This window comes from Caulobacter endophyticus (assembly GCF_003116815.1).
Classification (GTDB): Bacteria; Pseudomonadota; Alphaproteobacteria; order Caulobacterales; family Caulobacteraceae; genus Caulobacter; species Caulobacter endophyticus.
On record NZ_QDKQ01000077.1, the window covers coordinates 1 to 55,363 of the forward strand.

Genomic DNA, 55,363 nt, shown 5'->3' on the forward strand with positions numbered 1-55,363 from the left:
GCGCCAAGGCCATCAAGCCTTGGACCGACAGCTACAACCTCGACCGCCCACACTCAGGCATAAAAGGCCTCACGCCCTGGCAGCGGGTGAACAACCTTCTTGGAAACGACAGCTAGGCCGTGCGGGAAAAGTGGGCCGGCAGCAGGAACCTCCCCCTGTGGGGGAGGCGGCCGTAGGCCGGTGGGGGGACGTTTTCAGCTTTCGAGGCGTCGGCCGGTCAACCAGCAACTCCCCCCACCGATCGCTTCGCGATCACCTCCCCCACAGGGGGAGGTTCTCCTATCCTCACCCCAGCGCCAGGTCGTCCAGCTCCTTGCCCAGCATCAGGGCCAGGGCCTCGACCACCAGCACGTGGTCCTGGCGCTGGGGCAGGCCCGAGACGGTCACTGCGCCGATGCAGCCCAGGCCCTTCACCAGCAGCGGAAAACCGCCGCCGTGAGCCGCGTAGTCCCGCGTCGGCAGTCCGTGCTTGGCCTCGAGGCTCTCGCCCTTGGCCGCCAGCGACAGGCCCACGCCGTACGAGCTCCTGGAGAAGTGCAGCACCGTGTTGCGCTTGCGGCGCAGCCAGTCGGTGTTCTCGCCGGTCGAACCGGGCAGGGCGGCGTGGAATAGCGGACGGTCGCGCAGCGAGATGTCGATGGCCAGCGGCGCCTTTCGGGCCAGGGCAGCGTCGCGCAGGCCCGCGCCCAGGGCCCAGGCGGTGTCGAGGTCGAAGCGCGGGAACACCAGGGTGGCTTCCTGGGCGGCGATGCGGGCGATGTCGTCCTTGTGACTCATCAGGCGGCCTCGACCGGCAGTTCGCGGCGTTCGGCCGCCGAGCGGATCGCCAGGTCCAGCAGCTCCATTACCTGCAGCGCCTCGCGGGCCGGCACGGGATTGGCCGCGCCGGTCAGGATCGCGTCGCGGACGCCGGCGTAGTAGGCCGCGTAGTCGCCACGCCGGCCCTCGACGACTTCGCTGCTCAGGGCGTCGCCGTCGGCGCGGGTCAGGGTTCCCGGACGCGGATCCAGGCCGAAACCTTCGTCGGCCGGGGTCAGGCCGCGCTTGAGCGCGTCTTCCTGGGCGTCGAGGCCCTGCTTGACGAAGCTGCCCTTCGTGCCGTGCACGGCCAGGCGCAGGTCGGCCGCGGCGGTCAGCAGGCTGCCGTGCAGAATGACCCGCAGCGCCGGATAGCGCAGCGTGACGTGGAAATAGTCGTCGGCGCCCGCGCCCTCACGCTGGACGCCAATGTCGGCGTTGACGGCCAGGGGCGGGCCGAACAACTGCAGCGCCTGGTCCAGCAGGTGCGGGCCAAGGTCGAACCAGGCGCCGGCGCCGGGGCCGGCCCGCTCGCGCCAGCGGTCGCGGACCACGGGCCGGAAGCGGTCGAAATGGCTTTCGTACTGCGTGACCTCGCCCAGCACGCCCTCGGCGATCAGGCCCTTGAGGGTCAGGAAGTCGGCGTCCCAGCGGCGGTTGTGGAACACCGACAGCAGGCGGTCGTGGGTCTCGGCCGAGGCGATCAGGGCCCGGGCCTCGTCGAGGGTGACGGTGAACGGCTTGTCGATCACCACGTGCTTGCCGGCGACCAGCGCCGCCTGGCCCTGCGGGGCGTGCAGGTCGTTGGGGGTGGCGACGACCACCAGGTCGATCGCCGGATCGGCCAGGGCCTCGTCGAGGCTGGCGACGACCTTGGCCTCCGGGTGGTCGGCGGCGACCTTGGCCGGGTCGCTCGACACCACGGTGTGCAGCACGAGGCCCGGCGTGGTGGTGATCAGCGGAGCGTGGAAGGTCTTGCCGACATAGCCATAGCCCACAAGGGCGACGTTGAGCGGGGCGGTCGTGGTGGGAGACAACGTTGTCATGCATCCAATCTAGGCCGTGATCGCGGCGAGGTCACGGCGCCGGCCGGGAAATGCACAACGAAAAAGCCCCCGGCGCGGCTGCGTCCGGGGGCTCTCTTTCAGCGGAGGGCGAAGATCAGATCTTCACCGGCTCCATCTTGGGGGTCAGCAGGTGAACCACCAGCAGGGCGACCAGATAGGCGGTCCCGGCCACCACGAAGATCGGCGTGTAGGTGCCGATGTCCTCCAGCACCTTGCCGATATACTTGGAGAACACCATGCCGCCCAGGGCGCCCAGCATGCCGCCGATGCCGACGACCGAGCCGACGGCGCCGCGCGGGAAGACGTCCGAGGGCAGGGTGTAGAGGTTGGCCGAGAAGCCCTGGTGGGCCGCGGTCGCCACGCCGATGATCAGCACGGCCAGCCAGACGTTGCTGGCGAACGAGGCGAACATCACCGGCACGGCCAGCAGGGCGCAGACCAGCATGGTCGTCTTGCGGGCCGCGTTGATGCTCCAGCCGCGCTTCATCAGGTTCGACGACAGCCAGCCGCCGCCGACGCTGCCGACGTCGCTCAGCAGGTAGATGGCGATCAGCGGCGGGCCGAAGGTCTTCAGGTCCAGGCCATAGCGCTTGCCCAGGAAGTCGGGCAGCCAGAACAGGAACATCCACCAGATCGGGTCGATCAGGAACTTGCCCAGCGAATAGGCCCAGGTCTCGCGCTTGGTCAGCAGCTTGGCCCAGCCGATCTTCTCGACCGGGTCGGCCGGATCCTGCTCGATGTGGGCCAGTTCGGCCGCGCCCAGCTTCTTGTGCTCGCGCGGACGGCGATAGACCAGCAGCCAGATCGGCAGCCAGACCAGGCCGGCGACGCCGGTGACGATGAAGGCCATCTGCCAGCCGAAGGCCAGGGTGATGCCCGGAACGACCAGCGGGGTGACGATGGCGCCGATGTTGGTGCCGGCGTTGAAGATGCCGGTGGCGAAGGCGCGTTCCTTCTTGGGGAACCACTCGGCCACGGCCTTGATGCCCCCCGGGAAGCCGCCGGCTTCGCCGATGCCCAAGCCCATGCGGGCGAAGATGAAGCCCGAAAGGCCGCGCGCGCCGGCGTGGGCGATGTGGGCGATCTGCCAGATGGCGAAGGCGATGCCGAAGCCCCAGCGGGCCCCGATCTTGTCCATGATCTTGCCCCACGCCAGGTAGGCGATGGCGTAGGAGAGCTGGAAGTAGAAGACGAGGTCGGCATAGTCGCCCTCGCTCCAGCCGAACTCCTTGGAGAGGTTCGGCTTGAGCAGGCCGATGGTCTGCCGGTCCACATAGTTGATGACCATCGCCGCGAACAGCAGGCTGACGATCACCCAGCGATAGCGCCCGATCTTTTCAGACGGCGCGGGGGCCGCGGATACGTCCATGGACTTCGTCTTCCTTACCCTAGATCTTGTTCTGGTTAGTTGATCGTCCGGCTGGCCGCCGTCAGGCGGGAACCGCCCTGCAACGGACCTCGCCCAGCGGGCCGAAGCTTATGGTCGACTCGTCTCCGGCCGCCACATCGTGGATGCCGGTGCTGGCGCCGGTGGTGACCAGCATGCCCTTCTTCAGCGGACGGCCGCGCGAGGCGACGTGGCCCAGCAGGAAGGCCAGGGCCGCCAGGGGCGAGCCGGGGATCGAGGTCGCGCCGCCCTTGCCGACGCTGACGCCGTTGACGAAAGTTTCGGCCGGCATGGCTTCCCAGCCGATCTCGCGCCAGTTCTCGATCACCGGGCCCAAGATCTGACCGTCGTTGTTGCCGAAGTCGGAGACCACGATGGGCGGACCCAGTTCGTTGATGGTCTTAAGCGGGCTGCCGGCGATCTCGACGCCCAGGATCAGCTCGCCGACGTACGCGGCGGCTTCTTCCGACGTCCATTCGGTCTTGCCCTCGGGGGCGTCCTTGGACAGGCGGATGATGAACTCGGCCTCGACGGCGGTGAAGCCACCCGCGATGGCGCGGAACGGGGTGGGCTCGACGCCGGCGTCCCAGACGTTCTTGGCGAAGATGCAGCCGGCCAGGCGGTCGACGCCCAGGCGCTCGCGATGCTGCGGGGGCACCAGGCCGACCTTCCAGCCGACCAGTTCATCCGGCCACAGGTCGATGGCGATGTCCTGCACCGCGTAGCCGTCGGCCATGGTCTGGGGCAGGGCGCCGCCGGGATAGCCGGGAACCGAAACGCCCTTCTGCCGGGCTTCAACGAATTGGGGGGCGATCGACGCCGGTGCGAATAGGTCGCTTTGCGCCTCAGAAACGGTCACGCCGCGTAGCCTCCCTCGAATTACTCATGGCTGGCCCGTTCATCGGGCCTGCGCTGTCTCTAGTGGAAACCGGTGTCATTGACAATTGGTCCACTGAAACACGTCAAGGCGGCGAGGGGAACCGTTCACGCGCTCGAAGACTCTTGTTTTCAGAGAGGGATCGGGAAAATGGCCCAGTCGCAACTGACCGAGTATCGCCGCAAGCGCGACTTCGCGAAGACCGCCGAACCCAGCGGCGAGCGCGACGTGGCGGCCTCGCCGCATCTGCGATTCGTCATCCAGAAACACGACGCCACACGCCTTCACTACGATTTCCGGCTTGAGGTCGACGGCGTGCTGAAGTCGTGGGCGGTGACCAAGGGCCCGTCGCTGGATCCGGCCGACAAGAGGCTGTCGGTCGAGGTCGAGGACCATCCGCTCGACTACGGCGACTTCGAGGGGACGATCCCAAAGGGCCAGTACGGCGGCGGCACGGTGCAGCTGTGGGACCGCGGCTACTGGGCGCCGGAGCCGGGGTTCGAGGATATCGGCAAGGCGCTGAAGAAGGGCGAACTGAAGTTCGTGCTGGAAGGCGAGCGGCTGCATGGCGGCTGGGTGCTGGTGCGCATGAACTGGGATCGCAACGCCAAGGACGGAAAGGGCAAGCGCGCCAACTGGCTGCTGATCAAGCATCAGGATGAGGCCGCGCGACCGGGCGAGGGAGCGGCGGTCCTGGAGGAAGACCGCTCGATCGCCTCAAACCGCTCCATGGCCGATATCGCGGCCGGCAAGGGCAGGTCGCCCAAGCCCTTCATCCTGAAATCGAAGGGCAAGGCCGACGCGGTCTGGAAGTCCCGGACCAAGGCCGAGCGCGAGGCGCTGGCCAAGGAGGCCGACGAGACCCGCAGCTTCGCACCCGCGTCCGAGAAGATTCCGCCCGGGAAGAGCGCCAAGTCCGCCGCCATGCCGCGCTTCATCGAGCCGCAGCTGTGCAAGTCCGTCGACCGTCCGCCGACCGGCGCGGGTTGGGCGCACGAGATCAAGTTCGACGGCTATCGGCTGCAGTTGCGCGTGGAGGACGGCCGGGCGGTCTTGCGCACCCGCAAGGGTCTGGACTGGACCGAGCGGTTCGCTGGCGTGGCCGAAGGCGCCGCCGACCTGCCCGACGCCATCATCGACGGCGAGGCCGTGGTGCTGGACGAGGCTGGCCAGCCCGACTTCGCGGCCCTGCAGGCGGCGCTGGCCGAGGGCGGGGAGGGCGAGATCATCTTCTTCGCCTTCGATCTGCTGTTTTCGGGCGGGGAAGACCTGCGCGCCCTGCCGCTGCGCGAACGCAAGGCGCGGCTGAAGGCTCTGCTGGGGCAGGATGAGGCGCGGCTGCGCTATGTCGACCACTTCGAGACGGCGGGTGACGCCGTGCTGCTGTCGGCCTGCAAGCTGGAACTGGAGGGCATCATCTCCAAGCGGCTCGACGCGCCTTATCGTTCTGGGCGCAGCGAGACCTGGACCAAGTCCAAGTGCCGGGCCGGCCACGAGGTGGTGATCGGCGGCTGGACGACGACCGGTGCGGCCTTCCGCTCGCTGATCGCCGGGGTGATGCGGGGCGGCAAGCTGGTGCATGTGGGCCGCATCGGCACGGGCTTTGGCAAGGACAAGGTCGCCAAGCTCCTGCCAAGGCTGAAGGCGCTGGAGACCGATCGTTCCCCGTTCCAGGGCGAGGGCGCACCGAGGAAGGCGGCCAACATCCACTGGGTGAAGCCGGAGTTGGTGGCCGAGATCGAATATGCCGGCTTCACCGGCGAAGGCGCGATCCGCCAGGCCGCCTTCAAGGGTCTGCGCGAGGATAAGCCGGCTTCCGAGGTCGAGGCCGACGCCGTGCCCGCCGCCGAGGCGGAACTGGCGGAGCCGACCCCGAAGGCGGTCAGGCCCGCGACCGCGAAGGGCGAAAGCGTCGTGCTGGGCGTTCCCATCTCAAAACCCGACAAGCCGCTGTGGCCCGACGCCGGCGACGGAGAGCCGGGAAGCAAGCTTGATCTCGCCCGCTACTACGCCGCCGTCGGCGAGTGGATGCTGCCGCATATCAAGGGCCGGCCCGCCTCGGTGATCCGCGTGCCCGACGGCATCGACGGCGAGACTTTTTTCCAGCGCCACGCCATGCGCGGGATGTCGTCGCTGATCGAGACCGTGACGGTCGAAGGCGATCGTCAGCCCTACATCAAGTTTGACCGCGTCGAGGCCCTGGTCGCCGCCGCCCAGATCGCCGCCGTCGAAATCCATCCCTGGAACTGCCAGCAGGGCGATCCCGAGGTCGCCGGCCGTCTGGTCTTCGACCTCGACCCCGCGCCGGAAATCACCTTCGAGGACGTCATCGTCGCCGCCCGCGAGATGCGCGACCGGCTGGAGGAGCTGGGCCTGGCCAGTTTCTGCAAGACCACCGGCGGCAAGGGCCTGCACGTGGTGACGCCGCTGTCGGACAAGGTCCCCTGGGACCAGGCCAAGGCCTTCGCCCGCGAGGTCTGCGCCCGCATGGCCGCTGACCAGCCCGACCGCTACCTGATCACCATGAGCAAGAAGGCCAGGGCGGGCCGGATCTTCCTGGACTACCTGCGCAACGACCGCACCAGCACGGCGGTGGCTCCTCTGTCGGCGCGCGCCCGGCCGGGAGCGACCGTCTCGATGCCTCTGAACTGGACCCAGGTGAAGGCGGGCCTGGACCCCACGCGGTTCACGATCCGCACCGCGCCCGACCTCATCGCCAAGAGCACGGCCTGGGCCGACTACGCCGAAGCGGCCAAGCCGTTGAAGGCGGCGATCAAACGACTGGGCTGAGGCTTGCCCCGCGCCCCCGCATCGTGACACCACCATGCGGTGACGATTGCGACGATCAAGGACGAAGGACGGTACACCGCCCTGGACGGGCTGCGCGGCGTCGCGGCGCTCGGCGTGCTGCTCTACCACATCGCCGACTGGTCGGGACGGCGCGGACATTTCGCCCACGGCTACCTGGCCGTCGATTTCTTCTTCTGCCTCAGCGGCTTCGTGCTGGCCCACGCCTTCGAGCAGCGGCGGATCGGCTTTGGCAGGTACCTTGTCGCCCGCTGGGTGCGGGTCTGGCCGATGCTGGCCATCGCCACCGTCGCCGGGGCGTTGCTGACCGGCAAGGGTGACGGGCAGACTTGGGCCGACGTCGCGAGGGGCCTGCTGCTGATCCCCAAGTTCGCGCCGATGGAGGCAGGGACCTTCCCGTCGCTCTTCCCCTTCAACCCTCTGGCCTGGTCGCTGTGCCTGGAGGTGCTGGTAAGCCTGGCGTGGTTCCCCCTGCGCCGCGCGCCAGACACGGCGGTGGTGATGTTCGTCCTGCTGGCCGGCGCCGCCTTGCTGTTCGTGGCCGTCGGCATGGGCGGATTGCAGACCGGCTGGGACCAGGCGACGTTCGGCCTCGGCGTCCTGCGCGCGGCCTATCCCTTCGCCATCGGCTGGATGTGCTGGCGCTATCGGGCCAGTTTCGAGGCGCGGAAGATCTGGCTGCCGGCGGCGCTGCTGCTGATCGTGCTGGTGTTGCCGGTCTGGCCAAGCCGGGTGGCCAACGGCCTCTACGACTTCGCCTGCTCGACCTTGCTGTTTCCCTTCCTGGTGCTGCTGGGCGCCTACGATCCGGGCGGCCGCGTCGCCAAGGCCTGCGACCTGCTGGGCGGCGTGTCCTATCCGCTCTACGCCCTGCACTGGGCGTTCTGGTACGTGATGATCTCGATCTACCCGCACGGCTGGCGGCGCGACCTGCCGTTGTGGTTCTGCGTCCTGGCCCTCTTCGTGCTGCCGGCCGCGTCGTGGGCCGCCTGGCGCTGGATCGAGACCCCGCTGCGCACGCGCCTGAAGCGATTGACCGGAGCCTGAGGCGAGAAAATCATCCCCCGCCGGCGTGCAGGAGCGCGGTCGACGACCGCTCGGCGCGGCTGAGCGTCGACTACAACTTCTGACGATCTCGCGGGTTTTCGAACCGCAAGCGTCTTCCTCCTGCACGCGGGCTGGCCTCCCCGTCGGTCCGCGTCCTTCTTGTCGATGAGGCCCTGATGATCCGCGCCCGCCATCTCGCCGTCGTTTCCGTCGGGATCTGGACGGCGCTGGCGCCGCCAGCTCTGGCCCAGACGCCAGCGGCCGAGATACCGACGCCGGCCGACACCTATCGGGAGCTGTTCCACCAGGTGCAGACGAGGCGCCTGTTCCCGGACGGCAAGACCTTCGTGGACGCCACGCCCAGGCGCGATCCGGCCGCGATCCTCAAGGACTACCGAGCCAGGGCGCGCTTCACCGACGCCGAGCTGAAGCGCTTCGTGCGCGCCAATTTCGTCGTGCCGGAAGCCGGAGCTGCGCCCGTGCCCAGCGCCGAGCGCACCACCCTGAAAGCCCACGTCGCGCAGCTGTGGCCGCACCTGACCCGCGATCCGGTCAAGCCCGTGGCTGGCGGCTCGGCCCTGGCCATGGCCAAGCCGTTCGTCGTGCCCGGCGGGCGTTTCCGCGAAATCTACTACTGGGACAGCTACTTCACGATGCTGGGCCTGAAGCTCGACGGGCGCTCGGACCTGGTCGAGAGCATGATCGACGACTTCGGCGGCCTGATCGACGGCTACGGCCACATCCCCAACGGCGCGCGCACCTACTATCTCAGCCGTTCGCAGCCGCCGTTCTTCTACGCCATGGTCGGACTCTCCGACGCGACCGACCCGGCGGTGGTCAAGGCGCGTGTTGACCTGATGCGGCGCGAGCACGCCTTCTGGATGGACGGCGAGAACACGGTGACGCCAGGCAAGGCGCACCGCCGCGTCGTGGCCCTGCCGGGCGGGGCGGTGCTGAACCGCTACTACGATGACCGCGTCACGCCGCGCGACGAGTCCTACCGCGAGGATCTGGAGACCGCCCGCGAGGCGTCTTTGGCTACGGGCCGCCCACCTGCCGAGGTGTTCCGCGACCTGCGGGCCGGGGCCGAGAGCGGCTGGGACTTCTCCTCGCGCTGGATGGCCGATGGCGAGCACCTGAAGACCATCCGGACGACAGCCATTGTCCCCGTGGATCTCAACGCCCTGATGTATGGCCTGGAAGGAGCGATCTTGGCCGGTTGCGCCAAGCTGGCCGATGCGCCGTGCGTCGCCGAGTTCGACGCTCGCGCCAAGGCCCGCAAGGCGGCGATGGACTCGGTGCTGTGGGACGCCTCGCGCGGGGTCTATCTCGACTATCTGTGGACCGGCGGCGAACGGATCGAGACCTTGAGCGCCGCGACCCTCTATCCGCTGTTCGTCGGCGCGGCTTCGCCAGACCAGGCCAAGGCGGTGGCGGCCGTGACCCGCACTCAGCTGCTGGCCGCTGGCGGTCTGCGCACGACGACGCGGCGCACCGGCCAGCAGTGGGATACGCCCAACGGCTGGGCGCCGCTGCAATGGGTGGCCGTCGCGGGCCTGCGCCGCTACGGCGAGAGCGCCTTGGCCTCGGAGATCTCGACCCGCTGGCTGGCGACGGTCGAGCGCGAGTACCTGGCCAGCGGCAAGATGCTGGAGAAATACGACGTCGAGGAGGCCAAGGCCGGCGGGGGCGGGGAGTACCCGCTGCAGGACGGCTTCGGCTGGACCAATGGCGTCGCCCGGGCGCTGCAGGAGAGCGCCAGGAACTAGAGCTCCGGCTCGTCGCCGCCCAGGCGCTCGATCTCGGCGACCAAGCCGTCGATGTCGAGGATGCTCAGGGTGCGGCCCTGCTTGGCGATCAGGTTTCGGGCCTCGAGCCGGTTCAGCTCACGCGTCACCGCCTCGCGCTGGGCGCCGGCCAGGACGGCGATTTCGGCGTGGGTGGGCGCGCGGGCCAGGATGGCGCGATTGTCCTCGATGCCGACGTCGGTCGCCAGGCGCAGCAGCTCCATCTGCACGCGGCAGGGGGCTGAGACGGCGTTCAGCTCGAACACCCGGCTGCTCAGCGCCCGGACCATGGCGGCCAGGTCCTCCATCACCGCGCGGGTGAAGTTGGGCGAGCCCGACATCAGTTCGGCGACCAGGGCCTCGGGCAGGCGGCCGACGACGGCCTCGGTCAGGGCGGTGACGTTTGCCGAGCGCGGCAGACGGTCGATGGCGGCGATCTCGCCGAAATAGGACCCCGGTTGCAGGCGGCGATAGCCGACCTCGCGGCCCGAGCGCGCGTACTGGTTCACCAGCAGCAGGCCCTGCACCACGACATAGATCGCGCCGCCCGGATCGTGCCGCTGCACCAGGCGCGCGCCGCGGCGAACCGACAGGATTTCGATGCGCGCGGCCAGCGCCTCGACCTCCGCGGGCGCCATGTGCCGCAGCAGCCGACAGCCGGCCAGGGCCTGAAGACGGGAGGCCTGATCGCCGAAGCCCGCCGCATTCGAAGCGCCAGCGGTGGCGGCGTTCGCGGAAGAGTCCATAATCGCCGCTCCTGAGTTCGCGTACGGGGAGAGTCGAGGGGGCAATGGGGGACTTAAACTACAAGGCCTTCATCAGCTACAGCCATGGCGACGGCAAGCTTGTCGACTGGCTGCACAAGCGTCTGGAGGCCTATCGCCCGCCCAAGGGCGTGGGGGCCGCCGACTCGCGTCCGTTGCGACCGATCTTCCGCGATCGCGCCGAGCTGTCGGCGGCCGCCGATCTGGGCGGGGCGATTCGCGAGGCTCTGGACCGTTCCGGGCATCTGATCGTCGTCTGTTCGGAGGCCTCGCGGCGTTCCAAATGGGTCGGCGAGGAAATCCGACACTTCCTGTCGACCCATGGTCCGCAGCGGGTGATCTGCGTGCTGGTCGATACGCCTGAGGGCGGCGGCGAGGTGATCGACTGCCTGCCGCCGCCGCTGCGCGAGGCCTTTCCGCCCGGAGGCGAGCCGCTGGCGGCCGACCTGCGCCCCGGCGGCGACGGCCGACGGCTGGCGTTCCTCAAGGTCGCCGCGACCCTGCTGGGCGTGCGGCTCGACAATCTGATCCAGCGGGACGCCCGCCGTCGCTCGCGCTGGATGGCCGCGACCACGGCCGGCGCGCTCGGCGTCGCCGTCGTCACCGGAGCGTTGGCGGTGGTCGCCTTCGAGGCCCGTCGCGAGGCCGAGGCCCAGCGCGCCGAGGCCGAGGACCTGGTCGCCTACATGCTGGGCGACCTGCGCAAGAAGCTGGAGCCGGTCGGGCGTCTGGACGTGCTCGACGGCGTCGGCGCCCGGGCCCTGGCCCACTATGCCCACATCGACGCCAGCGACCTCGACGACGAGGACCTGTCGCAGCAGGCCAAGGCCCAGACCCTGCTCGGGGAGATCCGCGACAAGCGCGGCGACCTGAAGGGCGCGCGGCAGGCCTTCTCGCAGGCCGCCCTGACCTCCGAGGCGCTGTCGAACCGCAATCCACAGGACGGCGAGCGCCTCTACGACCACGCCCAGAACGTCTTCTGGCTGGCCTATGTCGACTGGCGGCTGGCGCGGATCGCCGATGCCGAGGCCGGGTTCCGCCGCTACGGCGAACTGGCCGAGCGGCTGACGAAACTCGATCCGGGCAATGTCGAGTGGAGGATGGAAGTCGCCTACGCCCGCAACAACCTCGGAACCCTCCTGCTGAACGAGGGGCGGAGCAAGGACGCCCTGGTCGCCTTCGACGACGCTCGGGTCCGTTTCGAGGCGGCGGCCAAGGCTTCGCCCGGCGCGGTTCAGCCGCTCAAGGATCTCGCTGACGCCCATGCCTGGCTGTCGGACACCCATTATCGGCTTGGCCAGATGGCGCAGGCCTACGAGCAGCGCGCGATCGCCCAGTCGATCTTCGCCGATCTTCTGAAGAAGAGTCCCGACAACCGGCCCATGGCGGCCAAGCTCTATGCCGGCCAACTGGCGCTGGCGCGTCGCGCTCTGGACCTGGGACGCGTCGATGAAGCGCGTCGGCTGGTCGATGGGGCGCGGCGCGGCTTCCGGGACCTGACCGCCCTCGACCCGGAGAACGCCACCTGGCTCGACTACGCGGCCAATGTCGAGCTCGACGCCTTTGACGTGGCCTTCGTCGCCGGCGACCTGGCGACCGCCCGCGCGGCTCACGCCGAGGCGACGCGCCGGATCGAACGGCTGCGGGCGCTTAATCTCGAAGTCTATGCCTGGATGTCGCGGCTGAACGGAAAGCTCCGCGTGCAGGCGATCCGGCTCGCGCAGGTCGATGGCAAGCCCGAGGCGGCCAGGGCCGCAGCGCGCGAGATCGAGCAGTCGCTTGCCGGCAGGACGGGCAAGAAGGGCGATGCCGAACTGGAGGCCTGGCTACTGAGCATGGCTCGCCTGGCGCAGAGCCGGGAGGCCGAGGTCATCGGCGTCCTGGGGCCGCGTCGCGACAGTCTCTCGCCCGAGGCGCTCTACGTTCTCGCTCGCGCCTTGCACGGCCAGGGACGTTTTTCCGAGGCGTCGGCCATAGTGAACAAACTTCGTTTACATGGTTATGCGAGACCCGACTTCGTTGCGTTTTCGCGCGATTCATCTCTAGGTTAACTCGCCTACAGGGGGAATTTTCTATGCTCAGCCACAACGGCGCCAATCCCGAACCGGATCTGGTCATCGACATCATCGTCGGCTTCGATGGCAACCTCAGCTTCATGGACCTGTTCCCGAACCCGCCGGAACCGCTGGACCTCGACCTGAAGCAGCGCTGCGTTCTGCAGTTCCGTCTCAGCGACGACCTGCTCTCCAAGGGCTGGGGCTTCCAGCCGACCCCGATCTCGTTCGAGAACGACTGGGGGCAGAACTTCTCCAGCTACTACTGGACCAGCTACGTCCCGCCGGGCGCGGAAGAGCCGGTTCCGTACTCGCAGTTCAAGGTGATCTACGAGTGCAAGCGCATGGGCATCTTCGTCTACAGCCTGTTCATGCACGATGGCCTGGGCCAGCCGATCGACCTGGATCCGCTGATCGAAAACGGCGTCGGCGTCTAAGCTGAGCGTCGAGGCGTCCTTCGACGAGCTCGCCGCGCTGCTTCAGCGCGGCGAGCATCTTTCCGCCTACGATCTGGCGCGGCGTGTCCTCGACGAGGGCGAACACTCGTTGACCCTGGCCCATGCGGCCGTGCTTTCGCTGGCTCGCGCCGGCGCCACAGACTTCGCCCGCGCCGAGTTCGTGCGCCTGGGCCTGGCCGATTCCAAAGATCCCGAAGCCCTGTCGCTGGGCGGCCGCCTTCTCAAGGACGTGGCCCTGACCGCCAACGCGTCGCGCCGCCGGGCCTTCGCCCGCGCCTCGGCGCGCGCCTATGTCGCCGCCACGGACAATGGCGGCGGCCGCTACGGCCTCGTCAATGCGGCGACCATGAGCCTGGTGGCCGGCGACATGCCCCGGGCCATGGACCTGGCGCAGGCCGCCCTCGACCCAGGCGCGGCTGTCGGGCAGGGCGAGGCCGGCTATTTCGACAACGCCAGCCGCGCCGAGGCGCTGTTTCTTCTGGGGCGCTGGGAGGAGGCCGCCGAGCGGCTGGGCGCCGCCGTCGCCAGCGCGCCGTCCAGCCTGTCGGCCCACGCCTCGACCCTGCGCCAGCTTTCGATGATCGCCGCCGAGATCGGCGCCCCGACCGCCTGGCTCGAAATCCTGCGCCCGCCCGTGAGCGCCCATTTTACCGGCCACATGTTCGCCGCCCGCGAGCCGGCCGACGAAGCCGGGCTGAAGGCGGCGATGGCCGAGATCGTGCGCGTTCAGAAGGTCGGCTTCGGCTATGGCGGTCTGGCCGCCGGCGCCGACATCCTGTGGGCGGAGACGCTGCTGGCGGCGGGCGCGGAACTGCACGTCGTCGCGCCCCTGGCCCTGCCGTCTTACGTCGAGACCTCGGTGCGTCCGTTCGGCGAGCCTTGGGTCGAACGCTTCGAAGCCTGCCTGGCCAGGGCTTCGTCGGTGCGGTTCGCCGCCCGCGATCCCTATGCCGGCGACGACGAGGTCTTCGCCTATGCCAGCCGCTTCGCGATCGGCTGCGCCATCCTGCGGGCCGAGGGGCTGTCGACCCGGGCGGTTCAGGTCGCGATGTGGGACGGTCGGCCGGCCACGGGTCCGGCCGGTGCGTCGGCCGATGTCGCCTACTGGCGCGAGACCGGACGTCCGCAGGCGATCCTGCCGTTCGAACGGCCGGCCCCGGATGCCGTCGTCGCCCGTTCGCCTGACGCGAGCGACCGCGGGGTCAAGGCGATGCTGTTCATCGACGTCCGGGGCTTCGGCGCCCTGCACGACGCCCAGGTGCCCGCCTTCTTCGAGGTTGTCATGGCCGGCATGGCGAAAGCCATCCGGCGGCTGGCCGCGCCGCCGGAGCATGTCGAGACCTGGGGTGACGGCGCCTTCCTGGTGTTCGACCGCCCCGCCGACGCGGCCGAGGCCGCGCTCGCCCTGCTGGAGGCCCATCGCCGGCTGAACCTGCGGGCCGGGGGGCTGCCGCGCCATCTGGCCCTGCGGATCGGCGGTCACTACGGCCCGGTGCACCTGCGGGTGAATCCGATCACCGGCGCCCAGGCGGTGGTCGGCGCGCACGTGGTCGTCGCCGCCCGCATCGAGCCCGACGTGGCGCCGGGTGCGGCCTATGTCAGCGAGGCGATGGCGGGCATCCTGGCTACGCGCCACGCCGACCGATATCGCTGCGGCTATGTGGGGCGGACCACGCCCCGCAAGAGCTTTCCGCCGGTCTCGATCTTCAATCTTTCCCGCCGCTGAGAGCCGTTCGCAGCCCCTGTGACAAATTGCACAGCGGTGCTGTAGGGCTTGGGACATTCTGACGCAGATCACGGGCGGCCGGGCCGAAAAGCCTCCAGAGCGGACGTCCAACGATCAGGGACCCGGAGCCGTCGCGCCATGACGGCTCCGGGTTTCCCCAGGCCATTGGCGCGCGAGGAAGTCTTGGGGGGCTCTTCGCATGCGGGGCGGGGGCCGCTCGTGACGCTCGCGAGCGGCCCATCGCCGACCCCAGCGTGGAGTAGCGGCGTTGCGAAGCATCGAGGACCAATGTCCTGAGTTGCGGGTGCGGCCATGGAACGGGCTTCTGCTCTTCGCGGGCGACGCCAGCGGGCGCTCCGCCCATTCCGGAAACCTGTTCGACCTGGGCCTGGCCGACTGGCGCGACGTCGCCGCCCTGGGCCGGGTCGCGGCCGAAACCCGCGTGGCCCTTCGAGCCGCGCGCCACCGCCCCGACATCGTCGACTTCCTGGGCGAGGTCGTCGGCTCGGCGCTCGAACCCCGCCGGGGCGCCCGCACCGCCGAGGCCGGCGAACTCTGCGTCGAGGCCCAGCGCCTGATCGCCGCCTGGACCGACCTGGACGCTGTGCTGGAAGGGCAGGGGCTCGACCTGCAACTCGGCATGGCCGCCTTCGCTCGCGATCTCGTCTCCTACGGCCGCGACGTCGCGCCCTCGCTTTATCGCCAGCTGTTGGCGGGCGACCGTCCGGCGGCGCTGCAAGCCTTGCGGCTGCAGGTGCGTATGCGCGCCGACCGCGCCACGAGCCTGGCTGCCGCCATGCGCAGCTTCGCCACCCGCGCCGGGGCCTTCGCGGCCGCCTTCGCCGCCTTCGAGCGCGACCCGGCGGTGCGGATTTCCCTGCGCGAGGCCCCCGAACTGTGCCTGTCCTATGACGACGACGGCGTCGCCCGGCTGGAGCCGGTCAAAGGCGGGGCCGCCCGCCAGTTCTGGCGCCTGCTGATGGACCAGGCCGCCGACGCCCATCGCCTGCGATCGGCGGCGGATCCGGCGCGGCATCTGCACATCACCGCCGACGACAAGCTGTGGACCCTTGCCAACGCCTCGACGCCGTTCGGCTTCCCGCTGATCAGCGAGGGGCCGCCGCCGTGCGTGGGCGGACTGGAAGGCCTGCCGGCCGGCGCCGACCTCTTCCGCGTGCCGCCGCGCCAGGGCGCGACCCTGGAGAACGTCGCCTTCCCCGGGCATGCGCTCGATGTGGCCGAGGTGCAGGCTGGCGCGCCGCTGCGCCTGTGGGAGAAGACCGGTCTGCCGTCGCAGCAATGGGCCTTCAGCCCCGCGCCGCGCACCCGTCGCGAGATCGCCTTGCACGACCTCGTCGCCCCCGCGGCCGGACTGGCGACCACCGTCGCCGGCGTGCGCGGCCTGCGGGGCGACTGGAACGCCGTGCTCGACGACCTGGAAGCGGGCCTGGATACGCCCGAGACGGCGCCGCCCGATCTCGAGGTCGTGCTCTCCGAATGGGCTCGAATGGCCGACGCCGCCGAAGCGGCGCTGGCGGAGTTCGAGGCCGAGGCCAGGACCTTCGACACGGCAAGCTCATGATCCAGCTTTCCAGCCAGCCGGCGCCTCAGCGCCTTCAAAGCCAGCCGCGTCCGGCGGACGTCCGGCGCGCGTCCCTGGACCGTTGCAGGCAGGCCGGCGAGCTGGTCGCCCGGGCCTTGGCCCGCGAGATCCGCTGAGGCCTTCGTCAGCAAAAAGAGGCTTGCCTGTCCTTCTCCGGGGCGAAACCGTCGCTGGCCGCGACTTGCGCGGGAATCGGAGGGGCGGATGGGGAAATCGGACTTTGGCGGCGTGTCGCTGCGCGCCCTGGCGATGGCGAGCGCGCTGGCCGTTCTGACACTGTCGGCCTCCGCGGCCGGCGCCGCTGCGCCAGCGCCTGCCGCCGCCAGCGCGCCAAGCCTGCTGCCGGTCAAGGCCGACGCCGCCAAGGGCGCGGTGCTGGTCACCCTGCCCGCGCCGGACGCCGACGGCGTTTCCGGCCGCTTCCTCTATCAGCCCAGCCTCAGCGGCGGCCTCGGCGCCACGCCGGTGGGCCTGGACCGAGCCGCCACGGGCGACACCCAGGTGCTGGTTTTCCGCCGCGTCGGCAAGCGGGTGCTGGCGGAGTTCGAGAACTTCGGCTTCCGCGCCATCGGCGGCACGGTCGAGGAGCAGCGCACGGTCCGCGACAGCTTTCCCGGTTCGGTGGTCTGGTCGGGCGAGGTGGCGGGCGAGACGGCCGATGGCGGCTTCACCGTCGACCTGGCCGGCTTCCTGCTGCGCGACTCGTTCAACATCACCGGCGCGCTGAAGGACGCCAAGCAGGGCGGCTTCAAGGCCGCACCGAGCCTCAGCTATGTCGACTTCGGCCACCTGGGCGTCTTTCCCGACAATCTTGAGTTCGAGACCCGCCAGACCTTCACCGCCGACGATCCGGGCGGCGAGGTCTCCGGTATCGTTCCCGACGCCCGGGCCGTGACCTTCGGCGTCCACCACAGCTTCATCCGCCTGCCGGGGCCAGGCTTCACGCCGCGCGCCTTCGATCCACGCACCGGCACCTCGGCCCAGGTGCTGTTCGCCGACTACGCCATCGGCCTGGACCAGCCGACCGTGCAACGCCTGGTGCGTCGCTTCCGCCTGGAAAAAACTGATCCGACGGCGGCGAAGTCGCCGGTGAAGAAGCCGATCGTCTTCTATGTCGATCGCGGCGCGCCGGAGCCGGTGCGCAGCGCCCTCGTCGAGGGCGGGCGCTGGTGGAACCAGGCCTTCGAGGCCGCCGGCTACATCGACGCCTTCCGCGTCGAGTCGCTGCCGGAGGGCGTCGATCCGATGGATGCGCGCTACAACGTCGTGAACTGGATCCACCGCCAGACGCGCGGCTGGTCGACCGGCACGACGGTTGTCGATCCGCGCACCGGCGAGATCGTGCGCGGCGTCGTCCAGTTGGGCTCGCTGCGCATCCGCCAGGACCGGATGATCTTCGAGGGCCTGCTAGGCGCCGACAAGACCGGCAAGGGCGGTGCGGACGATCCAATACAGATCGCGCTGAACCGCATCCGCCAGCTTTCCGCCCACGAGATCGGCCACGCCATCGGCCTGTCGCATAACTTCGCCGGCAGCGTTTATGGCCGGGCCTCGGTGATGGATTATCCCGCGCCGCTGGTGAAGATCGACGGCGACCGCCTCGACCTTTCCGACGCCTACGCCAGGGGCGTCGGCGCCTGGGACGCCTTCGCCATCGACTGGCTGTACTCGGAAGGCCCGCCTGGAAGCGACGAGGCTGCGCGCCTCGACAGTCTGGCCCGCGACGCCCAGGCCAAGGGCTATCGCTACGTCTCCGACGCCGACGCCCGCGGCGCGGCCTCGGCCCAGCCCTACGGCGCGCTGTGGGACAACGGCGCCGATCCGGTGATCGAACTCGACAACGTCATGGCCGTGCGCCGCATCGCCCTGTCGCGGTTCGGGCTCGGCAACGTGCCGGCCGGTTCTCCCGCCGCCGACCTGCGCCGGGCTCTCGTGCCGATCTATCTCTTCCATCGCTATCAGGTCGAAGCGGCGGCGAAGTTCGTGGGCGGCGTCGACTACGGCTACGCGGTGGTCGGCGATGGCCGCGAGGCCGCGCCCGCCACGCCGGCCGCCGACCAGCGCCGGGCGCTGGCGGCCCTCGTCCGCACGCTGGATCCGACGGCGCTGGACCTGCCCGACCCGCTGCTGTCGCTGCTGTCGTCGGGCATGTCGGGCTCGCGCGACAAGGCCTACGCCATCGAGATCTTCCCGACCTCGGGCGCTGCGGTGTTCGACCTGCCGACCGCCGCCGAGACCGCCGCCGACCTGCCGCTGTCGCTGCTGCTGACGCCCGCGCGCCTGAACCGCCTGGTCGAGCAGAAGCGCCGCGACGCGGGCCAGTTGGATGTCGCCGAGACCGTAGGCGCCCTGCTGGCCGCCGTGGCCCCTGGCGGGCCGCAGGCCGAGGGCCGTACCGGCGAACTGCGTCGCCGGGTGCGGGCGCGGCTGGTGGGCGATCTGGTCGCCACGCTCAACGACAAGACCCTGTCGCCGACCGCCGCGGCCCAGATCGACGCGGCCTTGCTGCGCTACGCCAAGACCCTGTCGGGCTGGAAGGGGCAGGGGGCGGAGGCCGACCAGGCGGCTCGCATCGCGCGCCTTCTGACCTCCGGCGATCGCAAGGCCCTGGCGGCTCCGCGCAGCGGGGCGGTGGAAACCTTGCCGCCCGGCATGCCGATCGGTGGGGAGGACTGCTGGTTTTGCGCGCCTGGTTCGTCATGAGGTCAGGGCGCGCGTGATGGCGTCCAGCCTGCAACGAGGAACGACCGTCCATGACCCGCGCCCGCATCCTGCTCGGCGGCCTCTGCGCCGCCGCGCTGTCCACCTCCATGGTGGCCGCCCAGCCGCTGGCGGTGGTCAACGCCGAGATCTTCGACGCCACCGGCGCCGCGCCTTATCGCGGGACGCTGGTGGTCGAGAACGGGCGGATTCTGGCGGTGGGTCCCAAGGTGAAGGCGCCCAAGGGGGCGACGATCGTCGACGCCAGGGGCGAGGCCCTCATCCCGGGTCTGTTCGACGTTCACACCCATTGGACGCCCAACGGCGTTCCTGACGTCACGCCGAAGATCGCCGACGCCTATGTGGCCGCCGGGGTCACCTCGGTGAACGACTTTCACCAGCAGCCTGAAAGCTTTGCGCCGCGTCGGGCATGGCTGGGAACCCTGACCGCGCCGCACGTCAATTTCGTCGCCCGCATCAGCACGCCCGGCGGCCACGGCGCCGACTGGGCCGACCAGGCCACCACCCGCTGGGTCGATACGCCGGAAGGCGCCCGCGCCGCCGTCGAGGCGATAGCCGCCTACAGGCCCGACGCCATCAAGGCCTTCACCGACGGCTGGCGCTATGGCTCGGCGCCCGACAACACCACCATGGACGCCTGGACGCTGAAGGCCCTGACCGACACGGCCCACAAGTACGGCCTCAAGGTGCTGACCCACACAGTGACGGTCGAGCAGGGCAAGGTGGCCGCGGCCAGCGGGGTCGACGTCATCGCCCACAGCCTGCAGGACGCCCCGCTCGATGCGGAGACCATCGCCGCCATCAAGGCCTCGGGTCTGTTCTACGCCCCGACGCTGGCGGTCTACGAGCCGGTCAAGCCCGGCGCCAAGCCGCCGGCCGATCCCGACAGCCCGCGCGCGCGCCAGAGCCGCCTGAAGTTCGGCTACGCCCTGGGCAACGCCAAGGCTCTCTACGACGCCGGGGTGCCGCTGGCGCTGGGCACCGACGCCGGCATGACCGGCACGCCGCACGGCTCCTCGACCCAGCGCGAGCTGGAACTGCTGGTGCAGGCCGGCCTGACCCCGGTCCAGGCCCTGACCATCGGCACGGCCGGCAGCGCCCGGGCCATGAACCAACTGGCCGATCGCGGCACGCTGGAGGTCGGCAAGCGCGCCGACTTCGTGCTGGTCGCCGGCAAGCCATGGGAGACGATCTCCGACGCCCGCAAGGTCGATCGCGTATTCATCGACGGCAAGCTTTCCTACGGCCCGGGCTCCAAGCGTTCGGCCGCCAACGACCGCATCGCCCCGCCGGCGGTGAAGGCGTCAGCTCTCATCGACGACTTCGAGCGGGCCGACGGCCGCACCAGCCTCGACACCCTGCGCCTGGACGACTTTGACGGCGGCCGCGACCGCAGCCTGGAAGTCTCGCAAGTGATCGACCGCGAGGGCGGTGGCAAGGTGCTCTCGGTCGGCGCCCGCATGGCCGCCAAGGACGACGCCTCGGCGGGCGTGCTGCTGCCGCTGACCCGGGGCTCGGTCGTTCCGGCCGACGCCACCGCGTTCAAGGGTGTGAAGCTGGCCTTGCGCGGCGATGGCGGCGCCTATGTTGTCAGCCTGGTCGGAGCGACCGGCCGCTGGACGACGAAGGTCGAGGCCGGCCCGCAATGGAAGACCGTTGAGCTGCCGTTCTCGGCCTTCAAGCCGGCCGGCCGCGAGAAGGCGGCCTTCACTGGGACCGACCTGCTGCAGGTCGGCGTCGAGGGCGAGCGTCCGTCGGGCGCCAAGCTGTGGTTCGAGCTGGACGACGTGATGTTCTACTGACGAGAAATCGCGCGCGGCGGTTTGACGCGGCGGACGCTGGAAGGCCAATGCCAACAAGCGTTTGGCGGGGGACGGGGATCGCGAATCCCCGTCATTACCGCGATTTAAGTGGTCTAGCGGCGGTGTGCGGCTCAAACCGTTACCAAGCAAGGTCGCTTATCGACCGAACGGAGACCGCCGATGGCCCGCATGGGCATGACACTCGCCGCCGCCCTGGTTATGGGTCTGACGACCCTGGCCGGCCAGGCCCAGGCCAAGGCCTCGATCGAGGACAAGGACGTGGCGCGCCTGGTGTCGCTTGGCGGGGTGTGCGTCAGCTGCGATCTGGCCGGCCGCAAGATGACCGGCGCCAAGTTCACCGGCGCCAACTTCGCCAAAGCTAACCTGATCGGCGCTGACCTGCGTGGCGCGGTGTTCTTTGGCTCCAACTTCGAATCCGCCGACCTGACCCGGGCCGACCTGCGCGGGGCCGAGATGCGCGCCGCAAATTTCCAGAAGGCCAATTTCAACGGCGCCCGCCTGTCGGGCGTGGAATCGGCCGGGGCGAACTTTCAGAACGCCAACCTGTCGCGCGCCGACATGACCTCGTCGGAGATGCATGGGGTCAATTTCGAGGCCGCCACCCTGATCGACGCGCGCCTGTCGAACTCCGAGCTGAACGGTTCGAACCTGAGCTCGGTGAACGCGCGGGGAGCCGATTTCTCCAACGCCGAGATCAATGGCTCCAACCTCAGCGGCGGCCGCTTCGACCGCGCCCAGTTCCGCAACGCCTCGCTGACGGCTTCGCACCTGCGCGGCGGCAGCTTCGCGGGGGCCGATTTCAAGGGCGCGGATTTCTCGGGCGTGCGCTTCCTGGGCGTCGACCTGAGCGGCGCGCGCGGCCTGACCCAGGACCAGTTGGACGATGCTTGCGGCGAGGCCCGCCTTCCGCCGGGCCTGTCGCTGAAGGGCTGCGGGAACCGCGTCAAGCGGATCACCGTCATCCGCGGCATGCCCGCTCCGCCGGCGCCGCCGGCCCCTCCCGCAGCCCCGGCGCCGCCTCGTCGCTGAGTTCGCCTCTGAGGGGTCTTTCTCGCCTGCGGAACGTGCGGGCGAGACAGGCGTTTCGCGACATGGTGAACGCTGCGCTGGCTAGGGACCTCGTGGCGATTGCGCGACAGCAGAGGTTGTGAGATCAAGGCGCACGGCGCGGGGGGACACCATGCCTGAGCATGACTTGAGGGAGGGGCAATCCATGCCCCTGCCCAGCTATTTGAGCTATCTGATGTATCAGACCGAGCAGCATCGGCGCGCCTTGGCGGCCGATCATGTTGCACGTCACGGTCTGTCGTTCCCGAAATGGGTGGCGATGCTGTCGCTGGCCCGGTTCGGCGAGTGCTCCATGACTCGGCTGGCGAAGCTTTCGGCGGCCGACCGCACGACGCTGACCCGGTCGATCGACGGCCTGATCCGCGACGGTCTGGTCGAGCGAGGCGGGGCGCCCAACGATCGCCGCAAGGTGGTTGTCCGGCTGACCGAGGCCGGTGCGGCGCTGCTGGAGCAGATCCGCAGCGAACTGGCGCCGCTGCACCAGGAAGCCTGTTCCGAACTGAGCGCCGACGAGCAGTCGGCCCTGGCCTTCTACCTGAAGAAGATGCTGGGCGGCCTGATCCCCGAGCCGGACTGGAAGGACGAGATCCTCTCGTTCGGCCCGCCGATTCCTCGTCTGGCCTGAGGTTTCCCGTCGACGCCCTGGGGTGCAATCTCCGGTTAGGAGCTTGCACCTAAGGTCGTTTTCGCCGGCCGCTGGGGGCCGCGCGCAAGGGGACTTCATCTCATGACTGTCGACCAGGTCGCTGAACACATCAGCGAAATGACCACCTATTCCGTCTCGGCCGGCGGGCAGAGCTATCCTATGATGGCCTGGGCCTCCATGGTCGAGCACGGCGGCCAGGGCTCCGCCGACATCGTCCTGGCGAACCTCGCCGGCACCATCGTCGGCGACCAGCTCACCTGGCTGAACCAGGGCCAGGCCGCCTTCTTCGTCCAGGAACAGGCCGACGGCGCCCGCCTGGGTGTCGGCGTCAATCAGGCCGCCTGAGGCCTTCGGCGCGGTCAGTCGTCGTGACGGACGCGGCCGCGCATCGACTTCACGCCCGATCGCTTCGACTTGCCTTCCAGCCGCTTGAGCTTGCTGGAATAAGTCGGCTTGGTCGGGCGGCGCGGCTTGGGTTTCTCGGTCGCTCGGCGGATCAGCGCGACCAGCCGCTCGCGGGCGTCCTGGCGGTTCAGCTCCTGCGAGCGATGGCCCTGGGCGAACAGCACCAGCACCCCGTCCTGGGTCATCCGGCTGCCGCCCAGCGTCGTCAGCCGCGCCTTTATGTCGTCGGTCAGGGACGGCGAATTGGCCACATCGAAACGCAGCTCGATCGCCGTCGAGGTCTTGTTAACGTGCTGGCCGCCAGGACCCGAGGCGCGGGCGGCCTTCTCGATCAGTTCATCCTCGTCGATGCGCAGCCAGCTGGTGATCTCGATCATTTCACGACCACGCGCCGGGCCTTGACCACGGCCTGGTCGAGGGCCTGCAGGAACTTGCTGCGGTCCTGGGGGCCAAAAGCCTTGGGGCCGCTTGTCACCTCGCCCATCGAGCGCAGGTGCTCGCCGATTGAACGCGAGGCCAGGGCCGAGCCGATCATGTCGGCGGTGAACACCCGGCCGTTGGGCGCGATCGCCTGGCCGCCCGCCTTCAGCACGCGATCGGCCAGCGGGATGTCGTTGGTCACCACCACGTCGCCGGGACCGGCGCGCTCGGCGATCCAGTCGTCGGCCACGTCGGGGCCGGCGTCGACCACGATCTGCTCGATGGCGGGGGTTGCGGGTACGCGGATCCAGCTGTTGGAGACGACATAGGTCTTCAGCCCGTTGCGGGCCGCGACCTTGTAGGTCTCGTCCTTCACGGGGCAGGCGTCGGCGTCGATATAGATCGTCGTCATCCGCGCCCTATAGCACGGGTTGCAGATTATCAGGCCAGGGCCAGCAGCGCGGGAATGACCTCGTCCTTCAGCAGAGGAGCCAGGGCCATGCCGGCGGGCGGGGCGGCCGGGTCGATCCAGGCCAGTTCCTCGATCTCGGCCTGGGCGGCGATCCGCCCTTCGACCACCGCCAGATAGGTCGCCGACTGCACGGTGAAGCCGGCCTCGTTGGCCGCCGGCGCCGAGAAGCGGCCAAGCAACTGCGCCGAGACCAGCCGGCAGCCCAGTTCCTCGTCCAGTTCGCGAGCCAGGGCGGTCAGGTCGTCCTCGCCGCCGTCGCGCTTTCCGCCCGGCTTCATGAAGATCGCCGTGCCGCGCTTGCGCACCAGCAGCATGCGGCCGGCCTCGTCGCGGATGACGGCGGTGACGATGTCGAGGACCTTGCTCATGCTCGACAGACTAGCGGATTCGGCCCCGGTCAGGGCTGGACGGCCGCCAGGATGTGCTCGGTCAGCAGCCGTTCGCTGATCGCATGCGGCTGGCGGACGTTGAAGTTGGTCGTGGTGATCACCGCCACGATCCCTAGGTCGGGCACGATGACCACCTTGTTGCCGCCCGTGCCGCTCATCGCCCAGGCCTTGTGGCCGCTGAAGGTCTGCAGCCAGATCAGGTAGCCGTAGTCGGTGTCCTGTCGGGCGTTGGCGTGCGGGCTGGTGGCGGCGCTCACGAAGCTGGCGGGCAGCACCTGCCTGCCCTCCCACTTGCCGCCGTCGAGATAGAGCTGGCCCAGCTTCAGGAGATCGCGGCTGCGCAGCCCAAGTCCGCCACCGCCCTGCGCCAGGCCCAGCGGCGAGACCTGCCAGCGCTCGCCCTTGATGCCCAGCGGTTCAAAAAGCGCCTCCCGGGCGAAGGCGGGCAGGGGCTTGCCCACTGCGCCCTGGACCACGGCGCCGAGGGTCGTGACGCCGGCCGTGCAGTAGGAAAAGCTGCGGCCGTAGGGCGCGTCGACCGGCTTCTGCACCCAGTCGGGGAAGCCGCGCACCGGCAGGTCGAGATAGAAGCCGACCCAATCCTCGATCAGGTACATCCGCTCCTCGTTGCCGCGCGAGAACTGGTTGTCGTCGTCGCATTCGGCGATCGAGCTCATGGTCATCAGGTCTTCGACCGTGACCTTGTCCTTGCGCGGATCCGGCGCGGCGGCGGGCGGCCGGCCTTTCAGATAGGGCTTGATGGGCGCATCGACGCTGGGGATCGCGCCCCGCGCGATGGCCGCGCCGGCCAGCATGGCGGTTACGGTCTTGGTCACCGAACGAGTGTTGCGCCGGGCCTCGGCGCCGCCTTCCGGCTGACCTTCGTCGTAGTAGGCCTCGAACACCAGCTTGCCGTGGCGGGCGACCAGCATGCTGGTGATCTTCTGGAACTCGCCGGCCTTGATCGCCGTCGACATCGCTTCGAGCCTGGCCGCCGACATGCCCTCGGCGGCGGGTGAGGCGCTGGTCCAGTCGGCGGCGCCGGCGGCCGTCGGCGGGACGAGGGCAAGGAGGGCGGCGAGCAGCAGGGGTTTCACGATGGGGCGACTCCGACGGAACGCCTTTTGTCTAGGCGCCGGCGCGGGTGTCGTCTTGGACGCATGAAACATCGGGGCGGCGTCCGCATAGCCGTGCGAACTCGCCAGGCGTGACGCCATAGGCCTGCCGGAACTGGCGATTGAGGTGGCTCTGGTCGCAGAAGCCCGAAGCCAGGGCGATCTCGCCGATCGGGGCTCGGCCGTGCATCAGGAGGTCGGCGGCGCGCTCCAGCCGCCGGGTCCGCAGTCGCTCGCCCGGCGCTGCGCCCAGCCAGCGACGATAGCCGCGCGCCAGGTGCACCGGATGCACCCCGGCCACGCGGGCCAGATCGGCGACGCCGATAGGCTGGTCGAAGGCGTCGGCGAGATAGCTCTCGGCCATGGCCAGCCAGGGTGGGGGATGGTCGCCGTCGCGCACAGGCGCCAGGGCCTCGGCCGCCAACTCCAGGCTCAGCCCCTCCAGCGACAGCGGCTCGGCGTCGGCCGACAGCAGCGAGCGTGTCAGGCGCAGCGCCGCACGGCGGGCCGCCGGACCCGTCAGGCGCAGGGCGTCGATCGCCCCGCGTCCGTCGGAGAAGTCTCGCCAGTCGCCCGCATCGAAGCTGACCGCCAGGAAGTAGCCGCCGGCCTCGACGAAGCGGTCGCGATGGACGACGCCGGGCGGATTGTAGACGAGGACCGGCCCTTCGGTGTCCGGGCCCCAGGCCGTGGTCTCGTAGCGGCCGTGGGTGGCCAGCACGAAGTGGGCGTCGTCGTGGCTGTGCTCGTCCACGTGCTCGGCGCTCATGGTGGCGGCCAGGTGGGCTAGCCGCACGCCGGGCAGCCGCCGCTCGACGGTGGGCGCGCCGTAGAACCGTCCTGGTGCGAAGGCGGTTCTCGGCGCGGTCATCTCAGCCCAGCTTCTCGGCGGCCCAGGGGGCGAAGTAGGTGATGATCCCCGCAGCGCCAGCGCGCTTGAAGGCGGCCAGGCTTTCGAGGATCGCGCGCTCCTCGTCGATCCAGCCGTTGGCGCCGGCCGCCTTGATCATCGCGTACTCGCCTGACACCTGGAAGGCGTAGGTGGGCATGCGGAACTCGTCGACCAGGCGGCGCAGGATGTCGAGATAGGGCAGGCCCGGCTTGACCATGACCATGTCGGCGCCCTCGGCGATGTCGAGCGCGACCTCGCGGATGGCCTCTTCCGTGTTCGACGGATCCATCTGATAGGTCTTCTTGTCGCCCAAGCCCCGAGCATTAGGGCCGGCCGAGAGTTTGGCCGAGCCGATGGCGTCGCGGTAGGGGCCGTAGAAGGCCGAGGCGTACTTGGCGGCGTAGGACATGATCATCGTGTCCTGGTGGCCATCGGCTTCCAGCGCGCCGCGAAGGCGGCCGATGCGGCCGTCCATCATGTCGGAGGGCGCCAGGATGTCGGCGCCGGCGGCGGCCTGCATGAGGCCCTGTTCGATCAGCCGCTCGATGGTGGCGTCGTTGAGAATCTTGCCGCCCTCGACCACGCCGTCGTGGCCGTGGTCGGTGAAGGGATCAAGCGCCACGTCGCACATGATGCCGACCTCGGGAGCGGCGTCCTTCATGGCCTTCACGGCGCGGGGGATCACCCCGTCGGGATCGGCGGCGATCGAGCCGGTCGCGTTCTTCCGCGACGGATCGATGTGCGGGAAGATGGCGATGGCGGGGATGCCGAGGTCGCGGGCGCGGACGGCGGCCTTGGCGGCTTCCTTGACGCTCAGGCGATCAACGCCCGGCATCGAGGCCACCGGCACGGTTCCTTCGCCCTCATGCACGACCATCGACCAGGTCAGGTCAGAGGGCCTGACCTCGGTCTCGCGGACGAGGCGACGGGTCCAGTCGGCCTGGCGCAGGCGGCGCAGGCGCGTGGCGGGGTAGGGGGCGAGTGGCGGAACGGTCATGCGAAGGGTTTCGCGCGCGCCGACCGTCGAGGCAAGGCCGTAAGGCCCTTAAGGAGGCTACTCGCCCTTGCTGACGCGAACCTGCTGCACGCCGCCGTCGACGCGGGTCCAGACCTGCGACTTGCAGAAAAGGCCGCCCAGGACGCAGCCCTTGGCGCGCATGGTGCGGGCGTCGACGAACTCGGCGGTGCCCGAAAGGGTGACCTTCAGGGTCGGAACAAAGACCTTGCCCTTCATGTTCCCATTACCGGTGGGCGCGAAGTCGCGCAGCACCTGCTGGCCAACCAGGGTGTCGTAGCCGCTCTTCTTGGCGTCGGCCTCGGCCTTGCGGCTGGCGTAGACGACCCAGCCGCACATGCTCGGACCGCAGTCGGTGATGTGCAGGCGGATATTGTCCTTGGGGTTGCGCCACACGCCGAGGTTCTCGGCATGAGCCGGCGCAGACACGAACGTGAACAGGGCCGCGACCGCGGCCAAAGCGGTAATGAACTTGGACATGGGAACCGAGACGACGCCTCCGATGGGCGTGATCTGATACCGAAGAGGTGTCTGATCAAGGGAGGTGCGACCTTTCGCACCCATTTTCGCTGCGGCGCCGCAAGCAAATTCGCCAACTGAGATATGATTGACACACTTGGCTGCTCAGGGCAGGTCAGCGGTCAAGAAGGTGAGGGCGGATATGCCCCGCATGGGAGGAAGTGGCGCATGGATTTCGCGCTGAACGATGATCAACGCGCCATTCAGGACATGGCGTCCGGCTTCGCGACGGAACGGCTTGCCCCTTATTCCGCCGAGTGGGACGAGAACAAGCATTTCCCCGTCGACGTGCTGCGAGAGGCCGCCAGCCTTGGTTTCGCGGGCATCTACGTCAATGACGACGTCGGCGGCAGCGGTCTCTCGCGCCTCGACGCTTCGATCATTTTCGAGGCTCTGAGCTACGGCGACGTTCCGGTTGCGGCCTATCTGACCATCCACAACATGGCCTCGTGGATGATCGACCGTTTCGGTTCCGAGGATCTGCGCCAGCGCTACCTGCCACGCCTGACCACCATGGAGCTGATCGCCAGCTACTGCCTGACCGAGCCGGGCTCGGGCTCGGACGCGGCGGGCATGCGCACGACCGCGCGCCTGGAGGGCGACCACTATGTGCTGAACGGCGGCAAGGCCTTCATCTCCGGCGGCGGGGTGTCGGACGTCTATGTCGTCATGGCCCGCACCGGCGGCGATGGCCCCAAGGGCGTTTCGGCCTTCGTGGTCGAGAAGGGAACGCCCGGCCTCACCTTTGGGGCAAACGAGCGCAAGATGGGCTGGAACGCCCAGCCCACCGCCCAGGTCAATTTCGACGACTGCCGCGTGCCCACCGCCAACCGCATCGGCCAGGAGGGCGAGGGCTTCCGCTTCGCCATGATGGGCCTGGATGGCGGGCGTCTGAACATCGCCTCCTGCTCACTGGGCGGCGCCCAGTTCGCGCTAGACACCGCCAAGGCTTATCTTGAGACCCGCAATCAGTTCGGTCGGCCGCTGAAGGACTTTCAGGCCCTGCAGTTCAAGCTGGCCGACATGGCCACCGAACTGGAGGCCGCCCGCCTGATGGTGCGTCGCGCCGCCCATGCGCTCGACAATCGCGATCCCGCGGCCACCAAGCTCTGCGCCATGGCCAAGCGTTTCGCCACCGACGCCGGCTTCCAGGTGGCCAATGACGCCTTGCAGTTGCACGGCGGTTACGGCTACCTCCAGGACTACCCGCTGGAGCGCATCGTCCGCGACCTGCGCGTCCACCAGATCCTGGAAGGGACCAACGAGATCATGCGCGTCATCATCGCCCGCGAGATGTTCCGGCAGTGAGATCGTGATAATCTGACCAGACTGGTCAGATTGGAGCCCGCCATGCGCGAAGTCGGCGTACTCGAGGCCAAGACTCACCTTTCGGCCCTTCTTGAGGCCGTCGAGAAGGGGGGCGAGGCCGTGCTCATCACCCGTAACGGGCGACCGGTGGCCAAGCTGCTGCCGGCGCAGGAGGCGATTGCGCCGCCGCCGCGCCGCTTGCCCGGCAAGGAGCTCGTCGAGCGCTTCAAGAAGCTTCAGGACGAGATGGCTGCGGCCAATCCCGGCATCGAGAACATGACCTGGGAAGAGTTGAAGCAGATGGCGCGCGAGTGAGGTCGGTTGTCCTGGATGCGTCTGCCGCTTTGGCTTGGCTGCTGCCGACGCAAGCGACGGACGCCGCGAACGCCTTTCTGGAGCGGAACGATGCGACGACTTTCGAAGCGCCTGCGATCTTTGACTGGGAAGTCCGCAACGTTCTGCTGACGTACGAACGTCGCGGTCTGTCGACGGTCGAGAGGTATGATCGGGCTGTGGCCAACTATCTTGCGCTGAATGTCACGCTTCATCCGCTGATCGTCGACATGGAGGGTTTGGCGGCGCTGGCCCAGAAGGCCAGACTCAGTCTCTTCGACGCTTCATATCTTGCGCTGGCGCTGGAGCAGGATTGGCCGTTGGCTTCGCGTGACGAGGCCCTGCTGATCGTCGCCGCTCGATCCGGCGTCCAGTGCTTTGACCTGAGAGCGACGACCTGATGATCTATCTTTGCCGCCACGGCCAGACCCAGTTCAACCGCGAGGGGCGCTTCCAGGGACAGACCGAGTCTGACCTGACCGCCCTGGGGCGCGCCCAGGCGCGGGCCATGGGCGAGCTGCTGGCCGACCTGATAGCGCGTGAGCCCTCCGACGCCTGGCGGATCGTCGCCAGCCCGCTGCGCCGTGCGCGAAACACGGCCGAAGCCATCGCTGAGCGCACGGGTCTGCCGCTGAGCTTCGACGACCGACTGCTGGAGATCAGCGTCGGCGAGTGGTCTGGCCGGTTGCGCGAGGATATCCGTCGCGACAATCCTGAACTGTTCGCCAGCTATGAATGGGCGTTCCGCGCGCCGGGCGGCGAGACCTTCGAGGACGTCACCGCCCGCGTCGCCGGTTGGCTGGCCGAGCAGGCGCCGGAGACCGAGCGCCGGCTGATCGTGGTCAGCCATGGCGTCGCCGGCCGCCTGCTGCGCGGCGCCTATGCCGGCCTGTCGCGTGCCGACACCCTGGCCCAGGAGGTGCCGCAGGATGCGGTCTACCGCCTGTTGGCCGGCCAGATCGACCGCTTCGACTGCGCGCCGGTCGAAGACCCCGAATTCGCCTGAGAGCCTAGATGACCCAAGCCCCTGAAGTCCTGATCCGCGCCAAGAAGAACGTCGGCCGGATCACGCTGAACCGGCCCCAGGCGCTGCACGCCCTGACGCTGTCGATGTGCGAGGCGATGATCGAGGCCCTGCTGGAATGGCAGGCCGATCCCGAGATCGACATGGTCATGATCGACCACTCGGGCGAGCGCGGCTTCTGCGCCGGCGGCGACATCCGCATGCTGGCGCAAAGCGGGGCGGGCGACGGCGTCGAGGCGCGGAAATTCTTCCATACCGAATACCGACTGAACCACCTGCTGTTCCACTACGACCGTCCGATCGTTGCGGTCATGGACGGCGTGGTGATGGGGGGCGGCGTCGGCATCTCGATGCCGGCGCACTACCGGGTCGCCACCGAGCGCACGACTTTCGCCATGCCCGAGACCGGCATCGGCCTGTTCCCCGACGTCGGCGGCGGCTGGTACCTGCCGCGCCTTCCGGGAAAGGCGGGTCTGTGGCTGGCCCTGACCGGTGCGCGGATCAACGGATCGGACTGCATGCGCCTGGGAATCGCCACCCACTTCGTCGAGTTCGGCGCGGTCGAGGGGCTGAAGAAGGCGATCCTGGCCGATCATCGCCGCATCGACGAGACCCTGCGCATGTACCGCGCCGACGCCGGCAAGGCGCCGCTGGTCGGCTATGAGCAGGATCTCAACCGCCTGTTCGTCGGCGACAGCGTCGAGCAGATCTTCGAGTTTCTGGAGGTCGACTCCAGCGACTGGGGCAAGGCCCAGTTGGCTGTGCTGAAGACCAAGTCGCCCCAGACCCTGAAGGTCGCTTTCGAGCAGTTGAAGCGTGGCGAGGCCATGACCGACTTCGCCGAACACATGGCGATGGAGTACCGGATCGGCTCGCGGGTCGTGCGCAAGCACGACTTCATCGAGGGCGTACGGGCCGTGATCGTCGACAAGGACAACGCCCCCCGCTGGGACCCGCCGAGCATCGAGGCCGTGGATGACGCCGACATCCAGGCGATCTTCGCGCCGCTTCCGCCGGAAGAAGAGTGGACGCCCCTGCCGGACGCCTGAAAGGCGTGCGGTCTCCCGACATGTGGCGGACGCCTGACAGCGTTATGCCGTAGCGGCATTGATGCTGTCGCTTGGCCTCGCTAGCTTGCCGCCAGCCAAGGAAGAAAGTCCGCCGGAAGGAAGACCATGCGTAAGCCGCTTCTCAGCCTCGTCGCCGCGCTCGCCGTGACCGCGTGCGCCACGACCCCGATGGGACCGGCCGCGCCGCCGCCTCCGCCGCCCGCCGACGCTCCCGTCGCGATCCCGGCCAACATCATCGCCGCCGTCGACAACCCGCTGCGTCCCGAGGTCGACAGCAAGCGCGACGCCGACCGCCTGCCGGCCCAGGTGCTGGCTTTCGCCGGCGTGCGCAGTGGGGCCAAGGTCGCCGACCTGATCCCCGGCACCGGCTATTTCACCCGCATCCTGTCGAAGGCCGTCGGCCCGCGCGGCCACGTCTACGCCTATGTGCCCGACGAACTGACCAAGCTGGCCAATCGCGAGCCGGCCGTGAACGCCATCGCCGCCGATCCGGCCTACAAGAACGTCTCGGTGCTCTTGAACCTGCTGCCTAACTTCGCCGCGCCCGAGAAGCTGGACCTGGTGTTCACCGCCCAGAACTATCACGACATGCACACCCCGCTGATGGGCAGGCCCGACATGGCGGTGGTCAATCGCAAGGTCTTCCAGTCGCTGAAGCCGGGCGGAGTCTACTTGGTGCTCGACCATTCGGCCCAGCCGGGGTCTGGCCTGCGCGACGCCGAGAAGCTGCATCGCATCGACCCCGAGACCGTCAAGGCCGAGGTCACCGCCGCCGGCTTCATCTTCGAGGGCGAAAGCCGCGTGCTGCGCGACGCCGCCGACAAGCGCAACGTCTCGGTCTTCGACCCGTCGATCCGCGGCAAGACCGACCAGTTCATCTACAAGTTCCGCAAGCCGGCTGGGGCGCGTTGATGTCAACCTCCTGGCGGCGCGGCGCCAAGCTCGTCGCGCTGCTGGGAGGCGCGGTCATCCTGACCATACTGACCCAAGTCGGCGGCCTGGTCCTGCTGGCCACGGCCTGGATCGCGAAGTTGCGCCGCTGGCCGGCCTGGCTGGCGATCCTTGGGTTCGTGGCAGTCTACAGCCTGACCGTCGGCGTCGTGGTCCCGCCACTGGCCAAGCTCGGCGGGCGTGAGCGTCTTCCGTGCTTCGTCGGCAAGGCTACGACCTATGGGGCGGTCAGTCCTCTGCTCTGCGTCCTGAGCCGCAACTATGCGCGTCCCGAAGCCCGGGCGGTGGTCGCCAGCCTGGCGAACCATATGGCCAAGGCCTATCCGGGAACCATCACCCGCTATCTCGACGCCAGTTTTCCCTTCTTCGACGGTTTCCCACTGCCGCCGCACCTGTCGCATCGCGACGGGCTGAAGATCGATCTCGCCTATTTCTATCGCGAGCAATCCGGAGCGCCGGTGATTGACGGGGCCGCCAGCCCGATCGGCTACTGGGCCTATGAGGGTCCCAAGGCTGGCGAGGCCTTGCCCTGCGCCGGCTATCGCCGCGCCAACCTGCGCTGGGACTTCAATACCCTGCAGCCCCTGGCGACGCGAACGGCCGATCCCGTCCGCACGGCCGCGATGCTGCGCTGGCTGAGCACGGAAGGGCGGGCGCTCGGCGTGAAGAAGATCTTGCTCGAACCGCATCTGAAGGCGCGATGGGCGCAGGACGTCGATATGATCCGCTTCCAGGGATGCAGGGCGGCTCGGCATGACGACCACCTGCATCTCGAACTGTCCAAGAAGAACTAGAGGCCGAAACGGCCCCGCGTAAGGAGGAGACCCCAATGACCCGCATCGCCTTCATCGGCCTGGGCAACATGGGCGGCGGCATGGCCGCCAACCAGGCCAGGGCCGGCCACGACGTGGCGGCCTTCGACCTTTCGGCCAAGGCCCTGGAAAAGGCGGTCGGCGCGGGCTGCGTCGCCGCCGGTTCCGTCGCCGAGGCGGTGAAGGACGCGCAGATCGTCATCACCATGCTGCCGGCCGGCCCCCACGTCCGCTCGGTCTATGGCGATCAGGTGCTGGCCAATGCACGCAAGTCGGCGCTGCTGATCGACTGCTCCACGATCGACGTCGACAGCGCGCGGGCTGTCGCCGAGCAGGCGAGGGCGGCGGGCTTCCGTTTCGCCGATGCGCCGGTGTCGGGCGGGATCATGGCCGCCGAGGCCGGGAGCCTTGCCTTCATGGTCGGCTGCGACGACGCCGATTTCGCGGCGGTGGAGGCGGCGCTGAAGCCCATGGCTCGCGCGGTGATCCACGCCGGCGGCCACGGGGCGGGGCAGGCGGCCAAGATCTGCAACAACATGCTGCTGGGCGTGTCGATGCTGGGAACCTGCGAGGCCTTCGCCCTGGCCGAGAAGCTGGGCCTGGCCGCCGACCGCTTCTTCGAGATCGCCAGCCAGTCTTCGGGCCAATGCTGGTCGGTGTCGACCTATTGTCCGGTTCCGGGCGCGGGACCCAGCACGCCGGCCGATCGCGGCTACGAGGGCGGCTTCGCCACGGCCTTGATGCTCAAGGACCTGAAGCTCGCCCAGGAAGCCGCCGCCCGCGCGGGGGCCAGCACGCCGATGGGCGCGCAGGCCGAGGCGCTTTACGCCCTGTTCGACGCCAACGGCTTCGGCGGCAAGGACTTCTCGGCCATTCTGCAGCTGTTGCGTGGTCGCATCTCTGAGCTGGTTTGAACAAGGCAGGGTTGCGACAATCGCCTATAGAACCATTCGATGCGACACCACGCCCAATTCCAATTTGTAGGTAGAGGCCCTTAGGTGGACACTATGCCTGCGTGGTGCGAAAAGCCGTGCCAGAAGAAAAGGACCGTCGAGCTTTGGTTCGACGGGTAAGAGACCAGCATGGACTACAAAGCCGCGTTCACCGCCGCTGTCTCGCAGATCCGCGAAGAGGGTCGCTATCGGGTGTTCGCCGACCTGAAGCGCCACCGCGGCGCCTTCCCGCGCGCCACCTGGACGCGCGCCGACGGCGGCGAGAGCGAAGTCGTGGTCTGGTGCTCGAACGATTATCTCGGCCAGGGCCAGAACCCCGTCGTGCTGGACGCCATGCACCAGGCGATCGACGACCATGGCTCGGGCTCGGGCGGCACCCGCAACATCTCGGGCACCAACCACCATCATGTGGAGCTGGAAGCCGAGCTGGCCGACCTGCACGGCAAACAGGCCGCGCTGCTGTTCACCTCGGGCTACGTCTCCAACGAAGCTACGCTCAGCGTCCTGCAGAAGATTCTGCCGGGCCTGATCATCTTCTCCGACGCCCAGAACCACGCCTCGATGATCGCCGGCATTCGCAACGGCGGCGGCCCGCGTCACATCTTCCGCCACAACGATCTGGCCCATCTTGAAGAGCTGCTGGCGGCCGCTCCGGCGCACGCGCCCAAGCTAGTGGCCTTCGAAAGCGTCTACTCGATGGACGGCGATATCGCCGACATCGGCGCCACGGCGGCCCTCGCCAAGAAGTACGGCGCCATGACCTATCTGGACGAGGTCCACGCGGTCGGCATGTACGGCCCGCGCGGCGGCGGGGTCGCCGAGCGCGACGGCGTGATGGACCAGATCGACATTATCGAAGGCACCCTGGGCAAGGCCTTCGGCGTCATGGGCGGCTACATCACTGGCGACGCCGAGGTGATCGACGCCGTGCGCCTGATGGCCTCGGGCTTCATCTTCACCACCTCGCTGCCGCCGGCCCTGACCGCCGGCGCGCTGGCCAGCGTGAAGTGGCTCAAGCAGCACCCCGAAGTGCGCGAAGCTCATCAGGAGCGCGCCCGCACCCTGAAGAAGATGTTCCAGGACGCCGGCCTGCCGGTGATGGAAAACGACAGCCACATCGTGCCGGTGCTGGTTGGCGATCCGGTCCACACCAAGCTGATCAGCGACATGCTGCTGGCCGATCACGGCGTCTATGTGCAGCCGATCAACTATCCGACCGTGCCGCGCGGCACCGAGCGCCTGCGCTTCACGCCCACGCCGTTCCACACCGACGACATGATGCGCAAGCTGGTCGGGGCGATGGAAAAGCTCTGGGCGCACTGCAACGTCGCCCGCATGGGCGGCCACGCAGCCTAACCCCCGCCTTGGGTTTCGATCTGGGCTATCTGCGCGAGCTGGCCGAGGATGCGTCCGAGCATTCCGGCTGGTCCGGCGTGGCCGATTACTTTCGTCTTCGTCACCGGGGCCTGCGCCGCGAGGCGCTGGAGGCGCTGGACGCCTTCGTGGCTGGGGCGGTGAGCTGGCCGTTGGCCGAGCGGATCACCTTCGCCGTCTGGATCGGCGAGAGGCGACTGGCCTATCGGGGGCAGCCCGAGGCCGTGCTGCCCGTGCCGCTGTTTCGCCTACTGGTGCGCCCGACGCTGGAGGAATGGGCCGAGGCCCGGCCCGCCGACCCCTGGCCGCTAGTCTGGCAGGCGCGGCTGTCGAGCGGCGGCTCGACCTGGCATGCGCCGCCTGAGCCGTTCCTTCGTGAGGCGTTGGCCCGGGATCCGTTGTGCGTTCCGGCTCGCGTCGACCTGGTCCGCGCCATCCTGGCCGATATCGCCTTCCGTCAGCACGAACTGCCCGGCGCCTATCTGGGTGAGGCCGCGCAGGACCTGCTGGCGCTCGACGAGGCCGAGGACCTGATGTCGGCGGCCGACGAGGATGCAAGGTTCGATCTTGGTCCCGAGATCGCCTGGGCGCGAGCCGAGGCCCGGGGATGGCTGGAGCGAGCAGGGGGCTGACGCCTCTCCGCGTGGCGGTTTCCCGTCACGTCATGGCGGCGGGGCGCATGCCCTTGGTTCTAGATGCGGCGTCCTGCGAGGGGAGAGTCGCACCGTGAAGACCATCGTGATCACCGGCAGCAGCCGCGGCATTGGTTTCGGGCTGGCGGAGGCCTTCCTTGAGCGCGGCTGCCAAGTGGTGATCTCCGGCCGCAACGAGCGGGTGCTGGCCGAGGCCCTGGCCAAGCTGGAGGCCACCGGCGGAGCGGTCGCCGCCAAGGCCTGCGACGTCAGCAAGGTTGCGGACCTGGAAACCCTGTGGGACGCCGCCGTAGAGCGCTTCGGCGGGGTCGATATCTGGATCAACAACGCCGGCTCGGTGTCGCCGCGCGTGCGCCTCGACAAGGTCGAGGAAGCCGAGATCGACGCGGTGGTCGCCACCAACCTGCTGGGCGTCATCAAGGCCAGCAAGATGGCCATGATCCGCATGCTGGCCCAGCCCGGCGGCGGGGCGATCTACAATTTCGAGGGCTTCGGCAGCGACGGCATGACCGCCTCAGGCTTGACGCTTTATGGCGCCACCAAGCGGGCGGTGACCTATTTCACCAAGTCGATGGGCAAGGAACTGGACGGCACCAGCGTGCGGATGGGGACGATCAGCCCGGGCATCGTCGCCACCGACCTTCTGCAATCGGAGATGCGCGACGCTTCGGACGCCGATCGCGCCAAGTCGATGAAGCTCTACAATATCCTCGGCGACCGCGTCGAAACCGTCGCGCCGTTCATTGCCGACGGCGTGCTGAAGGGCGAAGCCACCGCCGCGCCCGTGCGCTGGCTGACCATGCCCAAGGCCATGGGCCGGTTCATGACAGCCGGCTTCAAGAAACGCGACATCTTTGCGGAGGCGTAAGCAGGGGCCTCAAGCCCTCCGGCGCACGCCCTTGCCCAGGCCGATCTGCTTGGCGAAGTCGGAGCGGCGCGCGGCGTAGGCCGGGGCGACCATGGGGTAGTCCGAGGGCAGGCCCCATTTGCGGCGATAGTCCTCGGGGCTCATGTCGTAGTGCGAGCGCAGGTAGCGCTTGAGCATCTTCAGCTTCTTACCGTCCTCCAGGCAGACGATGTAGTCGTGCTGCACCGAGCGCGAGACGGGAACGGCGGGCTTCTGCTTCTCGGCCGGCCTGGCGGCGACTGGATCGCCGTTCAGGCCTTGGAGCGCGCCGTGGACGGTGCGGATCAACTCGGGCACCGCGGTCTGGGCGATCTTGTTCTGTCCGACATAGGCCGCGACGATGCTCGCGCTCAGCGCCAGCAGGTCGGTGTCGTCCGTAGCGTCCGACCCCGTTTCGCCGTGTGAAACCGCCATACGCATCCCGCCCGTTCTGTTCGTTTGCACTCGAAATCGCTCGGCGCGGCGGCAACACCCCGCCGAGGTTCTGACCAACGCATGGTTACCGTCGCGGTTCCGTCATTGATCGCGGCGCGAAGGACGCTAAAGAGAGCGCCGTCGACTCCCGCTCGCGGGAGTGCGCCGCCCAAAGCCCGCCGCCCGCCCCAAGGAGCTGCCGATGACGACCACCACCGACCTGACCAAGTTCTTCGGCGCCGATCTCGCGACCGCCGACCGCGACATCTTCGATCGCATTGGCCGGGAGCTGGGTCGTCAGCAGAACCAGATCGAGCTGATCGCCTCGGAAAACATCGTCTCGAAGGCGGTGCTCGAAGCCCAAGGCTCGATCCTGACCAACAAGTACGCCGAGGGCTATCCGGGCAAGCGCTACTACGGCGGCTGCGAATGGGTCGACGAGATCGAGACCATCGCCATCGAGCGCGCCAAGCAGCTGTTCGGCGCTGCGTTCGCCAACGTCCAGCCGCACTCGGGCTCGCAGGCCAACCAGTCGGTGTTCATGTCGCTGCTGCAGCCGGGCGATACGTTCATGGGCATGGACCTGGCCGCCGGCGGTCACCTGACCCACGGCTCGCCCGCCAACCAGTCGGGCAAGTGGTTCAAGCCGGTGTCCTACACCGTTCGCCAGCAGGACCAGCTGATCGACTACGACAACGTCGCCGAGGTGGCTCAGCGCGAAAAGCCCAAGCTGATCATCGCGGGCGGTTCGGCTTACAGCCGCGAGATCGACTTCGCCCGCTTCCGCGAGATCGCCGACAGCGTCGGCGCCTACCTGATGGTCGACATGGCCCACTTCGCGGGCCTGGTGGCCGGCGGCGTGTTCCCCAACCCGGTCCCGCACGCCCACGTCGTCACCACCACCACCCACAAGACCCTGCGTGGTCCGCGCGGCGGCATGGTGCTGACCAACGACGAAGCCATCATCAAGAAGGTCAACTCGGCCGTTTTCCCGGGCCTGCAAGGCGGTCCGCTGGAGCACGTCATCGCCGCCAAGGCCGTGGCCTTCGGCGAAGCGCTGCAACCGGCCTTCAAGGAATACGCCGCCCAGATCATCGCCAACGCCAAGGCTCTCGCCGAAGCTCTGGGCAAGTCGGGCGTCAACATTGTCTCGGGCGGCACCGACAGCCACCTGATGTTGGTCGACCTGCGTCCCAAGGGCGTGACCGGTCGCGACGCCGAGCACAGCCTCGAGCGCGCCCACATGACCTGCAACAAGAACGGCGTGCCGTTCGACACCGCGCCGTTCACGATCACCTCGGGCATCCGCCTGGGCACGCCGGCCGGCACCACCCGCGGCTTCAAGGAAGCCGAGTTCACCCGCGTGGGCGAACTGATCGGCGAGGTCGTCAACGGCCTGGCCGCCAATGGTCCGGAAGGCAACGCCGCGGTCGAGGCCAAGGTGCGCGAGGAAGTCCTGGCCTTGACGGCCCGGTTCCCGATCTACAACTAATGGCCTAAGGCCGCAGGGGAGGGCCCAAGATCATGCGCTGCCCATTCTGCGGCCACGCCGAAAGCCAAGTTAAGGACAGCCGCCCGTCGGAAGACGGCGCGGCCATCCGCCGTCGTCGCCTCTGCCCGGAGTGCGGCGGTCGCTTCACCACCTTCGAACGCGTCCAGCTTCGCGAACTGATCATCGTCAAGCGGTCGGGCCGTCGCTCGCCGTTCGACCGCGACAAGCTGATGCGCTCGATCTCGTTGGCCACCCGTAAGCGCCCCATCGACGTCGAGCGGGTCGAGCGGATGGTCAACGGCATTGTCCGCCAGCTGGAAAGCCAGGGCGAGACCGAGCTGCAGTCGTCGGTCGTGGGCGAAATGGTGATGAAGGCCCTCAAGTCGCTCGATGACGTGGCCTATGTGCGCTACGCCTCGGTTTACCGCGATTTCCGGGAAACCAGCGATTTCGCGAAGTTTTTGGGCGAAGAAGGCTTGAGCGACGTCGCCGAAGACGAGCTATAGGCGCATTCTACGATTCGATTTTTCGGGTCGGCGTGAGACGGCCCAATGAGGCCTCCCGTCCGCCCAGGAGTTCAGAGGCATATGGTGGAAGACAGGATTCGTCTGCTGATCGTCGAGGGGCGCCGTTATTCGGGCCTGTCCGACGCGCTGCTGGCCGGCGCCGTGCAGGCGATCGAGGCCCAAGGGGCGGAGTACGAGGTCGTCACCGTGTCCGACGCCCTGCAGATCCCGGCCGCCATCGCCATCGCCGAAGAGGCCGGCAAGGGCCCGTCGGGCGTGCGCTATGACGGCTATATCGCTCTGGGCGCGGTCGTGCGCGGCGAAACCTACCACTTCGAGATCGTGTCCAACGAGACCGCCCGCGGGCTGCAGGACCTGGCCGTCGGAAAAAGGTTGGCCATTGGTTACGGCGTGTTGACGGTTGATGACGAGGATCAGGCCTGGAATCGCGCGCGCCTCTCGCAGGGCGACCGCGGGGGCCAAGCCGCTCGGGAATGCCTGGAGATCGTGGGATTGAAGCGTCAGCTGTCGGGACAAGCGCGATGAGCAAGCGCATCCAGCCCCGTTCCGTTTCGCGTCTGGCGGCCGTCCAGGCCCTCTACCAGATGGAGGTCTCCGGCGCCGGCGTCGACGCGGTCGTGCGCGAGTTCTCCGAACACCGCTTCGACCGCGCCGTCGAGGACACCGAAGGCGCGCAACTGGCCCAGGCCGACGAGACCTTCTTCGCCGACCTGGTGAAGGGCGTCGTCTCCAAGCAGGCGATCATCGACCCGGCCATCGTGCGCCGCCTGGCCTCTGGCTGGAAGCTCGAGCGCCTGGACGCCACCGCCCGCGCCGTGCTGCGCGCCGGAGCCTATGAGCTGATGAACCGCCCGGACGTTCCGACCGAGGTGGTGATCGACGAGTACGTCGAGATCGCCAAGTCGTTCTTCGAGGGGCCGGAAGCCGGCTTCATCAACGGCGCCCTGGACGCCATCGCGCGTGACGCCCGAGTCTGACGACGACTGGTTCGACGATCCCGCCCCGGCCGTAGCGCCGGCGGCGGAGGACGACGAGTCGTGGTTCGACGACGTCCCCCCGGCGGCTGAACCGTCGGGGCCGGACGAGTTCGAACTTATCGCGACCCACCTGCGCCCGCTGACCAACGGCGACCCCGCTGCGCTCGACCTGCTGGACGACGCGGCTGTGCTGCCCTCGCGCCCCGGCCATGACCTGGTGATCACCAAGGACGCCATGGTCGCCGGTGTGCATTTCCTGGCCGGCGAGGATCTCGACATCGTCGCCCGCCGCCTGCTGCGCACCAATCTCTCCGACCTCGCCGCCAAGGGCGCCGAGCCCTACGGCTACTTCCTGGCCGTCGGCTGGCCCTCGGGAACGACCGTCGAAGACCGCGAAACCTTCGCCCGAGGGCTTGCCGAGGACGGCAAGACCTACGGGATCAATCTGTTGGGCGGCGACACCGTCACCACCTCCGGCGCCATGGTCGTCTCGGCGACGCTGCTGGGCTGGGTCCCGCAGGGCGCGGCCGTCCTGCGCCGCGGCGCCAAGGCCGGCGACCGCCTGATGGTCAGCGGCAGCATCGGCGACGGCTGGCTTGGCCTTCTGGCCCACTGGGGCGAGGTCGAGGATCCCGACGGCGGCCTCGTGCGCCGCTACCGCACGCCTGCGCCGCGCCTGGCCCTGCGTGATGCCCTGCGCCAGTACGCCCATGCCGCCGCCGACGTCTCCGACGGCCTGCTGGCCGACGCCGGCCACATCGCCAAGGCCAGCGGTCTGCAGGTCAAGGTCGACCTCGACCGGCTGCCGCTGTCGACCGGCGCCCGCGCCTGGCTGGAAGCCCAGCCCGAGCGCGGCGAGGCCCGCATGTCCCTGGCTTCGGGCGGCGACGACTACGAAGTGGTCTGCGCCATTCCCGCCGCCAACGTCGCCGCCTTCCAGGCCGCCGCCTTCGCCGCCGGCTTGCCGGTGCGCGACATCGGCGAGTTCGTGGAGGGCGAGGGGGTGGCCGCCCTGTTCAAGGGCAAGGACATCACCCCCAAACGCTTGGGCTGGCTGCACGGCTGACGCTCGCGCTCGGTAGCGAAACCTCAAGCCTTCTCGGTTAATGGCTCGGGCATGACCCGTTCCGTCCTGTCCCGCCGCGCCGTCCTGGCGTTCGCCGCGCCGCTGGCGCTGTGCGCCGCGCCCGCCTTCGCCTCCGGCAAGGAGAAGAAGAAGGAAGGCGGGGAGGGCGAGAAGGAAAAGGAAGATCCGGTGGTCAAGCTGGGCTCGATGGCCCTGCCGATCGTCGTCGAGGGGCGGCTGATCAACTACATCTTCGTCGAGTTGTCGCTGACCCTGCCGCCGACCGGCGACGTCACCGCTTTCGCCGGCAAGGAGCCGCTGCTACGCGACGCCCTGGTGCGCGCCGCTCACAAGCAGCCGCTCAACAAGGCGGGCAGCTATGTCCTGCTCGACGAGCCCAAGATCAAGGCCATCGTCATGCGCGAGGCCGTCGCCCTGGTCGGCAAGGGCAAGGTCGCCACTGTGACCATCGGCAAGCAGACCCCGCGCAACTTCGTGCCGCCGCCCCGGCCGGCTCCGAAGACCGCCGCCAAGCCGTCTGCGCCGCCGCCCGTCGATTCGGCCCCCATCATTCCCTGACGTGTCGCGAACGCCGTTCTCGCAGGCGGTTGCGCGCTAGGCTTGTGAATGTCAGTGTTTCCCCCTGGCGCCGATGTCGGGGCCAGATCAGGGAGCTTCGAGGGGGAATGAGGCCCTAAGGCCCGCCCGCCGCTCCTGGCCTGGGGCGCTCGTCGATCCGCCATGGCTGGGAACCGCGACCCCTCGTGATTTGAAACACGAAGGGGCACAACACCCATGAGTTCTTGGCTTTACGTAGCCATCGGCGCCGGGCTTCTGGCGGTGCTGTATGGCGCGGTTCAGACCGCCAGGCTTTTGAAGGCCTCGCCGGGCGATGCGAAGATGCAGGAAATCGCCGCGGCCATTCAGGAAGGCGCCCAGGCCTATCTGAACCGTCAGTACACGACTATCGCCATCGTTGGCGTCGTGGTCGTCGCCGTCCTGGCGTTCTTTTTCAAGAGCTGGGAGCAGCCGGTGGGCTTTGCGCTGGGCGCGATCCTGTCGGGCCTGGCGGGCTTCGCCGGCATGCTGATCTCGGTGCGCGCCAACGTCCGCACCGCCCAGGCCTCGTCAGAGGGGCTGGGCAAGGGCCTGTCGATGGCGTTCACCTCGGGGGCGGTCACCGGCATGCTGGTGGCGGGTTTCGCCCTGATCGGCGTGGCCGGCTACTTCGCCCTGCTGCTGTCGGTGGGGCATGAGAACACCGACCGGGTGGTCATCGACTCGCTGGTGGCGCTGGGCTTCGGCGCCAGCTTGATCTCGATCTTCGCCCGCCTGGGCGGCGGCATCTTCACCAAGGGCGCCGACGTGGGCGGCGATCTCGTGGGCAAGGTCGAGGCCGGGATTCCCGAGGACGACCCCCGCAACGCCGCCACCATCGCCGACAACGTGGGCGATAACGTCGGCGACTGCGCGGGCATGGCCGCCGACCTGTTCGAGACCTATGCGGTGACCACGGTCGCCACCATGGTGCTGGCGGCGATCTTCTTCACCGGCACCGATGTCGTCGGATCGATGATGATCCTGCCGCTGGCCATCTGTGCGGTGTGCATCGCCACCTCGATTATCGGCGCCTTCTTCGTCCGGCTGGGCAAGAAGAACAACATCATGGGCGCCCTCTATCAGGGTCTGATCGTCACCGGCGTGCTGTCGGTGCCGGCCGTATGGTGGGTGATCCACCAGTTGGTCCCGACCTCGATCGAGCTCGACGGCCGCCTGTTCACCGCCGACAACCTGTTCTACTGCGGCCTGGCGGGCCTAGTCGTCACGGCGCTGATCGTGGTGATCACCGAATACTACACCGGCACGGGCTTTCGTCCGGTGAAGTCGGTGGCCCAGGCCAGCGTGTCCGGCCACGGCACCAACGTCATTCAGGGCCTGGCCATGTCGCTGGAGTCCACGGCCCTGCCGGCCCTGACCATCATCGTCGGGATCGTCGTGACCTATAACCTGGCGGGCCTGTTCGGCATCGCCATCGCCACCACCACCATGCTGTCCCTGGCCGGCTTCATCGTCGCCCTGGACGCCTTCGGTCCCGTCACCGACAACGCTGGCGGCATCGCCGAGATGGCTGGTCTTCCTCCGGAAGTCCGCGTCACCACCGATGCGCTGGACGCGGTTGGCAACACCACCAAGGCCGTCACCAAGGGCTACGCCATCGGTTCGGCGGGCCTGGGGGCCCTGGTGCTGTTCGCGGCCTATACCGAGGACCTGAAGTTCTTCTCCGAGAACGCCGCTCCGGGCAGCTTCTTCGACGGCATGGGGGCGGTCAGCTTCGACCTGTCCAATCCCTATGTGGTGGTCGGGCTTCTGTTCGGCGGCCTGCTGCCCTTCCTGTTCGGGGGGCTGTCGATGACCGCCGTCGGCCGTGCGGCCGAGTCGGTGGTGGCCGAGGTCCGTCGCCAGTTCCGTGAGAACCCGGGCATCATGACCTACGAAACCAAGCCCGAATACGGCAAGGCCGTGGACATCCTGACCAAGGCCGCCATCCGCGAGATGATCGTGCCTTCCTTGCTCCCCGTGGTTTCGCCGGTGGTGCTGTTCTTCGTCATCAACGCCATCGCCGGCAAGGTCGACGCCTTCGCCAGCCTCGGCGCCATGCTGATGGGGGTGATCGTCACCGGCCTGTTCGTCGCCATCTCGATGACCAGCGGCGGCGGCGCCTGGGACAACGCCAAGAAGGTGATCGAGGAGGGCTTCACCGACAAGGACGGCGTCCTGCACAAGAAGGGCGGCGACACCCACAAGGCCGCCGTCACCGGCGACACCGTCGGCGACCCCTACAAGGACACCTCGGGTCCCGCCGTGAACCCGATGATCAAGATCACCAACATCGTGGCCCTGCTGCTGTTGGCCGTGCTCGCTCACGGGTGATCAGACAGTCATGGCAAGACGGAAACGCCCCAGGGCTAGCGCTCGGGGCATTTTCTTTTCCATCACCCCACGATCTTCATCCCGGCCCTACGCTTCGCTTCGGACGGGATGACGAGCCGTGGAGGTGGGGCGTCGGCCCGTCCCTAGTAGCAGTCTTCCGGATCGAACGCCTGGACCTCCGCCTCGCCGCCGAGCGCCGTCGGCGTGGGCTGCGCGCCCCGGCGTTCGTCGCCTGCGAAGTCGTGGTCGATGCGGCGCCGGCGGCAGGGGCCGAAATAGGCTTCGGTGCGCACGAAGTCGCGCGGATTGTTGATGACCTCGTTGATCCGGTGCAGCACGCCGCGTGCGTTGAGCGGCTTGGCCAGGAATTCGGTCACCCCGGCCATCCGCGCCTCGTCCAGGCTGCGGCGGGTGGCGTGGCCGGTCATCATGATGATCGGCGCGTACGGATTGGGGCTGGCCTGGGAGTTGCGGATCCAGTGCACGAAAGAGAGACCGTCCACCGGCTGCATCATCAGGTCGGTGAACACGATGTCGACCTCGCGTTCGGAAAACAGCTTCAGCCCCTCGACGCCGTCGCCGGCCTCGAGGATGCGCCGCACCCCCGCGGACTTCAGGATCGCGGACAGGATGCCGCGCATGTTGGCGTTGTCGTCGACGATAAGCATCGTCAACGCCCGCAGATCGAGCGCGCTCACGACCTTCTCCCCCAGAGCAACCGACGCCAAGGTTGGGGCCTTAGCGTCGATCAGACGGGAAGGTTGTGACGGACGTGCTTGAGGAAACGTTGATGCGGCGACAGAAAGTCGCACGAAATCACACGTTTATAGTCAAGCTTAGGCAAGGTTGAAGTGTCGATTAACCGACTTAATCGTCAGCCTAGCGACGGTCGCCGGGGCGGGTGCCGGGAACGCCCTCGTCGTCCTGCGGCAGCATGCCGCCGCGACCGACGGTGCCGAGCAGCTGCTCCAGAACGGTCATCTCGCGACCCCGCGTCGGGGTTTCGCGGCCGTTGTAGGCGATGACCTTGCCGTCCTTCAGGGTGAAGGTGTCGACCGAGGCGACCTTCTCGTCGGCGGCGTCGAACTTGATCGCCACCACGTCGCGCTTGATCACCCGCGGCTTGTAGAAGGCCACGCGGTCGGTGGTCTGAGAGATGTAGTACCAGGCGTTGCTGTCGAAGGTGGACACCGCCGACGGCGAGCCCAACTTTTCGCGGACGGTGGACTTGCTGTCCTCGCCCACCTTCATGTCGGCCGGCTTGGCCTCGATGGCCTGGAAGCCCGAATAGCTCGTCAGCGGCGTGCAGCCTCCGGCGACGGCGGCGAGGCCGATGACGGCGGCGGCGAAAACGGCGGGGCGAGACATTGAGGCTCCGGAACCGGAAGAAGGCTGGACTTTGACCTATCGCCCGCGCGGGCTTAGTTCAATGGCCCGCGTGGATGCTCAGGCCATCTAGAGGCGGCTCGCGGCGAAATAGAGGCGTGGAATGTTTCTGGATCGGCTACTAAAGCCCCGGCCCGCGAAGCTGGCGGGGGAAAAACTCTATGCCTCGGCGGTCGCCCAGGCCCGTTCTTCGCGATTCTACGCGCAGCTGGGCGTTCGCGACTCGATGGAGGGCCGCTTCGAGCTCTTCACCCTGCATGTGGTGCTGGTCATCGAGCGTCTGAAAGGGCAGGGCGAGGCGGCGGCGGAGACGTCGCAGTCGGTCTTCGATTCCTATGTGCGCGGCCTCGACGACGCCTTCCGCCAGATCGGGGTGTCCGACACGGCCGTTGGCAAGAAGATGAAGAAGCTGGCCGGGGCCTTCTACGGCCGGCTGAAGACCTATGACGAGGCTTTCGCGACCCTGCCTGACGCCGCCGAGCTGGACGCGGCCTTGGCCCGCACGATCTTCGAGGAGCGCGGCGAGGGTGACGTGGCGACGGTTAGCGCCTATGTGCGGTCCGCGCGCGAAGCGCTGGCGAGCCAGCCGCTGGACGCCTTGTTGAACGGAGAGGTGCAATGGCCGAACGTCTGATCGATCCCTGGCCCAGCACCGTCACCCTGGCCCGCGTCGACCGCGGCGGGGTGGACCTGAAGCTGGCCCCCGACGAAGCCGTGCTGAAGGCCATCGCCAAGCAACTGGGCCTGGTCTCGCTGCAAGAGCTGAAGGCCGACGTCTATCTGCGCTCGTGGATGGATGGGGCTGAGGTGTCGGGCGTGCTGCGCGCTCGCGTCGTGCAGACCTGCGGCGTCACCGCCGAGGACTTCGAGACCCCGATCGACGCCCGCTTCAGCCTGCGCGTACTGCCGGCCAACAGCGAGCACGCCCCTCAGGACGAGGGCGGAGAACTGGGCCTCGATCCCGACGGCGACGATCCGCCCGACGTGCTGGAAGGCGAGACGATCGACGTCTCGGGATACGTCATCGAGCACCTGGCCCTGGAACTGGATCCGTTCCCGCGCAAGCCGGGCGCGGTTTTCGTGCAACCGCCCGAGCCTGTTGAGCTTTCTCCGTTCGCGGCCCTGAAGGGGCTGAAAACGAAGGGCGACGAGGGCTGAGTTGGCCCTTACGCCTCTCGGCGTGATATCACGCCGGGGAATCATCGGCCGCGTTGCGACCGCCCAAGGAGTCGATAGCGCCTCGTGCCCAAGCCAGTAGTCATCTCGATCGACGCCATGGGCGGAGATCACGGTCCGCCCGTGGTGGTTCCGGCGCTGGAGATCGCGGCCAAGACCCTGCCCGACGTGCGCTTCCTGGTGCATGGCGACGAGGCTGCGCTGAACGCCGAGCTGGCCAGGGCGCCGGCTGCGCGGGCGGTCTGCACGGTCGTGCATACCGACAAGTCCATCGCCATGGATGAGAAGCCCGCCCAGGCGATGCGCCGGGGCAAGGGCTCGAGCCTGTGGAACGCCGTCGAGGCCATCCGCTCGGGGCAGGCCGCGGCCTGCGTCTCGGCCGGCAACACCGGCGCGCTGATGGCGATCTCCAAGCTGATCCTGCGCATGAGCGCCGATCTGGAGCGTCCCGCCATCGTCGCCTCGTGGCCGACCATGAAGGGGATCTCGGCGGTTCTCGACGTCGGCGCCAATGTCGAGAGCGACGCCGACCAACTGGTCGAGTTCGCGATCATGGGCGCGGCCTTCCACCATGCGGTGCATGGCTCGACCCGTCCGACCGTCGGCCTGCTCAACGTCGGCTCCGAGGAGCAGAAGGGTCATGAGGAGGTGCGCGAGGCGCATCGGATCCTGCAGGACAGCCCGCACTTCGACTTCGACTATCGCGGCTTCGTCGAGGGCACCGACATCGCCTACGGCACGGTGGACGTGGTCGTCACCGACGGCTTCACCGGCAATGTCGCCTTGAAGACCGCCGAGGGCCTGGCCCGGTTCTTCGGCAATGAGATCAAGCAGACCTTGACGGCCGGCCCGCTGGCCATGCTGGGCGCGCTGATCGCCTCGGGCTCGCTGAAGAAGATGAAGCAGCGTCTCGATCCCGGCCGGGTCAACGGCGGGCCGCTGCTGGGCCTCAACGGCATCGTGGTGAAAAGCCACGGCGGCGCCGACGCCAACGGCTTCGCCTCGGCCGTGCGCGTGGCGGTGGATCTCGCGCGCAGCGACTTCACCGCCGAGATCGATCGTAATTTGAAGCGTCTGACCGCGGAAAAAGACCAAGCGGCCAAGGACGACGGCGCCGACGGCGCCGAAACCCAGGGAGCCGACGAGTGAGCGTAGTCCGCAGCGTGGTGACCGGCGTCGGGGCTTACCTGCCGCCGCAGATCGTCACCAACGAAGACCTGTCCAAGATCGTCGACACCTCCGACGAGTGGATCGTCGAGCGCACCGGCATCCGTCAGCGCCACAAGGCTGCCGACGACCAGGCCGTGTCCGATCTGGCCGTCGAGGCCGCCAGGCAGGCGCTGGAGCGTGCTGGCAAGAGCCCCGCCGACGTCGACCTGATCATCGTCGCCACCACGACGCCCGACCTGACCTTCCCGGCCACCGCCGCCATCGTGCAGCGCAAGCTGGGCGCGGGCGTCGGCATCGCCTTCGACGTCCAGGCCGTGTGCTCGGGCTTCGTCTACGCCCTGTCGGTGGCCGACGGCTTCATAGCCCGCGGCAACGCCAAGTGCGCCCTGGTGATCGGCGCCGAGGCCATGACCCGCCTGATGGACTGGACCGACCGCGGCACCTGCGTGCTGTTCGGCGACGGCGCCGGCGCGGTCGTGCTGGAGCCGGGCGAAGGGCAGGGGACCACGGCCGATCGCGGCATGCTGGGCTTCGCCCTGCGCGCGGACGGCACGAAGCAGGACCTGCTCTATGTGGACGGCGGTCCGTCGACCACGGGCACGGTCGGCAAGCTGCGGATGCTGGGCAACCAGGTCTTCAAGCACGCGGTGATCAACATTTCCGAGGCCATCCACGCCGCTGCCGAGAAGGCTGGTGTGACCGTGCCCGAAGTCGACTGGTTCATCCCGCACCAGGCCAATCAGCGAATCCTGCAGGGCGTGGCCAACCGTTGCGGCATCGACGAGGACAAGGTGATCTCGACGGTGGCGCTGCACGCCAATACCTCGGCCGCCTCGATTCCCCTGGCCTTCGCCCATGGAGTCGCGGATGGCAGGATCAAGCCGGGCGACCTTCTGCTTCTCGAAGCCATGGGCGGCGGCCTGACTTGGGGCGCCTGCGTCCTGCGCCTTTGATGGTTACGGACCAAGCTTGACCTTGGGTTGGCGCACGGCCTGCTTCAGCATATGAAGTAACCGGCTTGACCCTTTGACTTCATGCGGTATTCGCGGCATGCAGTCTCTAGTTGACGAGGTCCTGTCGCGCGGGATCGGGGCTTTCGCACGTCCCTTTTCGCGAGGTCGGACCGATTGGCGCGGGCTGTGCTGGGTTCGCGCATTGAAGCGTATAGGGGGCGTTATGAAGGGTTCGACTTTGACCCGGGCTGACCTCTGCGAGGCTGTCCACGAGGAGGTAGGCCTGACTCGTCAGGACTGCGCCGGTCTCGTCGAGCGTACCCTGGATCTCGTGGCTGAAGCGCTCGAGAAGGGTGAAACGGTCAAGCTTTCCGGATTTGGCGTGTTCCAGGTTCGCGAGAAACGGGCTCGGATGGGGCGTAACCCCAAGACCGGCGAGCCGGCCGAGATCGAGCCGCGTCGCGTCATCGGCTTTCGGGCCTCCCAAGTGATGAAGGCGCGCATCGACAGCGCTCTGGACGACTAAGGAGTCCGTGCGGTGGCGAAGGGGCCGAACGCCTTCCGCACGATTTCAGAGGCCGCCGAGGAGCTCGGCGTTCCCCAGCACGTCCTGCGTTTCTGGGAGACCAAGTTCTCTTTCATCCGCCCGATGAAACGGGCCGGGGGGCGACGCTTCTACCGCCCGCAGGACATCGCCGTGCTGAGCGGCGTCCGCGCGCTGCTGCACGCCGAGGGCTACACCATCAAGGGCGTCCAGAAGCTGCACCGTGAGCAGGGCGTGTCGCACGTCATCGCCGCGGGTTTGGGCCAGAACGGCGCGGCCTTTCTCGAATCGCCCATCGTCGACGACTTCGGCGATTCGACCGGTTTGGCGGCGCCCAGCCCCGAACAACGCCGTCGCCTGACCGAGGCGCTGGACGACCTCACCAGTATCAAGGCCCGTCTAGACGGGCTTTTGACGCGTTCATGAGGACTGTGGAGAACCGTCAGATTTCCGATTGCCGAGGCGAAGAGCGGCGCCTATAAGGGCGCTCCTTCCGCGTCGGAGCGTGGCGCAGCCTGGTAGCGCACTTGACTGGGGGTCAAGGGGTCGCAGGTTCGAATCCTGTCGCTCCGACCATTCTCTCCTCGGAGAGAAGATTGCGGAAGAAACGCAAAGGCCGCCCTTCGGGGCGGCCTTTTTCGTTTTCGGATCAGCGCGGCTGCGGACTACCGCTGGCCGACGTCCAGCGGCTTGTCGGCCTTGCCCATCCACGTGATCAGCGGGATGACGGGCAGGATCCAGCCCATGCCCAGCGCCACGAAATAGATCAGGTGCACGGCGCGGTTCAGCGGCAGGTGGTCGTAAAGGCTGGTGAAGGCCCAGATCCAGCCCAGCAGGATCGCGATCACGCCGATCGAGCCGATCAGCTTGCGCAGGCGCGCCGGAATGAGGGGAGCGCTCACGCGGATCTCCGGAAGAGGCCGAGCACGGCCAGGAACAGGGTGGCGCCGACGGCCGAGACCGCCAGGCTGCCGAGGAAGCCGGGAATGGCCAGGTGTAGACGCTGGGCGATGAAGGCGCCGATGAATGAGCCGATCACGCCGATCAGCAGCTTGATGAACAGGCTATGGCGGCGGGCCAGGGCCAGATCCGCGATCCAGCCGGCCAGAATGCCGATCACTACGGCGCTGAACACGCCCACGCCGCTCATCCAACTTCCCCCTGGGAATGCGCTGCGCCCCCGCAGCAGGCGCACCATGCCACGCGTGTTCGGCCGCGTCATGACCTCCCTTAAGCGCGGGGCGGGCATGGACAGCGGAGCCTTGCCGGGGGTAGGGGTCTTGCCGCCCCATTTAGGCCCAGAACAGGCGTTTTTTCGGCTTCATGACTTCCTTCCTGCGTTCCGACCGTTCCGCTCCCGTAGCCATCTGGCTGTTCGTCATGGCGGTGCTGGTCTTCGCCATGGTCGTCGTCGGCGGCGCTACCCGCCTGACCGACTCGGGCCTGTCGATCACCCAGTGGAAGCCGATCATGGGCGCGCTGCCGCCGATGTCGGAGGAGGCCTGGCGGGCCAATTTCGAACTCTACAAGCAGATTCCCCAGTATCACCTGGTGAACCCGGACATGACCCTGGAGGCCTACAAGGGCATCTTCTGGTGGGAATGGGCGCACAGGCTGCTGGGCCGCGTGGTCGGGGTCGCCTTCGCGCTTCCGTTCGCCTTCTTCCTCGCGCGCCGCATGTTGCCGCGCCGCCTGATCTGGCGCTGCGGGGCGATGCTGGCGCTGGGCGGCCTGCAGGGACTGGTGGGCTGGTGGATGGTGTCTTCGGGCCTGTCCGAACGGGTCTCGGTCGCGCCCGAGCGGCTGATGGTCCACCTGGGCCTGGCGCTGGCCCTGTTCGTCCTCCTGATCTGGACTGCGCTGGACGCCTGGAACGGCGCGCCGCGCGTCGAGGAGCGCAGCGAATGGCGAGGCTGGGCCCTGGGTTTCCTGGGCGCGGTGTTCTTCCAGAGCCTGCTGGGCGCGCTGGTCGCGGGCAACGACGCCGGTCTTGTCTACAACGACTGGCCGCTGATGAACGGCGCGCTGCTGCCTGACCAGTACGCGGGCCATGGCCTGTGGGGCACGCTTGCGCACAGCCAGGGCGCGGTTCAGTTGCATCACCGCCTGATGGCCTACGCCGTCTTCGCCGCGGCCATCGTCATCGCCGTCGGTGCGGCCCGCGCGCGTCGCCTGCCGCACGAGGCCAAGATCACGGCCTATGTGCTGCTGGGCGTGGTGACGCTGCAGGCGGGCCTCGGGGTCTGGACCCTGATGGCGGCCGTGCCGCTGAGCCTGGGCGTCTTGCACCAGGCCGGAGCCGCCGTGCTGCTGGCCGCCTCCACCGCCTTCGCCTGGCGCGTCCGCCGGCCGTAGCCAGATCGCGGCCGTTTCTGCGTCCGCGCCCGAAGAACTGTCACGAAACTCCAGCAGAGCACGGCGGACGTCCCTGCTGGAGATGCCCTGTGATCCGCGCTTCCTCGTTCCTGGCCGGCGTCTGCGCCCTGGCCCTGGCGCCGGCCTTCGCCCACGCCGCCGACACCTCGCCGGCCCAGGCCGCTGACCCGTACTACAAGTCCGGCCAAGCGGCGCTGGCCAGGGCCATGGCCGTTTCGCCCAAGACCGGTCGGGCCAAGAACGTCATCCTGTTCCTCGGCGACGGCATGGGCATCTCCACCGCCGTGGCGGGCCGCATCTGGCAGGGTCAGCAGAAGGGCGTGGACGGCGAGTCCAACGCCCTGTCGTTTGAGAAGCTGCCCTTCACCGCGCTTTCCAAGACCTACAGTCACGACACTCAAGTTACCGACAGCGCCGCCGGCATCACCGCTATCACCACTGGCGTGAAGACCCGCAACAAGGTCATCGGCCTGACCGGCGAGGCCAAGCCCGAGAGCTGCGCCAGCGAGGCGTCGACCCGCGTCACCACCATCGCCGAGATCGCCAAGGCCCACGGGCTGTCGGCCGGCGCGGTCACCAACACCCGCATCACCCACGCCACGCCGGCAGGGACCTTCGCCCATACCGCCTATCGCGACTGGGAAGGCGACGCCGACATGCCGGCCGGGGCCCTGAGCGGCGGCTGCAAGGACATCGCCCGCCAGCTGGTCGAGGCGCCCGCGGGCCTGCGTCTCGACGTCGCCCTGGGCGGCGGCCGCTCGCGGTTCCTGCCGGAAACCAAGGGGGGCAAGCGCGCCGACGGCCGCGATCTCACCGTCGAATGGACTAAGACCAAGGGCGCGGCCTATGTCGCCGACGCCGAGCAGCTGAAGGCCATCGATCCGGCCCGGACCGGCCCGGTGCTGGGTCTCTTCGCCGGCGAGCACCTGCCCTACGAGGTCGAGCGCGCCCAGAGCGGACAGGGCGTGCCGTCGCTGTCGGACATGGCGACCAAGGCCGTCGACATCCTGTCGAAGAATCCCAAGGGCTACTTCCTGCTCGTCGAGGGCGGCAAGATCGACATGGGCAGCCACCTCAACAACGCCAGGCGCACCCTGACCGAGACCGCAGCCTTCTCCGACGCCATCCAGGCGGTGCTCGACAAGGTCGACCTGAACGAGACCCTGGTCATCGTCACAGCCGACCACAGCCATGGCCTGGTGATCTCTGGCTACGCCGCGCGCAACGCTCCAATCCTGGGGCTGGCCGGCAACGAAGGCGAACCGGTCGTGGCCGGCGACGGCAAGGCCTACACCGTGCTGAGCTTCGCCACCGGCCCCGGCGGGCCCGAGGGGCAGACCCTGCGCGCCGACCCGGCCAAGGAAGATCTCGAAGAGGTCGATTATCACCAGCAGTCCGTGGCCCACCTGCCCAGCGCCGCCCACGCAGGCGAGGACGTCGGCGTCTATGCCGACGGCCCGGGCGCCTATCTGGTGCGCGGCGTCGTGGAGGAGAGCTACCTCTTCCAGGTCATGCGTCACGCCTTCGGCTTCGACGCGGCCAAGTAGGCGAGGGGAAGCCCGAGTGGAAAGGGCGGGCGGCTTCGGGCGCCCGCCCTTTTTCATGCCTGGCCTCCGGAAAGCGAAAGTATGCGGTATTTAGATACCGCATTGCGCAAACCCTTGCGCTACAAGGCTTTCCGAACTTTCCTGCGTGCGCAATGTTGACAGGCGGCCAATCCGTGGGTATCAGCCGCCCCTCACGCGGACGGAGCTGCTTCCTTGGCTCCCGACGCACAGGAATTACGGATCAATCCCATGCAAAAGACCACGGCTTCCCTGAAGCCCGCCGAGGTCGAGAAGAAGTGGATCGTGGTCGACGCCAAGGACGCCGTTGTCGGCCGTCTGGCGACGTTCATCGCCATGCGTCTTCGCGGCAAGCACCGTCCCGACTACACCCCGCACGTTGACTGCGGCGACTTCGTCGTCGTGATCAACGCCGACAAGGTGAAGTTCACCGGCAAGAAGCTGGACGACAAGGTTTACTACCGTCACACCGGTCACCCGGGCGGCATCAAGGAAACCACCCCGCGCAAGGTGCTGGGCGGTCAATTCCCGGAACGCGTCCTGAACAAGGCCGTCGAGCGCATGCTGCCGAAGGAGAGCCCGCTGGCTCGCAAGCAGCTGACGCACCTGCTGGTCTACGCCGGCGCCGAGCACCCGCACCAAGCGCAAAGCCCGGAAGTCATCGACTTCGCCGCGCGCAACGTCAAGAACACCCGGAGCCTCTAAGTCATGTCCGAAGCTCAAGGTTTTGACGCGCTGGCCAGCCTGTCCAGCAACCCCGAAGCGGCCGCCCCGGCCGAACCGAAGATCGACGCCCAAGGCCGCTCGTACGCGACCGGCAAGCGCAAGAACGCCATCGCGCGCGTGTGGATCAAGCCGGGCAGCGGCAAGATCACCATCAACGGCCGTGACCAGGAAGTTTACTTCGCTCGTCCGGTTCTGCGCATGATGATCGCTCAGCCGCTGCAAGTGACCGAGCGTCTCGGCCAGTTCGACGTCGACGTCACCGTCGAAGGTTCGGGCCTGTCGGGTCAAGCCGGCGCCATCCGTCACGGCCTGTCCAAGGCCCTGACCTACTACGAACCGGCCCTGCGCCCGGTCCTGAAGCCGCACGGCTTCCTGACCCGCGACAGCCGCGTCGTCGAGCGTAAGAAGTACGGCAAGGCCAAGGCCCGCCGCAGCTTCCAGTTCTCGAAGCGCTAAGCGCGTCGTCGCACGCGTTTTGGAAGAGGGCGCTTCGGTTATCCGAAGCGCCCTTTTTCTTGTGACTTCCGATCGGGCCGGACAGCGTCCGAACGCATGCGTCAGTCATAAGGCGCTGCAAGACTGGGTCCCGTCCGAGCGCGGTCCGGGCCAGGAGTTGGCATCATGGCGAACACCCCCAAGGTCTTCATCGACGGCGAAGTCGGCACGACCGGCCTGCAGATCCGCGAGCGCCTGATTGGCCGCGCCGATCTGCAGCTGATCTCGATCGATCCCGACAAGCGCAAGGACCCGGTCGCCCGCGCCGAGATGCTGAACGCCGCCGATGCGGTGATCCTGTGCCTGCCCGACGACGCGG

At 68.4% G+C, this 55,363-nt stretch carries 58 protein-coding genes, 1 tRNA gene and 1 pseudogene (1 of these 60 cut by a window edge); 43 read left to right on the forward strand and 17 right to left on the reverse strand.

Annotated features, from left to right (window positions below; translation table 11 throughout):
• Nucleotides 1-116: pseudogene (locus tag DDF67_RS26505) on the forward strand (IS481 family transposase); the annotation flags it as partial.
• 169 nt (nt 117-285) lie between these two features.
• Here DDF67_RS26505 and DDF67_RS23535 read toward each other — a convergent pair.
• The 4 genes from DDF67_RS23535 to DDF67_RS23550 all read right to left on the reverse strand — a co-directional run bounded on the left by DDF67_RS23535 (nt 286) and on the right by DDF67_RS23550 (nt 4,111).
• Nucleotides 286-777: a heme-degrading domain-containing protein gene (locus tag DDF67_RS23535; protein WP_109455190.1), complete on the reverse strand. Its 492-nt coding sequence runs from the start codon at nt 775-777 to the stop codon at nt 286-288.
• Entirely contained in the window at nt 777-1,844 is a 1,068-nt protein-coding gene (locus DDF67_RS23540; RefSeq protein WP_109455191.1) for an oxidoreductase, read from the reverse strand. The genes DDF67_RS23535 and DDF67_RS23540 overlap by 1 nt, the downstream gene beginning before the upstream one ends.
• Nucleotides 1,845-1,959: 115 nt before the next feature.
• On the reverse strand, nt 1,960-3,234 hold the full coding sequence (locus tag DDF67_RS23545; RefSeq protein WP_109455192.1) for an MFS transporter: 1,275 nt from the start codon (nt 3,232-3,234) through the stop codon (nt 1,960-1,962).
• Between the two features lie 61 nt (nt 3,235-3,295).
• Nucleotides 3,296-4,111, reverse strand: coding sequence for a 2-keto-4-pentenoate hydratase (locus tag DDF67_RS23550; RefSeq protein WP_109455193.1), 816 nt, complete (start codon nt 4,109-4,111; stop codon nt 3,296-3,298).
• Nucleotides 4,112-4,279: 168 nt separating this feature from the next.
• Between DDF67_RS23550 and ligD the strand changes: the two genes are divergently transcribed.
• From ligD to treF, 3 genes are all read left to right on the forward strand, one after another.
• Complete coding sequence (gene ligD, locus DDF67_RS23555; RefSeq protein ID WP_109455194.1) at nt 4,280-6,919, forward strand: DNA ligase D; 2,640 nt, start codon at nt 4,280-4,282, stop codon at nt 6,917-6,919.
• A 39-nt stretch (nt 6,920-6,958) separates the two neighbouring features.
• On the forward strand, nt 6,959-7,984 hold the full coding sequence (locus DDF67_RS23560; RefSeq protein WP_233247748.1) for an acyltransferase family protein: 1,026 nt from the start codon (nt 6,959-6,961) through the stop codon (nt 7,982-7,984).
• Nucleotides 7,985-8,160: 176 nt separating this feature from the next.
• Nucleotides 8,161-9,753 (forward strand): alpha,alpha-trehalase TreF, encoded by a 1,593-nt coding sequence (gene treF, locus DDF67_RS23565; RefSeq protein ID WP_109455195.1) that lies wholly within the window; start codon nt 8,161-8,163, stop codon nt 9,751-9,753.
• On the opposite strand, the gene DDF67_RS23570 is transcribed toward treF, so the two are convergent.
• Nucleotides 9,750-10,517: a Crp/Fnr family transcriptional regulator gene (locus DDF67_RS23570; RefSeq protein WP_233247749.1), complete on the reverse strand. Its 768-nt coding sequence runs from the start codon at nt 10,515-10,517 to the stop codon at nt 9,750-9,752. The two genes, treF and DDF67_RS23570, sit on opposite strands and share 4 nt — an antisense overlap.
• 44 nt (nt 10,518-10,561) lie before the next feature.
• On the opposite strand from DDF67_RS23570, the gene DDF67_RS23575 reads away from it, so the two are divergent.
• From DDF67_RS23575 to DDF67_RS23615, 9 genes are all read left to right on the forward strand, one after another.
• Nucleotides 10,562-12,586 (forward strand): toll/interleukin-1 receptor domain-containing protein, encoded by a 2,025-nt coding sequence (locus DDF67_RS23575; protein ID WP_109455196.1) that lies wholly within the window; start codon nt 10,562-10,564, stop codon nt 12,584-12,586.
• Between the two features lie 23 nt (nt 12,587-12,609).
• Nucleotides 12,610-13,026 (forward strand): hypothetical protein, encoded by a 417-nt coding sequence (locus tag DDF67_RS23580; RefSeq protein WP_109455197.1) that lies wholly within the window; start codon nt 12,610-12,612, stop codon nt 13,024-13,026.
• A 73-nt stretch (nt 13,027-13,099) separates the two neighbouring features.
• The gene (locus tag DDF67_RS23585) at nt 13,100-14,773 is read left to right on the forward strand and encodes an adenylate/guanylate cyclase domain-containing protein (RefSeq protein ID WP_408608635.1); all 1,674 of its coding nucleotides are present in this window, start codon (nt 13,100-13,102) and stop codon (nt 14,771-14,773) included.
• A gap of 304 nt (nt 14,774-15,077) precedes the next feature.
• Nucleotides 15,078-16,355, forward strand: a complete 1,278-nt coding sequence (locus tag DDF67_RS23590) for an RICIN domain-containing protein (protein ID WP_109455199.1) — start codon at nt 15,078-15,080, stop codon at nt 16,353-16,355.
• 225 nt (nt 16,356-16,580) lie between these two features.
• The gene (locus DDF67_RS23595; RefSeq protein WP_109455200.1) at nt 16,581-19,079 is read left to right on the forward strand and encodes a zinc-dependent metalloprotease; all 2,499 of its coding nucleotides are present in this window, start codon (nt 16,581-16,583) and stop codon (nt 19,077-19,079) included.
• 50 nt (nt 19,080-19,129) lie between these two features.
• Complete coding sequence (locus DDF67_RS23600; protein ID WP_109455201.1) at nt 19,130-20,899, forward strand: amidohydrolase family protein; 1,770 nt, start codon at nt 19,130-19,132, stop codon at nt 20,897-20,899.
• A gap of 180 nt (nt 20,900-21,079) precedes the next feature.
• Nucleotides 21,080-21,949, forward strand: a complete 870-nt coding sequence (locus DDF67_RS23605; protein ID WP_109455202.1) for a pentapeptide repeat-containing protein — start codon at nt 21,080-21,082, stop codon at nt 21,947-21,949.
• A 184-nt stretch (nt 21,950-22,133) separates the two neighbouring features.
• On the forward strand, nt 22,134-22,613 hold the full coding sequence (locus tag DDF67_RS23610; RefSeq protein WP_233247751.1) for a MarR family winged helix-turn-helix transcriptional regulator: 480 nt from the start codon (nt 22,134-22,136) through the stop codon (nt 22,611-22,613).
• A 102-nt stretch (nt 22,614-22,715) separates the two neighbouring features.
• The gene (locus DDF67_RS23615; protein WP_109455204.1) at nt 22,716-22,979 is read left to right on the forward strand and encodes a hypothetical protein; all 264 of its coding nucleotides are present in this window, start codon (nt 22,716-22,718) and stop codon (nt 22,977-22,979) included.
• A gap of 14 nt (nt 22,980-22,993) precedes the next feature.
• Here DDF67_RS23615 and arfB read toward each other — a convergent pair whose 3' ends face one another.
• Genes arfB through DDF67_RS23650 form a run of 7 tightly spaced genes read right to left on the reverse strand, consistent with a single transcriptional unit; the run spans nt 22,994 to nt 27,822 of the window.
• Complete coding sequence (gene arfB, locus DDF67_RS23620) at nt 22,994-23,416, reverse strand: alternative ribosome rescue aminoacyl-tRNA hydrolase ArfB (protein WP_109455205.1); 423 nt, start codon at nt 23,414-23,416, stop codon at nt 22,994-22,996.
• Nucleotides 23,413-23,871 carry a YaiI/YqxD family protein gene (locus tag DDF67_RS23625; RefSeq protein WP_109455206.1) on the reverse strand — a complete coding sequence of 153 codons (459 nt, stop codon included), beginning with the start codon at nt 23,869-23,871 and terminating at the stop codon, nt 23,413-23,415. Before DDF67_RS23625 ends, arfB begins: the two co-directional genes overlap by 4 nt.
• A gap of 29 nt (nt 23,872-23,900) precedes the next feature.
• Nucleotides 23,901-24,299 (reverse strand): NUDIX hydrolase, encoded by a 399-nt coding sequence (locus tag DDF67_RS23630; protein ID WP_109455207.1) that lies wholly within the window; start codon nt 24,297-24,299, stop codon nt 23,901-23,903.
• A gap of 29 nt (nt 24,300-24,328) precedes the next feature.
• On the reverse strand, nt 24,329-25,417 hold the full coding sequence (locus DDF67_RS23635; protein ID WP_109455208.1) for a serine hydrolase domain-containing protein: 1,089 nt from the start codon (nt 25,415-25,417) through the stop codon (nt 24,329-24,331).
• A gap of 31 nt (nt 25,418-25,448) precedes the next feature.
• Nucleotides 25,449-26,306, reverse strand: a complete 858-nt coding sequence (locus tag DDF67_RS23640; RefSeq protein ID WP_109455209.1) for a helix-turn-helix domain-containing protein — start codon at nt 26,304-26,306, stop codon at nt 25,449-25,451.
• 1 nt (nt 26,307) lies between these two features.
• Nucleotides 26,308-27,324 carry a porphobilinogen synthase gene (gene hemB / locus DDF67_RS23645; RefSeq protein ID WP_109455210.1) on the reverse strand — a complete coding sequence of 339 codons (1,017 nt, stop codon included), beginning with the start codon at nt 27,322-27,324 and terminating at the stop codon, nt 26,308-26,310.
• Nucleotides 27,325-27,381: 57 nt separating this feature from the next.
• On the reverse strand, nt 27,382-27,822 hold the full coding sequence (locus tag DDF67_RS23650) for a DUF2147 domain-containing protein (protein WP_109455211.1): 441 nt from the start codon (nt 27,820-27,822) through the stop codon (nt 27,382-27,384).
• Between the two features lie 207 nt (nt 27,823-28,029).
• Here DDF67_RS23650 and DDF67_RS23655 point away from each other — a divergent pair, with 207 nt between their 5' ends.
• The 11 genes from DDF67_RS23655 to DDF67_RS23705 all read left to right on the forward strand — a co-directional run bounded on the left by DDF67_RS23655 (nt 28,030) and on the right by DDF67_RS23705 (nt 37,207).
• Nucleotides 28,030-29,169 carry an isobutyryl-CoA dehydrogenase gene (locus DDF67_RS23655; RefSeq protein WP_109455212.1) on the forward strand — a complete coding sequence of 380 codons (1,140 nt, stop codon included), beginning with the start codon at nt 28,030-28,032 and terminating at the stop codon, nt 29,167-29,169.
• A gap of 42 nt (nt 29,170-29,211) precedes the next feature.
• Nucleotides 29,212-29,484 carry a type II toxin-antitoxin system Phd/YefM family antitoxin gene (locus DDF67_RS23660; protein WP_109455213.1) on the forward strand — a complete coding sequence of 91 codons (273 nt, stop codon included), beginning with the start codon at nt 29,212-29,214 and terminating at the stop codon, nt 29,482-29,484.
• Nucleotides 29,481-29,903, forward strand: a complete 423-nt coding sequence (locus DDF67_RS23665; protein ID WP_269845475.1) for a type II toxin-antitoxin system VapC family toxin — start codon at nt 29,481-29,483, stop codon at nt 29,901-29,903. Before DDF67_RS23660 ends, DDF67_RS23665 begins: the two co-directional genes overlap by 4 nt.
• Entirely contained in the window at nt 29,903-30,508 is a 606-nt protein-coding gene (locus DDF67_RS23670) for a histidine phosphatase family protein (RefSeq protein WP_109455215.1), read from the forward strand. Before DDF67_RS23665 ends, DDF67_RS23670 begins: the two co-directional genes overlap by 1 nt.
• 8 nt (nt 30,509-30,516) lie before the next feature.
• Complete coding sequence (locus tag DDF67_RS23675; protein ID WP_109455216.1) at nt 30,517-31,575, forward strand: enoyl-CoA hydratase/isomerase family protein; 1,059 nt, start codon at nt 30,517-30,519, stop codon at nt 31,573-31,575.
• A 126-nt stretch (nt 31,576-31,701) separates the two neighbouring features.
• Nucleotides 31,702-32,508 carry a class I SAM-dependent methyltransferase gene (locus tag DDF67_RS23680; protein WP_109455217.1) on the forward strand — a complete coding sequence of 269 codons (807 nt, stop codon included), beginning with the start codon at nt 31,702-31,704 and terminating at the stop codon, nt 32,506-32,508.
• Nucleotides 32,508-33,341 carry a hypothetical protein gene (locus DDF67_RS23685; protein ID WP_109455218.1) on the forward strand — a complete coding sequence of 278 codons (834 nt, stop codon included), beginning with the start codon at nt 32,508-32,510 and terminating at the stop codon, nt 33,339-33,341. The genes DDF67_RS23680 and DDF67_RS23685 overlap by 1 nt, the downstream gene beginning before the upstream one ends.
• Nucleotides 33,342-33,376: 35 nt before the next feature.
• The gene (gene mmsB / locus DDF67_RS23690; RefSeq protein ID WP_109455219.1) at nt 33,377-34,273 is read left to right on the forward strand and encodes a 3-hydroxyisobutyrate dehydrogenase; all 897 of its coding nucleotides are present in this window, start codon (nt 33,377-33,379) and stop codon (nt 34,271-34,273) included.
• Nucleotides 34,274-34,441: 168 nt separating this feature from the next.
• The gene (hemA, locus tag DDF67_RS23695) at nt 34,442-35,668 is read left to right on the forward strand and encodes a 5-aminolevulinate synthase (protein WP_109455220.1); all 1,227 of its coding nucleotides are present in this window, start codon (nt 34,442-34,444) and stop codon (nt 35,666-35,668) included.
• A gap of 8 nt (nt 35,669-35,676) precedes the next feature.
• Entirely contained in the window at nt 35,677-36,318 is a 642-nt protein-coding gene (locus tag DDF67_RS23700) for a hypothetical protein (RefSeq protein WP_109455221.1), read from the forward strand.
• Nucleotides 36,319-36,412: 94 nt separating this feature from the next.
• Nucleotides 36,413-37,207, forward strand: coding sequence for an SDR family NAD(P)-dependent oxidoreductase (locus DDF67_RS23705; protein ID WP_158278106.1), 795 nt, complete (start codon nt 36,413-36,415; stop codon nt 37,205-37,207).
• A gap of 9 nt (nt 37,208-37,216) precedes the next feature.
• Here the strand turns inward: DDF67_RS23705 and DDF67_RS23710 are convergent, their stop codons facing one another.
• Entirely contained in the window at nt 37,217-37,660 is a 444-nt protein-coding gene (locus DDF67_RS23710) for a MucR family transcriptional regulator (protein ID WP_109455223.1), read from the reverse strand.
• Nucleotides 37,661-37,862: 202 nt separating this feature from the next.
• Between DDF67_RS23710 and glyA the strand changes: the two genes are divergently transcribed.
• The 7 genes from glyA to DDF67_RS23745 all read left to right on the forward strand — a co-directional run bounded on the left by glyA (nt 37,863) and on the right by DDF67_RS23745 (nt 44,653).
• On the forward strand, nt 37,863-39,152 hold the full coding sequence (gene glyA, locus DDF67_RS23715; RefSeq protein WP_109455224.1) for a serine hydroxymethyltransferase: 1,290 nt from the start codon (nt 37,863-37,865) through the stop codon (nt 39,150-39,152).
• Nucleotides 39,153-39,184: 32 nt separating this feature from the next.
• Nucleotides 39,185-39,658 carry a transcriptional regulator NrdR gene (gene nrdR, locus DDF67_RS23720; RefSeq protein ID WP_058346895.1) on the forward strand — a complete coding sequence of 158 codons (474 nt, stop codon included), beginning with the start codon at nt 39,185-39,187 and terminating at the stop codon, nt 39,656-39,658.
• An 81-nt stretch (nt 39,659-39,739) separates the two neighbouring features.
• Nucleotides 39,740-40,204 (forward strand): 6,7-dimethyl-8-ribityllumazine synthase, encoded by a 465-nt coding sequence (locus DDF67_RS23725; RefSeq protein WP_101719709.1) that lies wholly within the window; start codon nt 39,740-39,742, stop codon nt 40,202-40,204.
• Complete coding sequence (nusB, locus tag DDF67_RS23730; protein ID WP_101714274.1) at nt 40,201-40,656, forward strand: transcription antitermination factor NusB; 456 nt, start codon at nt 40,201-40,203, stop codon at nt 40,654-40,656. Before DDF67_RS23725 ends, nusB begins: the two co-directional genes overlap by 4 nt.
• Nucleotides 40,640-41,722, forward strand: a complete 1,083-nt coding sequence (gene thiL, locus DDF67_RS23735) for a thiamine-phosphate kinase (RefSeq protein ID WP_109455225.1) — start codon at nt 40,640-40,642, stop codon at nt 41,720-41,722. Before nusB ends, thiL begins: the two co-directional genes overlap by 17 nt.
• Before the next feature lie 51 nt (nt 41,723-41,773).
• Complete coding sequence (locus tag DDF67_RS23740; protein ID WP_109455226.1) at nt 41,774-42,301, forward strand: hypothetical protein; 528 nt, start codon at nt 41,774-41,776, stop codon at nt 42,299-42,301.
• Between the two features lie 216 nt (nt 42,302-42,517).
• The gene (locus tag DDF67_RS23745; protein WP_109455227.1) at nt 42,518-44,653 is read left to right on the forward strand and encodes a sodium-translocating pyrophosphatase; all 2,136 of its coding nucleotides are present in this window, start codon (nt 42,518-42,520) and stop codon (nt 44,651-44,653) included.
• A 143-nt stretch (nt 44,654-44,796) separates the two neighbouring features.
• On the opposite strand, the gene DDF67_RS23750 is transcribed toward DDF67_RS23745, so the two are convergent.
• Complete coding sequence (locus DDF67_RS23750; protein WP_109455228.1) at nt 44,797-45,351, reverse strand: response regulator; 555 nt, start codon at nt 45,349-45,351, stop codon at nt 44,797-44,799.
• 181 nt (nt 45,352-45,532) lie between these two features.
• Nucleotides 45,533-46,021 (reverse strand): outer membrane protein assembly factor BamE, encoded by a 489-nt coding sequence (locus tag DDF67_RS23755; RefSeq protein ID WP_109455229.1) that lies wholly within the window; start codon nt 46,019-46,021, stop codon nt 45,533-45,535.
• A gap of 121 nt (nt 46,022-46,142) precedes the next feature.
• Between DDF67_RS23755 and DDF67_RS23760 the strand changes: the two genes are divergently transcribed.
• The 7 genes from DDF67_RS23760 to DDF67_RS23790 all read left to right on the forward strand — a co-directional run bounded on the left by DDF67_RS23760 (nt 46,143) and on the right by DDF67_RS23790 (nt 50,458).
• Nucleotides 46,143-46,673, forward strand: a complete 531-nt coding sequence (locus DDF67_RS23760; RefSeq protein ID WP_109455230.1) for a ubiquinol-cytochrome C chaperone family protein — start codon at nt 46,143-46,145, stop codon at nt 46,671-46,673.
• Complete coding sequence (locus DDF67_RS23765) at nt 46,658-47,197, forward strand: YceD family protein (RefSeq protein ID WP_109455231.1); 540 nt, start codon at nt 46,658-46,660, stop codon at nt 47,195-47,197. The genes DDF67_RS23760 and DDF67_RS23765 overlap by 16 nt, the downstream gene beginning before the upstream one ends.
• A gap of 84 nt (nt 47,198-47,281) precedes the next feature.
• Entirely contained in the window at nt 47,282-48,364 is a 1,083-nt protein-coding gene (plsX, locus tag DDF67_RS23770; protein ID WP_109455232.1) for a phosphate acyltransferase PlsX, read from the forward strand.
• Nucleotides 48,361-49,338 (forward strand): beta-ketoacyl-ACP synthase III, encoded by a 978-nt coding sequence (locus DDF67_RS23775; RefSeq protein WP_109455233.1) that lies wholly within the window; start codon nt 48,361-48,363, stop codon nt 49,336-49,338. The genes plsX and DDF67_RS23775 overlap by 4 nt, the downstream gene beginning before the upstream one ends.
• A gap of 223 nt (nt 49,339-49,561) precedes the next feature.
• Entirely contained in the window at nt 49,562-49,864 is a 303-nt protein-coding gene (locus DDF67_RS23780; protein WP_058346906.1) for an integration host factor subunit alpha, read from the forward strand.
• A 12-nt stretch (nt 49,865-49,876) separates the two neighbouring features.
• Entirely contained in the window at nt 49,877-50,308 is a 432-nt protein-coding gene (locus tag DDF67_RS23785) for a MerR family transcriptional regulator (RefSeq protein ID WP_109455234.1), read from the forward strand.
• Between the two features lie 73 nt (nt 50,309-50,381).
• Nucleotides 50,382-50,458 (forward strand) — tRNA-Pro (locus tag DDF67_RS23790).
• A gap of 89 nt (nt 50,459-50,547) precedes the next feature.
• On the opposite strand, the gene DDF67_RS23795 is transcribed toward DDF67_RS23790, so the two are convergent.
• Together DDF67_RS23795 and DDF67_RS23800 are read right to left on the reverse strand one after the other, a co-directional pair.
• Complete coding sequence (locus tag DDF67_RS23795) at nt 50,548-50,784, reverse strand: DUF2842 domain-containing protein (RefSeq protein WP_109455235.1); 237 nt, start codon at nt 50,782-50,784, stop codon at nt 50,548-50,550.
• The gene (locus tag DDF67_RS23800) at nt 50,781-51,032 is read right to left on the reverse strand and encodes a GlsB/YeaQ/YmgE family stress response membrane protein (RefSeq protein WP_058346908.1); all 252 of its coding nucleotides are present in this window, start codon (nt 51,030-51,032) and stop codon (nt 50,781-50,783) included. Before DDF67_RS23800 ends, DDF67_RS23795 begins: the two co-directional genes overlap by 4 nt.
• 173 nt (nt 51,033-51,205) lie before the next feature.
• Between DDF67_RS23800 and DDF67_RS23805 the strand changes: the two genes are divergently transcribed.
• From DDF67_RS23805 to argC, 5 genes are all read left to right on the forward strand, one after another.
• Nucleotides 51,206-52,237 carry a COX15/CtaA family protein gene (locus DDF67_RS23805; RefSeq protein ID WP_109455236.1) on the forward strand — a complete coding sequence of 344 codons (1,032 nt, stop codon included), beginning with the start codon at nt 51,206-51,208 and terminating at the stop codon, nt 52,235-52,237.
• Nucleotides 52,238-52,326: 89 nt separating this feature from the next.
• The gene (locus tag DDF67_RS23810) at nt 52,327-53,805 is read left to right on the forward strand and encodes an alkaline phosphatase (RefSeq protein WP_109455237.1); all 1,479 of its coding nucleotides are present in this window, start codon (nt 52,327-52,329) and stop codon (nt 53,803-53,805) included.
• Nucleotides 53,806-54,054: 249 nt separating this feature from the next.
• On the forward strand, nt 54,055-54,528 hold the full coding sequence (gene rplM / locus DDF67_RS23815; RefSeq protein WP_058346911.1) for a 50S ribosomal protein L13: 474 nt from the start codon (nt 54,055-54,057) through the stop codon (nt 54,526-54,528).
• Nucleotides 54,529-54,531: 3 nt separating this feature from the next.
• Nucleotides 54,532-55,005, forward strand: a complete 474-nt coding sequence (gene rpsI, locus DDF67_RS23820) for a 30S ribosomal protein S9 (RefSeq protein ID WP_109455238.1) — start codon at nt 54,532-54,534, stop codon at nt 55,003-55,005.
• Between the two features lie 165 nt (nt 55,006-55,170).
• Nucleotides 55,171-55,363, forward strand: partial view of an N-acetyl-gamma-glutamyl-phosphate reductase gene (argC, locus tag DDF67_RS23825; RefSeq protein ID WP_109455239.1) — the 5' end (the start) only. It continues 761 nt past the right edge of the window; 193 of the gene's 954 nt are visible here — the first part of the coding sequence; its start codon is at nt 55,171-55,173; its stop codon lies beyond the right edge, outside the window.

Coding starts and splice junctions, on each gene's coding strand:
- DDF67_RS23535 (WP_109455190.1), bottom strand. CDS start 777: ATGAGTCACAAGGACGACATCGCCCGCATCGCCGCCCAGGAAGCCACC.
- DDF67_RS23540 (WP_109455191.1), bottom strand. CDS start 1,844: ATGACAACGTTGTCTCCCACCACGACCGCCCCGCTCAACGTCGCCCTT.
- DDF67_RS23545 (WP_109455192.1), bottom strand. CDS start 3,234: ATGGACGTATCCGCGGCCCCCGCGCCGTCTGAAAAGATCGGGCGCTAT.
- ligD (WP_109455194.1), top strand. CDS start 4,280: ATGGCCCAGTCGCAACTGACCGAGTATCGCCGCAAGCGCGACTTCGCG.
- treF (WP_109455195.1), top strand. CDS start 8,161: ATGATCCGCGCCCGCCATCTCGCCGTCGTTTCCGTCGGGATCTGGACG.
- DDF67_RS23570 (WP_233247749.1), bottom strand. CDS start 10,517: ATGGACTCTTCCGCGAACGCCGCCACCGCTGGCGCTTCGAATGCGGCG.
- DDF67_RS23575 (WP_109455196.1), top strand. CDS start 10,562: ATGGGGGACTTAAACTACAAGGCCTTCATCAGCTACAGCCATGGCGAC.
- DDF67_RS23580 (WP_109455197.1), top strand. CDS start 12,610: ATGCTCAGCCACAACGGCGCCAATCCCGAACCGGATCTGGTCATCGAC.
- DDF67_RS23595 (WP_109455200.1), top strand. CDS start 16,581: ATGGGGAAATCGGACTTTGGCGGCGTGTCGCTGCGCGCCCTGGCGATG.
- DDF67_RS23600 (WP_109455201.1), top strand. CDS start 19,130: ATGACCCGCGCCCGCATCCTGCTCGGCGGCCTCTGCGCCGCCGCGCTG.
- DDF67_RS23605 (WP_109455202.1), top strand. CDS start 21,080: ATGGCCCGCATGGGCATGACACTCGCCGCCGCCCTGGTTATGGGTCTG.
- DDF67_RS23610 (WP_233247751.1), top strand. CDS start 22,134: ATGCCCCTGCCCAGCTATTTGAGCTATCTGATGTATCAGACCGAGCAG.
- DDF67_RS23615 (WP_109455204.1), top strand. CDS start 22,716: ATGACTGTCGACCAGGTCGCTGAACACATCAGCGAAATGACCACCTAT.
- arfB (WP_109455205.1), bottom strand. CDS start 23,416: ATGATCGAGATCACCAGCTGGCTGCGCATCGACGAGGATGAACTGATC.
- DDF67_RS23625 (WP_109455206.1), bottom strand. CDS start 23,871: ATGACGACGATCTATATCGACGCCGACGCCTGCCCCGTGAAGGACGAG.
- DDF67_RS23630 (WP_109455207.1), bottom strand. CDS start 24,299: ATGAGCAAGGTCCTCGACATCGTCACCGCCGTCATCCGCGACGAGGCC.
- DDF67_RS23640 (WP_109455209.1), bottom strand. CDS start 26,306: ATGACCGCGCCGAGAACCGCCTTCGCACCAGGACGGTTCTACGGCGCG.
- hemB (WP_109455210.1), bottom strand. CDS start 27,324: ATGACCGTTCCGCCACTCGCCCCCTACCCCGCCACGCGCCTGCGCCGC.
- DDF67_RS23650 (WP_109455211.1), bottom strand. CDS start 27,822: ATGTCCAAGTTCATTACCGCTTTGGCCGCGGTCGCGGCCCTGTTCACG.
- DDF67_RS23655 (WP_109455212.1), top strand. CDS start 28,030: ATGGATTTCGCGCTGAACGATGATCAACGCGCCATTCAGGACATGGCG.
- DDF67_RS23660 (WP_109455213.1), top strand. CDS start 29,212: ATGCGCGAAGTCGGCGTACTCGAGGCCAAGACTCACCTTTCGGCCCTT.
- DDF67_RS23670 (WP_109455215.1), top strand. CDS start 29,903: ATGATCTATCTTTGCCGCCACGGCCAGACCCAGTTCAACCGCGAGGGG.
- DDF67_RS23675 (WP_109455216.1), top strand. CDS start 30,517: ATGACCCAAGCCCCTGAAGTCCTGATCCGCGCCAAGAAGAACGTCGGC.
- DDF67_RS23680 (WP_109455217.1), top strand. CDS start 31,702: ATGCGTAAGCCGCTTCTCAGCCTCGTCGCCGCGCTCGCCGTGACCGCG.
- DDF67_RS23685 (WP_109455218.1), top strand. CDS start 32,508: ATGTCAACCTCCTGGCGGCGCGGCGCCAAGCTCGTCGCGCTGCTGGGA.
- mmsB (WP_109455219.1), top strand. CDS start 33,377: ATGACCCGCATCGCCTTCATCGGCCTGGGCAACATGGGCGGCGGCATG.
- hemA (WP_109455220.1), top strand. CDS start 34,442: ATGGACTACAAAGCCGCGTTCACCGCCGCTGTCTCGCAGATCCGCGAA.
- DDF67_RS23710 (WP_109455223.1), bottom strand. CDS start 37,660: ATGGCGGTTTCACACGGCGAAACGGGGTCGGACGCTACGGACGACACC.
- glyA (WP_109455224.1), top strand. CDS start 37,863: ATGACGACCACCACCGACCTGACCAAGTTCTTCGGCGCCGATCTCGCG.
- nrdR (WP_058346895.1), top strand. CDS start 39,185: ATGCGCTGCCCATTCTGCGGCCACGCCGAAAGCCAAGTTAAGGACAGC.
- DDF67_RS23725 (WP_101719709.1), top strand. CDS start 39,740: ATGGTGGAAGACAGGATTCGTCTGCTGATCGTCGAGGGGCGCCGTTAT.
- nusB (WP_101714274.1), top strand. CDS start 40,201: ATGAGCAAGCGCATCCAGCCCCGTTCCGTTTCGCGTCTGGCGGCCGTC.
- DDF67_RS23740 (WP_109455226.1), top strand. CDS start 41,774: ATGACCCGTTCCGTCCTGTCCCGCCGCGCCGTCCTGGCGTTCGCCGCG.
- DDF67_RS23745 (WP_109455227.1), top strand. CDS start 42,518: ATGAGTTCTTGGCTTTACGTAGCCATCGGCGCCGGGCTTCTGGCGGTG.
- DDF67_RS23755 (WP_109455229.1), bottom strand. CDS start 46,021: ATGTCTCGCCCCGCCGTTTTCGCCGCCGCCGTCATCGGCCTCGCCGCC.
- DDF67_RS23760 (WP_109455230.1), top strand. CDS start 46,143: ATGTTTCTGGATCGGCTACTAAAGCCCCGGCCCGCGAAGCTGGCGGGG.
- DDF67_RS23765 (WP_109455231.1), top strand. CDS start 46,658: ATGGCCGAACGTCTGATCGATCCCTGGCCCAGCACCGTCACCCTGGCC.
- DDF67_RS23780 (WP_058346906.1), top strand. CDS start 49,562: ATGAAGGGTTCGACTTTGACCCGGGCTGACCTCTGCGAGGCTGTCCAC.
- DDF67_RS23800 (WP_058346908.1), bottom strand. CDS start 51,032: ATGAGCGGCGTGGGCGTGTTCAGCGCCGTAGTGATCGGCATTCTGGCC.
- DDF67_RS23805 (WP_109455236.1), top strand. CDS start 51,206: ATGACTTCCTTCCTGCGTTCCGACCGTTCCGCTCCCGTAGCCATCTGG.
- rplM (WP_058346911.1), top strand. CDS start 54,055: ATGCAAAAGACCACGGCTTCCCTGAAGCCCGCCGAGGTCGAGAAGAAG.
- rpsI (WP_109455238.1), top strand. CDS start 54,532: ATGTCCGAAGCTCAAGGTTTTGACGCGCTGGCCAGCCTGTCCAGCAAC.